Below are 57,671 nucleotides of genomic sequence, written 5' to 3'. Positions count from 1 at the left end.
GGCTTGACTGATCTGGAAGACTGGACACTCGAGGCAACGGAAGAAGTCATAAAAGCGATCGCGGAGTCTGCCGAACTGGGATTGGGGAAGCTCGCACAACCTATGCGCGCCGCCTTGACAGGAAGCACCAGTTCACCCGGAATTTTTGACGTCCTGATACTTCTTGGTAAAGAAGAATCATTGGGCCGTCTTGCAGATCAAATAGAAAAAACCTGATTTTTCAGGAGCAGAAAGGACAATATCGTGGGCGATAACGCAAAATTCAGCATCAACGGCGACACTCATGAATATCCGATTCTGACGGGCACAGTGGGCCCCGATGTCGTAGATATTCGTAAATTATACGGCCAGACCGGTGCCTTCACCTATGACCCCGGCTTCACCTCGACCGCCAGTTGCGAATCCGAGCTGACCTTCATCGATGGAGGCGAAGGCGTATTGCTGCACCGCGGCTATCCGATCGAACAGCTTGCCGAGCAGAGCAGCTTCATGGAAGTTGCGCATCTTCTGCTCCGTGGCGAACTGCCGACGTCGGACGAATATGCCGATTTCAACAACACGATCACCCGTCACACCATGGTGCACGAGCAGTTGCGCGGCTTCTATCAGGGCTTCCGTCGCGATGCCCACCCGATGGCGATCATGTGCGGCGTCGTCGGCGCATTGTCGGCTTTCTATCATGACAGCACCGACATCAACGATCCCGCCCAGCGGATGATCGCAAGCCACCGTCTGGTCGCGAAAATGCCGACCATCGCCGCCATGGCCTATAAATATTCGATTGGTCAGCCGTTTGTCTATCCCGACAACGAACTATCCTACACCGGCAACTTCCTGCGCATGACCTTTGGCGTTCCCGCCGAGGAATATGAAGTGCATCCGGCGATCGAAAAAGCAATGGACCGGATTTTCATCCTCCATGCCGATCATGAGCAGAACGCATCGACATCGACGGTCCGTCTGGCCGGTTCTTCGGGTGCCAACCCGTTTGCCTGCATCGCGGCCGGCATTGCCTGCCTCTGGGGCCCCGCCCATGGCGGCGCCAATGAAGCCGCGCTCAACATGCTGAAGGAAATCGGCCATCCCGATCGTATTCCCGAATATATCGCGCGCGCCAAGGACAAGGACGATCCGTTCCGCCTGATGGGCTTTGGCCATCGCGTTTATAAAAATTACGATCCGCGTGCATCGGTGATGCAGGAAACGGTCCGTGAAGTGTTTGAAACGCTGAAGGTCAAGGATCCGGTCTTTGATGTTGCCTTGCAGCTCGAGGAAATGGCGCTCAACGATCCCTATTTCATCGACAAGAAGCTGTTCCCGAACGTCGATTTCTATTCGGGCATCATCCTGTCGGCGATTGGTTTCCCGACATCAATGTTCACCGTGTTGTTTGCCCTTGCCCGCACGGTCGGCTGGGTCGCGCAGTGGAACGAAATGATCTCCGATCCAGGCCAGCGCATCGGTCGCCCGCGGCAGCTGTACACAGGTCCGGCCAAGCGCGACTTTGTCCCGATCGACAAACGCTAGAGACTTTAGAGATTTCAGAGAAAGGGGGGCTTCATGCTCCCCTTTTTTTTGCCTATTTCCGTTCTGGAAGTGCCAGAGTGAAGGTCGAGCCTTTACCCGCCGCGCTAGCTACGGTCAGACTTCCGCCCATGGCATGAGCCAGTCGACGCGAGATAAACAATCCCAGTCCGCTGCCGCCATCGCCCGAACGGCCGAGCCGCTCGAATTTTTCGAAAATCCGGTCCTGATCTTCGGCGGCGATGCCGTCGCCCTTATCGGTTACCGAAATCCGCGCAAGTTCATCGTCGGCCGAAACGCGCACCTTGATCACCGAACCGTCGGGCGAATAGCGGATCGCGTTGCCGATCAGATTGACGAGTATTTGCAGCGACCGGCGAAATTCACCGCGCGCCGGAAGCTTGTCACTTTCCTTGGGCAGATCGATACGGATTTGATGATCCGAGGCCTTGACTGCCAGCAAGCCGGCAGCACGGTGCGCCAGATCGACGAGATCGATATCGTCGGCAGCAACCGTGAATTCCGGGCGTTCGATTGCCTCGAGATCGGACAGGTCATTGACCAGATCCAGCAGATGACGCCCGGCCGAGGCGATATCCTTGGCATAGCTGGCATAGTCGCCCCGCAGCGGGCCTTCCAGCTTGCTGCTGATCGTTTCTGCGTTGGCGATGATCTTGCCAAGCGGCTGGCGCAGGGCCGGACCAAGCTGGGAACCGAACAGGCTGTCGCTGATCAGTTTTCCGGCCACAGCTTTCGCGTCTTTGCCGCTGGCCTCCGGATCATCCGGCGTTGCCGTAAATCGATAGCCGGCAAAAATGCCTGCCTTGTCTATCAACGGCTGCCCTTGCAGCACGAACAGCCGTTGGCTGCCGCCTTTCTCCCGCATCCGCTGATTGCGGATCGGTTGCCGCTCGGCCACCGATTCAAGCAATCTCGCATGAGCCGAAGGTGGAATGACATCATATATATCGAGCAGAGACTGGCCAATCGCGTCAGAATCCTGTCCGGCCTCGAGGGGCATTTGCCGGGCAATGATCCGCAGCGCCGCGTCGGTTCTTATCGCGCCCCGCCCTTCCAGCCGGTCAAAATCACGTTCGCGAGCCGAATCTATTTTGCCCGCGTCATCATGCGGACGCTCTTTCCAGTCGATAATGGAGAGGCTGAGCTGCTGGTCTTTTTCCGACGGAATCAAGCGAGTCTCAACCCACATATCGATCCGGCAGTCATCATCGGATGCCTGTGCGGCTCGCGACAGGTTCATCCCCAGCCTGCGACTGATCCGGCACAATTCTGCCAGTTCCGGCACCGCCAATGGTCCGCCTTCAGCGCCGCCGCTGCGCAAGTGAAGCCGCATCAACAGCGGATCGGCCGACAAAAGCATTCCGTCGAAATCCACCTGCCCGCGCACCGGTTCGGCCAGTTTGCCAGATAGCGTCATTTGGCCCGATCACCCAGGCTGTCGTCGGCGAGTATCCGTTGTGCGTTCTGGAAGCTGCGCGGTGCGGCCCAGCTTGTTATCAAAGCCAGCGACCGGTCCCGGTCGGTCTCTCCATATGTGGCTGCGGTGAGAATATGATCCCCATCATCAAGAGCAAAAAATACCGACAGGGCCTCTTGCACGGGAAAATCCGCCGCGCGCATGGCAACGACAAGACGCGCCATATTCGGTTCAGCCGTGAAGGTCACAATCTGATCGCTGGTAAAACCGGTCTGTCTGGCCAGTCGCGCAATGAACAGGGACAGGCCATCTCTCATCGGATGCGGAATATGGTCCTCCGCCATCTTGGCTTGCTCGATCAACTGGGCGAGGCGATCAGCCTTCCGTGTCACGCTGGCGCTTTCGTCATGCGAGGCAAGCAACCGCTCGGTTGCCGTCTGCAATTGCAGACCGGGCAAGCCGGAAAGCCGCGCGAGCGAGGCCGTTACCGGCCAGGCAAAAGCATAGATAATTTCAGCGGGCAAATCGGCCAGACTGGCGGATATCTCTCCGACCGCACTTGTGGTTTTCGATTGCGCGACGAGCAGGCCCATCGCGGCTTCGGCAATGACCGGATCGGCATGATCGAGGTGGCGGGTCAGCGTCGCTTCAAGATCCGCCTGCGAAATTTTCTGCAGCAATCTGGCCGCCAATTCGCTTTGCTGTGCTTTGACAAATAGATGCTGGACGATTTCAGCCGTCTTGAGCAAGCCGGAATTCTCCAGCAAATGAAAGCTCTGGCCTGATCCGCCTGCGGCAATCTTCACGAGTGTTTCCTGTGTAACACCAAGTTCCCGGGTCGCTATCAGGCAGATACGTTCTTCGATCTGGCCGATCACGCTACGCAGATATTGTCGCGCATTGGACCGCATCCGGTCATTGAAAAACACATTGGTTTTGGGAAACAGGGCCTGAGCGAAATCGTCCGCAATGAACGAAGATTTATCCGCCAATACCGAAGCATGCCGGATGATATCATTATTCATCGTCTCGTTCATCGAAAAAACTCGCTGTGCCATAGCCTGTCCGTACCCCAATGTGGTTAACAAGCCGCTAAGCGGGATTCGGCTATCGGTCCCGCAAGGCAGGTTTTTCCGGCGAATCCTTGGTCAAATATCGATCAAGAACAAGGAACAGACCGGAATAGAGCGTGGCCCCGTAAAGGCCGTATGGAAACGCGCCAAAAATAGTGGCCAACAGCAAGACGAGCAAGATCAACCGCATATCCGGCTTCATCAAAGCCAGGCGGCGATTGCAGGCTCCGGCCCTCGAGAGCAGCAGATGGGTGAGCAACAGGAATGCGATTACCAGATTTGGTGCCAAGGTCAGCGCAACAGAGGCTTTGACCAGCAGGATCAGCACAGCGGTTGCCGCGAGAAAATCAAGAGCCAGACCGGCCCAGTCCCTTGCGGTTGCCGCACTGCCGAATTGCACCATTGCTGCGCGTATATATTGCGCCACGCTGCCGGTAAGAAGCAGGACCAGCGATACGATAGCATAGCCAAATGCGGCCGACAGGATGGCGGCAGCCCCGGCTGTCAGCGCGAATATACCGAGATATTGTGGCGCAGCCTTTTTCCGCCAGAGCCGCGGAAGACTGCGCTTGGCCAAAGGGTGCAAAAGAAAGCGGTCGAGAAAATTATTGCTCTTCGCGGGCATGTCTCTCAACTTGCGCCGGGTATATTGTTCCGCGCTGATTTCGCTTTGCACATGGGCGATTGCCCCCGAGCCCATTCTGCGATCTGAAATAATCGCACGCGGACAGTCGGCCTGCACCGCCGTCCTCAGCAAGGCCGAACCGACCTCCCAGTCATCGGGAATATCGATCAATGCACTCAGGCGCGATGTGTTGAGCGAGACGATACCAAGCCACCGCTGGTTGAGGTCAATCCGCTCGAACTCCTGATATTCGTCCCCGTGCAACACGGTGAAGAGCAATTCCTGCGGCGCCCCGCTCAATTGTTCAACAATCTCTGCATTGGGCAATATACCATCGGCAATATAGATTATGTGATCCTGATCGGTCGCATATTGTACCAGATCGCTGGGGCTGCGGACATATTCCGCATCCAGTCCCTGCTGTTTCATTGCATCAATCTTCTGCAACAAAGCCCCATGGGTCACGGGGCAGAGAAAAATGAATTTTTCGCAACCGAAGCGGTGCGCGGCGCGAATCTGCAAATCGAGCAGAGTTCCGCCGAATAACGGCAGCAAAGCGATCGGACCGTTTCCGTCGAGATCGTCTTTTGCTAGGGAAATCAGTGCCAGTTTCACGAATATTGGGGTCCCGGTCGATGAATAGGAAGGTTGTTCCTGTCCATAGATGGTGGCACCCGAACATGCCAATCGATAATCTGGAGAAGAAGGCGCAACTGGGCAGTTATTACGCCAAAAAGGGATTCAATCCCGATGGACCTCGACTTCGGAAACCGCGCGTTGCAATTTGCGTAATATCACCGGATCGCCCGGTGCCGAATGAGCGGCCTCATCGGCCAGTTGCAGGATTTTGGTCGCAGAAAAGCTGGCAGCCAGCCCCTTCAGGCGCCAGGCGGCATATTCCCAATTCGCGTCGCAGCGCGCTCTGCTCAGAAGGTCAACTTGCCGGTTTGCGCTTTCGAGAAACGCTGCACGCAGTTCCGCAATGAGCAACTGGTCGTCACCTACTGCGGCCGTTAGAGCGGCATCCAAAGCTCCATAATCAAATGACATTTTTGTCGAATACACCCGATATGGTTAACTTATAGTTTATATGATTCGATATTGTGTTAAATAGACTTCATGACAGGTGAAAATAAGATAATCGGGATGTGGCGTGATCGGGATGAAAATGCCGACAGCGAACAGGCAGATGCAACCGCAAACGTGCAAAGTGATGCGCACGATCCGGTAGCGGAGCAGCAAGATTCAGCCACGGAAGTTCAGCAAGATAGCGACAGCGCGTCGGACGACAGCTGGAGCCATTATACCGACGATGTGACAGTTTCACCGCCCCGAACCCGATATATACCGGTGGCATTGCTGGCTATTTCTGCCCTGGGCTGGACCGGATTTTTCTTCTGGGCCAACCGCGATATTTTTACCGCAATACCATCCCCCAAGGCCGGAATCGACCTGCTGACCCAATGGTGCCTGCCGATCGCCACGCTTGGCGTCGCTTATCTGCTCTACATGCGCAACAGCAGCAAAGAGGCGAATCGCTTCAATGATGTGGCATCTTCACTGCGCGCCGAATCCGAGTTGCTGGAATCGCGGCTGAAGACGGTCAATAACGAGCTCAGCGTGGCTCGCGAATTCCTGAGTCACGAAAGCCGCGAACTCGAGTTTCTCGGGGACAAATCTTCTGTCAAACTGGTCAATGCCGCCGAATTGATGAGAAGCTCGCTCGAAGACGGTCTCGGCAAAATGGTGAAGCTCGATCAAGTCGGTGAAGCCGCTTATAAAAATCTCGAGCAGCTGCGCGAACATCTGCCGGTGGTCATCAACACCGCCAAGGACGTCACCAATCAGATCGGCAATGCAGGACGGACCGCCCAGACCGAAATGGCCGCCATGGTTTCGACCCTCAGAAGAATCGGAGAAGTCGGTGCTGCAGCCAAGAAAAGCCTTGATGACCTGACGGACAAGTCGGTCCTCTCGGTTGAAAGTCTCGCGACCGAAGCCGACCGGATCAAAACCAGTTTGACGAAACAGCTTGATGATGCCGGCAACGGTTCGACCGAACTGGCGAACCTGTTGAAGAAAACGACGGCAGAAACCATCGAGGCGCTCCGCAAAACGCGCTCCGATCTCGCTACCGAAACATCGGAAGCAGCGCTGGCCATGCGTGCGGATCTCGACGCTCTGGAAGCGGCTCTGGCAAACACCGGCAAAATCGCCGACAATGAAGAGTTGCGCTTGAAAACCCTGGCGACGACGCTTGACCAGACCGTCTCCGAAATCTCCGACAACATCAAGAAACTCGACAATGAAAGCGGCGACAAGACGGCAAAGCTGGCCTTTGCAATGACCGCGATGGAACAGAATAGTAACGCCCTGCAGCTTTCGCTCGAAAGTGGCCATGGCGTCGCCGACGGCATGATCGAACGTATGGAACGCCTGCTGGTGGCGCTGGATAGCAGCGCGCGGGAAATGGACGAAACCTTGCCCAACGCGTTCGAGCGGGTTTCGGAGAAATCCAGGGAAAGCCTGGCCCTATATGGCCAGATCGCCAGCGAAGCGAACAAAGCGCAGGAAGAGGCCGGGAAAATTGCTGAGCGCATCGCCCAGACAGATCTGTCGATCAGCCAGCAACAGCAACAGATCCGGAAATTGCGGGAAGATGGCGACGTTGCAGGCCAATCGATTGTCGAGCAGATCACGGAAATTTCGAAATCGCTCGAAGAAGTCCGCGAGCAGAATGAATCTCTTGCAGAAAGCGCGGGCGAAAAATTGATCAGCGCGCTGCTGCGGGTCAAGGACACGGCGAAACAGGCCTCAGAACATTCGCGCGAAGTGCTTGAAAAGTCGATTGCCGGATCGACGGAAGCTTTTGAACGCGTAAGCGAACAAGCGCTGAACCGGATTATCGACGACAAGATCGGGTCAATCGCTCCGAAGCTGGAGAAGGCCGTATCGAGCGCGGTTGCTACAACCCAGTCGACCGCTGCCCATCTTACCGATCAATTGGCCGCAATCGAGAATATGACGACCAATCTCGAGCAGCGGATATTGTTTGCCAAGGAAAAATCCGAGCAAAGCAGCGACGAGAATTTCACCCGGCGGGTGGCACAGTTGACCGAGTCGCTGAACTCCATCTCGATCGATGTCGGAAAGATCCTGTCAAACGATGTTACCGACACCGAATGGGCCGCCTATCTGAAGGGCGATCGCGGCATCTTCACGCGGCGCGCCGTTCGCTTGCTCGACAATCGGGAAGTGCGCGAAGTGCTGGCGCAATATTCAGCCAATGACGAATTCCGCGAACATGTGAACCGGTACATCCATGACTTCGAAGCGATGTTGCGCGGCGTGCTCGCCACCCGCGATGGCAGCGCAATCAGCGTCACCCTGCTCTCGTCGGACGTCGGGAAGCTTTATGTCGCTCTGGCCCAGGCAATCGAACGGCTGCGCAGCTAGCGCATCCGTTCGCGGCTGTTGAAGAAATCAATCGTGTCAATGCTGATCCAGCCATAGACATAGTTGAGATAGAATAGGCCGAACATGGCTGTCGCCAGCAACGTGGTCAGTAACAATACCCGCAACGGCCGGAAATTGGCCGGCGCTCCGTCCGACTGCCCTCTCACCATTTCCTTGCCGGTTTCATGGTGGTTGCGGATGCCGATTGGCAGGATGATGAACGCCGCCGTCACCCAGAATAATATATAGATCGCGAAAACGGAGTAGAGTTGCATGACCTGCTAGGCCTCCACAGTGAGCACCGAAACAATCGGCTTCTTGCCGGTCCACTCGGTCGCGCTACGGCGGACGAGCAGGCGAATCGCTTCGTTGAACTTGTCGATGTCGCCAACCGGTTTGGAATATTTGCCGACGATCTTGTCGACTACTTCATCGAGGAAATCTTCTTCGTCTTCCTCAAGCGGTACGCCGTGCATTTTCAGCACCGGCTGACCGAATATCTTGCCTTTGTGATCAAGACCGATGGCTACCGAGATCATGCCGTTATGCGCAGTCTTGCGCCGGTCGTTCAATGTTCTGCCGTCAGCCGGGATAATCACATCACCGTCGACAACAAGCCGTCCGGTGCGTTCCTGACCCAAGATTTTCGGGCCGTTGGGCGCCAGGCGCACGACATCGCCATTTTGCTGGAATATCGCTTTCGGCACGCCATGATCGAGAGCGAAGCGCTCCTGGGTCTTCATATGGCGAATCTCGCCGTGAACCGGTACCAATATCTCAGGCCTGATCCAGTCATACATCTGGGCGAGTTCCGGCTGTCCCGGGTGACCGGAGACATGGATATGTTCCTGACGCTCGGTAATCATCACGACGCCTTTGGACGCCAGCTGGTTCTGGATCCGGCCAATCGCAATTTCATTGCCGGGAATCTGTTTCGACGAGAACAGCACGTGATCGCCTTCGGAAAGTTTGATCTGGTGGCTGTCGCCGGCGATCCGTCCGAGAGCAGCCCTCGCCTCTCCCTGACCGCCGGTGGCGATGATCATGACCTTGTCGCGCGGCAGGCTCATCGCTTCCTGAAAATCGACGGTTGGCGGAAAGTCCTTGAGATAGCCGTTCTCGCGGCAATTCTCGATGATCCGGTCTAGCGAACGGCCAGCGACACAGAGCTTGCGACCGGAATGGATGGCGACCTCTCCGAGCGTCTGCAATCGGGCAGCGTTGGATGCGAAGGTCGTTACCACGATCCGTGTATCGATATCCTCGACAACCCGCATCAGGTTGCGGCGCACTTCGCCTTCCGATCCGGATGCCTTTTCGTTGAAGACGTTGGTTGAATCGCAGACCATCGCCAGGATTCCCTCGTCGCCGATCTGCTTCAGCGTTTCAGGCGACGATGGAACGCCGAGCACTGGCTCGTCATCCAGCTTCCAGTCACCGGTGTGGAAAATCCTGCCATAAGGCGTGTCGATCAGCATCGCATTGCCCTCGGCAATAGAGTGCGCGATCGGGAGATAGCGGAAGCCGAACGGGCCGAGATCAAAACTGCCCTCGTTGGGAATGATGTTGAGCTTCACCTGACGCTCCAGCCCGACTTCTTCCAGCTTGCGACGGATCAGCCCTGCCGTGAACGGAGTCGCAAACAGCGGAACATCGAGGTCGGCTGCGAAATAGGGGACCGCGCCGATATGGTCTTCATGACCATGGGTCAGCACGATGCCGAGCAGATCCTTGCGGTTCTTCTCGATAAATTCGAGATCGGGGAGGATCAGGTCGATTCCCGGATAACTGGGATCAGCAAAGGTCATGCCGAGATCAACCATCACCCATTTGCCGTCACAGCCGTAAAGATTGACATTCATGCCGATTTCGCCCGAACCACCAAGGGCCAGGAAGAGAAGTTCTTTTTTAGATTTTGTCATGTAGCGTGTGTTGCTCGCTGATAGAGGAAATGCAGGCCCTGAAGAGTCAGGTCCGATTCCAGATGGTCAAATACATCTGTATGTTCGTCAAATAATACGGCTAATCCGCCGGTAGCAATGATCTTGGTCGGTCGGCCGATTTGCGCCTTTGTCCGCGCTACTAGCCCTTCGATCATCGCAACATAACCCCAGAAAATGCCAATCAGCATCTGACTTTCCGTCGTGGTGCCGATTACATTGTCACTTTCGGGTGATTCCAGCGCGATACGCGGAAGCTGCGCGGTCTTTCCGACCAGAGCATCCAGCGAAAGATTAATTCCGGGGGCAATGATACCACCTTTATACGCGCCTTCATAGTCTGCGACATCGAACGTGGTTGCGGTACCGAAATCGATGATCACGATATCCTGCTTATATTTCTGATGCGCGGCGATGACATTGAGTACGCGGTCGGCGCCCACGCTATCGGGTTGCTCGACATCAAGGGCGACGCCCCATTCCGCCGCGCCACGGCCTGCGACAAGCGGGGCCACGCCAAAATATTTTTCCGAGAGGACTGTCAGATTGTGGAGCGCCCGCGGGACCACCGTGCCGATGATCACCGAATCAACCGCGCCAAGTTCCAGACCTTCCAGTTCCAGCAGCTGCCGGAGCCAGACGACATATTCATCCGCAGTGCGGCGAGCATCGGTTGCGATCCGCCAGCGCGCGCGAATGTCATCGCCGTCGAAGAGGGCGAACACAACATTGGTATTTCCGGCATCTATGGCCAATAGCATGAACGACTCTTCTTTCTACCCGATGGAAATGTCACCGGCGCGTATTTCGATAAGCGTTCCATCGGCTTTTCTCAAGCAGAGTGCGCCATCTGGGGTAAGTCCGGCATATTCTCCGGTGGTTTTCTCGCCGCTTTCATCGCTTGTCGTGATCGTGCTTCCCACCGGGTGAGCCAGCTTTTGCCATTCCGAAAGGATATGCGCGATTCCCAGATCACGCCAGTCTTTGACGAAAGCCGCGAATGTGTTGGACAGCCGTTCCAGAAAAGCGGCAGCGTCGATGTTAGCGCCCTCGCCCGCCAGGCTGGTCAATATCCGGCCCTCGACTTCCGGCGTCACCGCAACATTGACACCAATACCGACCACCACCTGATCCTTCACCCGCTCGAGCAATATGCCGCAGATTTTCGACTGGGCAACCAATATGTCATTGGGCCATTTGAGGATCATCTCGGTACCCGGCAGACAGGAACGTATCACCGTATATACAGCCAGTCCTGCGACAAAAGACAGGGATGACGGCGACGGATCACCGGGCCGGATATCGACTACAGTGCTGCAATAGAGATTGCCCTGAGGGCTCTCCCATTTGCGGCCAAGACGTCCGATACCGCCCGATTGCGTCTCTGCCCGCAGCCAATAGCCTTCGACGGCGCTGCCCTGTGCAGCAAGCGCCTTCAGGTCCGCATTGGTGGATGCGGTTTGCTTGACGGTTTCTATGCGGACAGTCAGAAAAGCGACACTGCGGCTGCGTTGGCAATCGGCGCCATGAACGGTATCGCCAGATAACCCAGCGGCGACACGAACAATGCCAGAACCGCAATAAGGATATTTTCGGTCTTGTGACCGGTAGCAACAATCTCGCTCGCAGGATCATCGAAATAGATGATCTTGACGATCTTGATATAGTAGAACGCGCCAATGACCGAAGCGGCAATACCGATGACCGCGAGCGGCAACATGCCGGCAGCAACGGCGGCATCAAATACCAGAAACTTGCCCCAGAAACCGAACAGAGGCGGGATACCGGCGAGCGAGAACATGAAGACCGCGAAGGCAGCAGCAAGACCCGGACGGGTTTGCGACAGGCCAGCGAGGCTCGACAGGCTTTCCAGCGGCTTGCCTTCCTTGTCGCGCATTTCCAGCACGCAAATAAAGCTGCCCAGAGTCATCGCGACATAGACGACCAGATAGAACATCATCGCCGAAATGCCCTGCGCCGTGCCGGTCGCGAGACCGATCAGCAGGAAGCCGACATTGTTGATCGAACTATAAGCGAGCAGCCGTTTGATATTCTGTTGGCCGATCGCGGCAACCGCACCGAGAATGATCGAAGCCAGAGCGACGAATACGATGATCTGCTGCCAGGCCGAAGTCTGTCCACCAAAGGCATCAATGATCACCCGTGTCGTCAAGGCCACGGCGGCCACTTTCGGGGCGCTGGCGAAGAAAGCACTAACCGGTGTCGGCGCCCCTTCGTAAACATCCGGCGTCCACATATGGAAAGGTACGGCGCTGATCTTGAACGCCAGTCCCGACAGGACGAGAACCAGTCCAATCAGCGGGCCGGTAGCAAGATCACCGGTCAGAGCATCACCGATAACGGCGAAGCTGGTCGATCCGGCAAAACCGTAGACGAGAGAGATACCGAACAGCAGCATGCCGCTGGCCAGCGCTCCGAGAACGAAATATTTCAAGCCGGCTTCCGAAGAGCGTACGTCGGTGCGGATGAAGCTCGCCAGAACATAAGCGGACAGGCTGTTCAGCTCCAGACCGATATAGAGGGTCATCATGTCGGTCGCCGACACCATCATACCCATGCCGATGCTGGCAAACAGAATCAGGATCGGATATTCCGCCCGATATTTGCCGCCGGCCTGGAAGAAACGCGGTGCGATCATCAGCGAGATAATCGCTGCAAGATAGATCAGGAATTTCGCGGAACTGCCAAAGGCATCCATGCGATATTGTTCGGTAAATGCGTAAACGCCGCCTTTGAAATCGGGTTCGTGCGCCAGCACCATCAACAGGATCGACGCGCCGACAAGCGCGGCTGCCGACAATATGGTGACCAGACGAGCCGATTTGTCGCCGCCCCATGCGGCAATCATCAGCAGGATCAGACTGGAAGCCGAGAGAAAGACTTCCGGTGAAACCAGCCAAAGGGAATTTCCGATATCCATCAGTGTGCCTCCCCTTGGGCATGGTCTTTGGCGACGGCCTTGGCCTCGCCCATTTTAAGATGCGCGTCGCCTTCCGGAGCCGCGCGGTCGATACGCGCAACCAGCGCGCCGACGTCACCCCGGATCGGGGCCATGAAGCTTTCGGGATAGACACCCATCCACATGACAGCAGCGGCGATCGGCGCGAGCAGCGCCATTTCCCGTGCAGACAGATCCGGCATTGCTTTGACATCCTCGTGAACAAGCTCACCGAAGGCAACCCGGCGATAGAGATAGAGCATATAGCCGGCGCCGAGGATGATCCCGGTCGTCGCGACCAGCGTGACCCAACTGTTGACCTCGTAAAGGCCGATCAGCGAAAGAAATTCGCCAACGAAACCGCTGGTACCCGGCAGGCCGATCGAGGCCATGGTGAACAACAGGAACAATATGGCATATTTCGGCATGTTGATTGCCAGTCCGCCGTAACGGTCGATTTCGCGTGTGTGCAGCCGGTCGTAGATCACGCCGACACAAAGGAAGAGCGCGGCGGATACAAGACCGTGGCTCAGCATCACGATGATCGAACCCTCGATACCCTGACGGTTAAACGCGAACAGTCCGAGCGTGACGATCGCCATATGGGCAACCGACGAATAAGCGATCAGCTTCTTCATATCCTGCTGCACCAGTGCGACCAGCGAAGTGTATATTACAGCAACCATCGACAGGCCGAAGATCAGCCAGATGAACTGCTCCGACGCTTCGGGAAACATCGGCAGCGAGAAACGCAGGAAGCCGTAGCCGCCCATTTTCAGCAACACGCCAGCCAGAATCACCGAACCGGCGGTTGGCGCCTGAACGTGCGCGTCGGGCAGCCATGTATGAAACGGCCACATCGGCATCTTGACCGCGAAGCTTGCGAAAAATGCCAGCCACAGCCATGTCTGTGCCTCGGGTGCGAAATCATAGTTGAGCAGGGTCGGAATATCGCTGGTTCCGGCATCCTGCACCATCCACAGCATCGCGACCAGCATCACCACCGAGCCGAGCAAGGTGTAGAGGAAGAATTTATAGCTGGCGTAAATCCGGTTGGCTCCGCCCCAGATACCGATGATCAGATACATCGGGATCAGGCCGGCTTCGAAGAGGATGTAGAAGAGGAAGATATCCTGCGCCGCGAAAACGCCGATCATCAGCACTTCCATGAACAGGAAGGCCGCCATATATTCGCCGACCCGCGTCTGGATCGATTCCCAGCTGGCACCGATACAGATCGGCATCAGGAAGACGGTGAGCATGATCAGCAGCATCGAAATGCCGTCGATACCCAGGGCCCAGGCAAAATTGCCGAACAGATTGGCCCGTTCGACATATTGCCACTGCGGACCGCCGATATCGTAATTGGCCCAGAGGACCACGCCGAGACCAAAAAGGACGAGTGTTGTAACCAGCGCCAGCCAGCGCGCAGCCTGCGCGTTGAGGAACAGGCAGATAATCGCTGCCAGCATCGGCAGCCCCATCATCAGGGACAGGATCGGGAAATCAAGCTGGTTCATTAGCTGGCTCCCTGCACGATAATCCACGTCGCGGCGGCAGCGAGGCCGAGCAACATGACGAGCGCATAAGTGTATAGATATCCGCTTTGGAAGCGCTTCATCACGCCGGAACCGCTGGCGATAACCGCAGCAATGCCGTTGGGGCCAAAGCGGTCAATCGTGCCTTCGTCACCCGTCTTCCAGAATTTGCGACCCAGCCAGAAAGCGGGGCGGATGAAGATCAGATTGTACAGCTCGTCGAAATACCATTTATTGAAGAAGAATTTGTAGAGCGGGCTGAAGGTTGCGGCCAGACGCGCCGGACGGTCCTTGCCGTAAAAATACATGAAGATAGCGGTTCCCAGACCGGTCAGCATAGCGACCGTCGAGGACAGCTTGACCCACATGGGCACTTCATGAATTTCGTGCATCAGATGCTCGTCAAAGGCGAGACTTCCGGCCCAGAAAGCTGCGCCCTCGGCTGCTTCGACAAACTGATTGTGGAACAGGAAGCCGGCGAAAACCGCACCGGTGGCCAAAACGCCAAGTGGGATAAGCATGGAAACAGGACTTTCATGAGGATGATAGCCGCCGGTCTGGTCGGCTCCGGCTTCCTCGGGTGTTTTGTGAACGCTATGCTGGATATGTTCCGACTGGATCCAGCGCGGTGCGCCCCAGAAGGTCAGGAACATCAGCCGCCAGCTATAGAAGCTGGTCAGCAGTGCTGCGAGAACACCGATGAAGAAGGCGAACTGGCCGACTTCGGTTCCGCTGGCAAAAGCGACCTCAATAATCGCGTCCTTGGAATAGAAACCGGCAAAGCCGCCCAGTCCGACAATACCGACACCGGTAATCGCCAGCGTTCCGGCCATCATCGCCCAGAAGGTCAGCGGGATTTCTTTCCGCAGACCGCCATAATAGCGCATGTCCTGCTCATGATGCATCGCGTGGATCACCGAACCGGCACCAAGGAACAGAAGCGCCTTGAAAAAGGCGTGGGTGAACAGATGGAACATCGCTGCGCTATAAGCGCCAACGCCTGCAGCGAAGAACATATAGCCAAGCTGCGAACAGGTCGAATAAGCGATCACGCGCTTGATATCGTGCTGGACCAGACCGACCGTAGCCGCAAAAATCGCGGTGGACGCGCCGACGATGGTCACAACGGTCAGGGCAACCGGGCTGGTTTCGAACATCGGTGACAGGCGGCAAACCATGAACACGCCTGCGGTGACCATGGTGGCGGCGTGGATCAATGCGGAAACCGGTGTCGGGCCTTCCATCGCGTCGGGCAGCCATGTGTGCAGACCGAGCTGTGCCGACTTGCCCATCGCGCCGATGAACAGCAGTAGGCAGAGGATGGTCATCGTATCGAGACGCATACCGGCAAAGGTGATCGACGAACCAGCCATGGCCGGAGCGGCTTCGAGAATTTCGGGGATCGACACGGTGCCGAATACAAGGAAGGTACCGAAGATACCGAGCATGAAGCCGAGGTCACCGACGCGGTTGACGACAAATGCCTTGATTGCAGCGGCATTGGCGCTGGGCTTCTTGAACCAGAAACCGATCAGCAGATAAGATGCCAGGCCAACGCCTTCCCAGCCAAAGAACATCTGGACCAGATTATTGGCGGTAACCAGCATCAGCATGGCAAAGGTAAACAACGACAGATAGGCGAAGAAACGCGGCTGGTCCGGATCTTCATCCATATAGCCCCAGCTATAGAGATGAACGAGCGCGGAGACCGTCGTTACCACGACCAGCATCACGGCGGTCAGCGTATCGACGCGCAAGGACCAGTCGAAATTCAGATCGCCCGAAATGATCCAGGTCATAATCGGCACGACTTCGGCGGTGCTGGTTCCACTCACAAAGCCGAGGAATATCGGCCAGCTCAGCGCACAGGCGGCGAACAGCGCACCGGTGGTGATCACTTTTGCCGGCACATTGCCGATGATGCGGTTACCGAAACCGGCGACTATCGCTGCCAGCAGGGGCAGGAATACTATGAGGGTGATGCTGTTCACGCTTGCCCCCGGAGCCGTTCGTGCTGAGCTTGTCGAAGTATGGACGGCGTGCGCGAAACCTGCCCTTCGACAGGCTCAGGGCGAACGGTATTGTTAGACGAACTCATGTTCACCCCTTCATCCGGTTGACATCATCGACGGCAATGGTGCCGCGCTGACGGAAATAAATCACGAGAATGGCCAGCCCGATGGCGGCCTCGCCTGCAGCCACGGTCAGGATGAACATGGCGAACACCTGTCCCGTCATGTCGCCGAGAAAGGCGCTGAACGCGACAAAATTGAGGTTTACCGCGAGCAGGATCAATTCGATCGCCATCAGGATGATGATGATATTCTTGCGGTTGAGAAATATGCCGAGCATGCCCATCACGAACAGGATTGAGCTGACGACGAGATAATGTTCGATACCGATCATAGCTCGACCCCTTTACCGACTTCGGGCTGCGTGTTGCGGGTTGCATCCTCGGGCCGCCGGGCAACCTGATCGGCGATATTCTGTTTTCTCACGCCACTGCGTGTGCGGTGGGTCAGAACGATTGCGCCAACCATCGCGACCAGCAGGATCATGCCCGCGGCTTCAAACAGGAAGACATATTTGGTGTAGAGCAAAGCGCCCAGCTGCTCGATATTCGAAGGCGCGCCTTCCGGCAGGCCGACAACCGCGTTGGCATCGCCCATTCCGGCGGATGACCAGGACATGACACCAAAGATAATCAGCTCTGCCGCCAATATGACGGCGAGCAACAGGCCGAGCGGCAGGTGCTTCATGAAACCGGCCCGCAGTTCGGCAAAATCAATGTCGAGCATCATCACAACGAACAGGAACAACACCGCCACCGCGCCGACATAGACGATGACCAGAAGCGCCGCGATAAACTCCGCGCCAACCAGTACCATCAAGCCCGCAGCGTTGAAAAACGCCAGGATCAGCCACAAGACACTATGCACCGGATTGCGCGCAAAGATGCAGAAAGCACCGCTGGCAAGCACGATGGATGCGAATAGATAGAAAGCAAATATTTGCATTACACACATCCTCCCTGAAGCGAAGCTTTGGGGAGGTGGCGCGCAGAATGCGCGACGGAGGGGCCGAACGAAGTGAGGACGGCGCGTGGCCCCTCCACCATCCTGCGGATGGTCCCCCTCCCCGTGCTACGCACAAGGAGGAAAAGTTCAGCATATTTTTGCACATTTTCCCCCATTGGATTCATCACAGCGCCCATTACCGGTAGGGCGCATCGGCGGCAAGATTTGCCGCGATTGCCCGCTCCCATTTGTCGCCGTTTTCCAGCAGTTTCGATTTGTCGTAAATCAGCTCTTCGCGCGTTTCCGTCGCATATTCGAAATTCGGACCCTCGACGATCGCATCAACCGGGCAAGCTTCCTGACAGAAACCGCAATAGATGCACTTGGTCATGTCAATGTCATAGCGCGTGGTGCGGCGCGAACCGTCTTCGCGTGGCTCGGCCTCGATCGTGATCGCCTGCGCCGGGCAAACCGCTTCGCACAGCTTGCATGCAATGCAGCGTTCCTCGCCATTGGGATAGCGGCGCAACGCATGCTCTCCCCGGAACCGCGGCGAAATCGGGTTCTTCTCATAGGGATAGTTGATCGTTTTCTTCGCCTTGAAGAAATATTTCAGCGTCAGCATGTGCGCGCCGAGAAATTCCCAAAGGGTGAAGGCTTTGATATGTTGTGCGATACTCATAGCGGCAATCCAAACTTGTCGATCATCACATATCCGCTGACGAGAACAACCCACAGCAGGCTCAGAGGCAGGAAGATTTTCCAGCCCAGGCGCATCAGCTGGTCATAGCGGTAGCGCGGTACCGTCGCCATCACCCAGCTGAAGATGAAGAAGAAAAAGAACATCTTGCCGAACAGCCAGATGATGCCCGGGATATCGAACCAGGGAATCCAGTCAACATCGAGCGGCGGCAACCAGCCACCCCAGAACAGGATGACGTTGAGCGCGCACATCAGCAGGATATTGGCATATTCGCCGAGCCAGAACAGAGCGAAAGACATCGAGCTATATTCGGTCTGATAGCCCGCAACCAATTCGCTTTCCGCTTCGGTAAGGTCGAACGGATGCCTTGCGGTTTCCGCCATCGAGGCGATCAGGAATACCACCGCCATCGGGAACAGCAGCGGGTTCAGACCATAGGCATTGATCATGCCGAATATATGGCCTTCCTGCGCCATCACAATGTCGGACAGGTTGAAGGTGCCGGCGAACAGCACCACCGAAATCAGGATGAAGCCGATCGAGACTTCGTAGCTGATCATCTGAGCGGCCGCGCGCATGGCGGAGAAAAACGGATATTTCGAGTTACTTGCCCAACCAGCGATTACTACGCCGTAAACGCCCAGCGAACTGATCGCGAGAATGTAGAGCAAGCCGATATTAATATTGGCCAGCACCATGCCTTCGCCGAACGGGATAACCGCCCATGCGAGCAAGGCTACGGTGAAGGTGATAATCGGCGCCAGCAGGAACAGGCCCTTGTTGGCGCTCGACGGAATGATCGTTTCCTGGAGAAATACTTTCAGGCCGTCGGCGAAGGACTGCAGCAGGCCGAAAGGACCGACGACATTGGGCCCCTTGCGCAGCGCCATCGCCGCCCAGATTTTCCGGTCGACATAGATGATCATCGCGACGGCCAGCATCAGCGGCAGAGCGATCAACAGGATTAGCGCAAGCGTCGCGACGAACCAGCCGAACTCGGCGCCGAGGAATGTGGTCTGGAGATATTCGGTCATCAGATATTTCCTCCCTGAAGCGCAGCTTTGGGGAGGTGGCGTGCCGAAGGCGCGACGGAGGGGCAACTGGTCGAGGCCAAGGCCCCTCCACCACGCTTCGCGCGGTCCGGCTTAGGGTCGATCGATCTCCCAGATCGATCTTGGATTGCCGGGGGCAATCCAACCCGGCGCCCCCCGTGCTTCGCACAAGGAGGAAAAAAGGTAGCAGTTTGCATCATTCCGCCGCCTCCATAATCTCGTCATCGGCATGCAGCAATTCCGCGGAACAGCGCTGCATCGTCGCACTCGCGCGGGCAATGCTGTTGGTAAGGTAGAAATCCTTGATCGGATGGACGCCCTGCCCCGTTGGCTTGTCGGCCAAGCCGGTTGGCGGCGACCATTCGAGCGTCACCAGACCTTCCTGCGCCAGTTCCGGATGATCCTTCGCCATATTGGCGCGCAATTCCGCGAAACTGTCAAATGGTAAGGTCTTGCCCATCACATCGGACAGGGCCCGCAAGATACTCCAGTCTTCGCGCGCGTCACCTGGCGCGAAAATCGCCTTGTTCGAACGCTGAACGCGCCCTTCCAGATTGACATAAGTACCGTTCTTCTCGGTATAGGCAGCACCCGGCAGGATCACATCCGCCGCATGGGCGCCGGCATCGCCGTGATGGCCGATGAAGACCTTGAAGCTGTCCTTGAACGCTTCGTAATTCATTTCGTCAGCACCCAGCGCGAACAGCAATTTCGGTTTCTTCGCCGCAATCGCCTTGATCCCGCCGTCATAAGCATAGCCGAGCATCAGGCCACCGGTGCGCGAAGCACCGATGTGGAGGACGTTAAAGCCGTTCCAGCCATCGCGAACGAGCTTATATTTGCTAGCCAGCTTGAGAGCCGCGCCATGCGCGCCCTCGATGCTTAGCGCACCACCACCAAGGATGATGGCAGGCCGTTCAGCGCCCTTCAGCGCGTCGGCAAGAGCCTTGGGCAGCTTCGCCAGCAAGCCCATATCGTCACCCAGCCATTCGACCGGATAGGTCTGGTCTGCTTCGGGTCCAATACCGAACACCTGCGCGCCGCCCTTGCGATAAGCCTTGCGGATACGGGTGTTGACCAGAGACGCTTCCCAGCGCGGGTTGGTCGAGACCAGCAGAATGACATCCGCTTCTTCGATACCGGCGATGGTAGAGTTGAAATTCACCGCAGCGAGATTGGACACATCATAGGAAAGTCCGGTCTGGCGGCCTTCCAGCATGTCCGACTTCATCGACTTGAGCAGTTTCTTCGCCGCATACATGGTTTCGCAATCGACCAGATCACCGGCAATAGCGGCAACCGAGCTGCCTGCGTTCACATCGGCAATCGCCTGAAATGCTTCGTTCCAGCTAGCTTCTTCCAGCTTGCCGTTCTTGCGCAGATAAGGCTTGTCGAGACGGCGCTTCATCAGGCCATCAATCGCGTGGCGGGTCTTGTCGGTCGCCCATTCCTCGTTCACGTCGTCATTGACACGCGGCAGTGCGCGCAGCACTTCGCGGCCACGGCTGTCGATGCGGATATTGGTGCCGACACCGTCCATCACGTCGATGCCGAGCGTCTTGGTCAATTCCCACGGACGCGCTTCAAACGCATAAGGCTTGCTGGTCAGCGCGCCAACCGGGCAAAGATCGACGACATTGCCGGACAATTCGCTGTGCACAGCGCCTTCGAGATAGGAGGTAATCTCCATCCCCTCGCCGCGACCAATCGCACCGATTTCCTCGACGCCGGCGACTTCCTCGCTGAACCGCACGCAGCGGGTGCAGTGGATGCAGCGGGTCATCACCGTCTTGATGATCGGCCCCATATATTTCTCGGTGACCGCGCGCTTATTCTCTTCGTAGCGCGAGCCGCCCTTGCCATAGGCCATGGCCTGATCCTGAAGATCGCATTCGCCGCCCTGATCGCAAATCGGGCAATCGAGCGGATGGTTGATCAGGAGAAATTCCATCACCCCTTCGCGCGCTTTCTTGACCATTTCGCTGTCGGTGCGGATTTCCTGACCTTCGGCAGCGGGCAGAGCGCAGCTCGCCTGAGGCTTCGGTGGTCCCGGTTTTACCTCGACCAGACACATGCGGCAATTGCCCGCGATGCTCAGCCGTTCATGATAACAGAAACGCGGGATTTCCTTGCCCGCAAGCTCGGCAGCCTGCAACACGGTCGCGCCCTGCGGCACTTCGATTTCGATGCCATCTACGGTGACTTTAGGCATTAGTTGGATACCTCCAAGCCCGTTGCTTCTGTCATGTTTTCCTGCTGCATCGCCATCGCCAGTCTATAATAATTAACGTTCACCAACCCCTTAAGGATGGACTTGTTGAAAGCGATTTGGCCTTCGTTATTAAGGCATGCCCCAAAAGCTTGCTGCAATTTTGCAAAACTTTGCGCCTCCTCGGTCGATCCCACCTCAGCCATCGCCAGATCGTAGCTATTTTGCGGATCTTCTCGGACTACACATTCGCCGTATAATGACAATATGCGAACGGTTTTCAATTTGGCGACCGCTTCTTGATATTTCCTACCTTTCCGATCTGTCCGGTTCATCAAATCGGGATTGGGGGTGATTGCCGGCAAATGGGTCAATGCCGGGACATCCTCAAAGCTACGCGGTACATGATTTTGCAAATCCAGCCTAATCAACGCGCCGGCCAGTGCATATCGGTACAAATCTCCACCGAATGCCATGCGTGCACCTTCACCATCGTTTGCCCTTACAAGGCAGTCCCCGATAATCAGCCGCCGATATTGATTTTCAATTTGTTCGTTATTCACATTCGACAGGATCGCTTCCCGGGCCAATTCGGTTTTTTTCCGAACGACACAATCGGCATAGTCCTGAGAGATTGCTCGCACTTCTGTTGGGTTCTTCTCTCTTGCGACTGCAGGAGAAGTTATCGCAAGACATGTCGCCAGGATAAATAGGGAGGATACGCGAAACGTCACTCAGCCGCCTCCAGCACTTCCACGCCCTTGTGCTCGTTTATTCGCCGCTCCATCTCTGGCCGGAAATGCTTGATCAGCCCCTGGATCGGCCAGGCCGCTGCGTCGCCGAGTGCGCAAATCGTATGCCCTTCAACCTGTTTGGTGACTTCATACAACGTATCGATATCGCCGATTTCAGCGTCGCCATCGCGCATTTTTTCCATCACCCGCCACATCCAGCCGGTGCCTTCGCGACACGGTGTGCACTGGCCGCAGCTTTCATGCTTGTAGAAATAGCTGAGCCGCGAGATCGCGCGGACAATGTCGGTGGACTTGTCCATGACAATGACCGCTGCAGTACCGAGGCCGGAGCCAACATCCTTGAGACCGTCAAAGTCCATCGGCGCGTCCATGATCTCATGGGCCGGCACCAAAGGCACAGACGAACCGCCCGGGATAACTGCAAGCAGATTGTCCCAGCCGCCGGTGATTCCGCCGCAATGTTTCTCGATCATATCCTTGAACGGGATCGACATCGCTTCCTCGAATACGGCCGGTTTGTCGACATGGCCGGATACCTGAAACAGTTTCGTGCCGTGATTGCCTTCGCGGCCAAAGCTGGCGAACCAGGCAGCGCCGCGCCGCAGGATCGTCGGGACGACTGCGATAGACTCGACATTGTTCACCGTCGTCGGGCAGCCATAAAGGCCTGCACCGGCAGGAAATGGTGGTTTCAGGCGCGGCTGGCCCTTTTTGCCCTCGAGGCTTTCGATCATCGCGGTTTCTTCGCCGCAGATATAGGCGCCAGCGCCACGGTGGACGAAGACGTCAAAGTCATAGCCGGATTTGGCGGCATTCTTGCCGATCAGGCCAGCGTCATAGGCTTCCTTGACGGCCGCCTCCATGACCTTAGCCTCCATGATATATTCGCCGCGAATATAGATATAGGCAGCGCGGGCACGCATCGCGAAACCGGCGATCAGCGCGCCTTCGATCAGCTTGTGCGGATCGTTGCGCAATATTTCGCGGTCCTTGCAGCTGCCGGGCTCGGATTCATCGGCGTTGATGACGAGAAAGCTCGGACGCGGATTGCCCTGGCTATCCTTCGGCGCTTCCTTCGGCATGAACGACCATTTCAGACCAGTCGGAAAGCCCGCCCCGCCACGACCGCGCAGGCCGCTGGCCTTCATTTCCTCGATGATCTTGTCATTGCCGCGCTTGATGATGTCGGCAGTATTGTCCCAGTCGCCGCGCCTCTGCGACGCCTTCAGGTCCCATGACTGGAACCCATAGACATTGGTGAAGATGCGGTCTTTGTCCTGAAGGAAATCAAATGCCATTATTTTTTCCTCCAGCGGCCCCAGAGACCGCCAACGATACCGATGATGACCACCGCGAGCCCGATCCAGCCTGCATATCCGTCGACTTGCATGGCATCAATATCCTCCCTGAAGCGCAGCTTTGGGGAGGGGGACCGCGCGAAGCGTGGTGGAGGGGTGAAACCCACAGAGTGCAGCTTGCGTAGCTGCCCCTCCGTCAGTCCTACGGACTGCCACCTCCCCGTGCTTTGCACAGGGAGGAAAACACTGAATCCCCATCACCATTCCCCCCGGTAATCGTGATTTTCTTTAACCATCGCCTGCAGGTTCGTCGGACCGCCTTCGGCTTCGCTGGTCTTGCGACCGATTTGCGAACCGACCTTGATGTCCTTGTCCGCCGCGAGATCCTCGAGGATCCGGGTCATGATGTCATAATCGAGATCTTCGTAATTATCGTCGTTGATCTGGACCATCGGCGCGTTGGAGCAATTGCCCATGCACTCGACTTCGGTCAGTGTGAACAGACCGTCGGGTGTGGTCTTGCCTTTGTTGAGGCCCTTGTTCTTGCAAGCTGCCATCACATCGTCACTGCCGCGCAACATGCATGGCGTGGTGCCGCAAACCTGCACATGATAGCGACCGACCGGCGCGAGATTATACATGGTGTAGAAGGTCGCGACCTCATAGGCCCGCATATAGGGCATATCGAGATAGGCGGCGACATATTCAATCACCGGGACCGGCAGCCAGCCTTGTGTTTTCGTATCCGCACCAACCTGCCGCTGGGCAAGGTCGAGCAACGCCATGACTGCCGATTTCTGGCGGCCAGCCGGATATTTCGCGATCTGCCATTTCGCGAGCTTCTCGTTCGCAGGCGTGAAAGCAAAATCGCCCCATTTGGCACGGGTTTCGATTTCGTCTGGGATGGTTGGTGCATCAGCCATTATTGTACTCCCGTCATTGCGAGCGTAGCGAAGCAATCCAGAGCGTCTGCGCGCGAGGCACTAGATTGCCGCGTCGCTCCGCTCCTCGCAATGACGTTATTTGGATTGAATAAACTCACCGGTCACACTCTCCAAATACGATATCAATCGCGCCCAAGATCGCGGTGGCGTCGGGCAGCATATGCCCCTTGGTCATGAAGTCCATTGCCTGCAGGTGCGAGAAAGCGGTCGGGCGGATCTTGCAACGGTAGGGTTTGTTGGTGCCGTCGCTGACCAGATAGACGCCGAATTCGCCCTTGGGGCTTTCGGTCGCGACATAGACTTCGCCAGCCGGAACGTGGAAGCCCTCGGTGTAGAGCTTGAAGTGATGGATCAGCGCTTCCATCGACTGCTTCATCTCCGCGCGTTTCGGCGGGACGATCTTGCGGTCGGTGGAGGCAACGGGTCCGTCGGGCATTTCATTGAGGCACTGGCGCATGATCCGCGCGCTTTGCTTCACTTCTTCGACCCGGACCATGAAGCGGTCATAGCAATCGCCGCGCGTGCCAACCGGAACATCAAATTCCATCCGGTCGTAAACATCATAAGGCTGCGACTTGCGCAGATCCCAGGCAACGCCGCTGCCGCGCAACACCGGACCGGAGAAGCCCCAGCGCACGGCATCTTCTTTCGACACGACCGCAATATCGACATTGCGCTGCTTGAAGATACGGTTGTCGACAACGAGGCTCATCGCGTCGTTAAACAGGACCGGAAATTCGTCGAGCCAGTCGGCGATATCGGTGAGCAGCTTCAGCGGCACATCCTGATGGACGCCACCGGGCCGGAACCAGGCGCTGTGCATGCGGGCGCCACTGGCGCGTTCGAAAAATTCCAGGCACTGCTCGCGAATTTCGAACACCCAGATATTCGGGGTCATCGCGCCGACGTCCATGACATGGGCGCCGATGTTGAGCATGTGATTGCAGATACGGGTCAGCTCGGCGAACAGCACGCGCAGATACTGGCCGCGCAAGGGAACTTCGAGATCGAGCAATTTCTCAATCGCCAGCACATAGCTATGCTCCATCGCCAGTGGCGAGCAATAATCGAGCCGGTCAAAATAGGGCAGAGCCTGCAAATAGGTCTTGTGCTCGATCAGCTTCTCGGTGCCGCGGTGCAGCAGGCCGATATGCGGATCAACCCGCTCGACCACTTCGCCGTCCAGTTCCATCACCATCCGCAACACGCCATGGGCGGCCGGATGCTGGGGACCGAAGTTGATCGTGAAATTCTGGATTTCCAGATCGCCAACCGTCGGGTCGGCGCCATCGGCGATATGGTCCATTTCGTCGAGATAGTCAGACATCAGATGCCCACCTTTCCGTTCGCTTCGAGCGAAGTCGAGAAGCCGTAAACCAATGTGTCTCGACTACGCTCGACATGAACGGTGAGAGAAAAGCCCATCACTTGCCCTCCCCCTTCTTCTGCGTACCCGATTTGGTCCGTTTCGGAGCCGGCTTCTTGACAGCCGCCTTTTTGCGCTTCGATGGCTTGGCCGCCTCTTTATTGGCCTTGTCGCCCGCGCCGGTGTCATTTTTCTTATCGGTTGTCTTCGGCGTCGGTGGCGGCGCTTCGCCGCCCACTTTTTCATCACCGGGCAATATGTAATCGGCGCCTTCCCATGGCGACATGAAATCGAAACTGCGGAAATCCTGCGCCAGCTTGACCGGTTCGTAAACCACGCGCTTGGCTTCTTCGGAATAGCGCATCTCGACATAGCCGGTCAGCGGGAAATCCTTGCGGAACGGGTGACCCTGGAAACCATAGTCGGTCAGGATGCGGCGCAGGTCGGTATTGCCGTCAAACAGCACGCCGTACATGTCGAACACTTCGCGCTCGAGCCAGCCGGCGACTTCCCAGATGTGGGTGACGCTGGGCACCGGCGTATCCTCGTCAGTCGAAACCTTGACCCGGATACGGTGGTTCTTGGTCAGGCTGAGCAAATGATAGCAGACTTCGAACCGTTCCGGACGATCCGGATAGTCGACGCCGGCGATTTCCATCAGCTGCTGATATTCATGCTTGTCGCGCAGCTTGTCCAGCACCGAAGCCAGCTTGCTGCGCTCCACAGTGAAGCTGATTTCGCCATAAGCCTCGACCGTATCGATCAAGGCAGCGCCGATCGCCTTGCCAAGCTTTGCAGCAACGCCGGTATTGCTGGAAATTGTGGGTGCGGAATTTGCCATTAGATAACCCCGTTCGTCTCGAGCGAAGTCGAGAGACCGCTAGTGGAGATACCGTTCGTCCTGAGCCTGTCGAAGGACATCTCAGGGCGATAAGCGCACTTCGACAAGTTCAGTGCGAACGGATTATAATGGAAGGCCATACTCACCGTTCGAACGTCCCGATGCGGCGGATCTTCCGCTGCAATTGCATCACACCGTAGAGCAGAGCCTCTGCGGTCGGCGGACAGCCCGGCACGTAAATATCAACAGGAACGATCCGGTCGCAACCACGGACAACCGAATAGCTGTAGTGATAATAGCCGCCGCCATTGGCGCAGCTGCCCATCGAGATCACATATTTCGGATCGGACATCTGGTCATAGACCTTGCGCAGCGCCGGTGCCATTTTGTTGCAGAGCGTTCCCGCGACAATCATCACGTCCGACTGGCGCGGACTGGCGCGCGGTGCAGCGCCAAAGCGCTCCATGTCGTATCGCGGCATATTGACGTGGATCATCTCGACCGCGCAGCAGGCGAGACCGAAGGTCATCCACCACAAGGAGCCGGTGCGCGCCCATTGGAACAATTCTTCGGTCGACGTGACAAGAAAGCCCTTGTCATTCACTTCCGAATTGAGGTCCTTGAAAAACCCCTCGTCGGGATCGGTGTTCGGACGCATCGGCGTACCGTCGGCGTTGAGTATCGCCGAACCCGTGGTGTTAGCCTCTAGTCCCACTCCAGCGCTCCCATTTTCCATGCATAAATATAACCGATGATCAATTCCGCGAGGAAGACCATCATCGTCGACCAGCCAACCCAGCCGGTCAGATCAAGCGATACTGCCCACGGAAACAGAAACGCCGCTTCGAGGTCAAAAATGATAAACAGGATCGCGACGAGATAGAAGCGCACGTCAAACTGGCTGCGCGAATCTTCAAAGGCCGGAAAGCCGCATTCATATTCCGAGAGCTTTTCAGCGCTGGGATTATGGGTTCCGGTCAATCGCGAGACGCCCATTGGCAGAAACACGAACGCTGTCGACAAGCCAACGGCTACGAACAGGAACAACAAAATTGGTGCATATTCGGAAAGATCGACCACAAACAGACTCGTTTCGCTAATATTCGGGCTGCTTTTAGGCAGTGGTGCCACATGCCGCAAGGTCGAAATGGCTTAAATTTACGGCCTTTTGCGAGCCATTCGCACTTACAGCAGTGACTTTGCCAATATCCGGTGCAGCTTGCTGTGCAGCGCTTCGTTCGAGGCCAATATTTCGCCCTGACCGATTGGCTGATCACCGCCGGTATAGTCGGTGACAAAACCACCGGCTTCCCGGACCATCAATATACCTGCAGCAACGTCCCAGACTTTTAGCCCCGCTTCAAAAAAGCCGTCATAACGACCGGCGGCCAGCCAGGCGAGATCGAGCGCGGCCGAACCATTGCGACGGATACCCGCCACCTGCGGTGCCACGGCACCGAAAATCCGCGCCCATTCGCCAAGATCGCCGTGCCCCTTGAAAGGAATGCCGGTGGCAATCAGCGCTTCCGACATATCACGACGGGCCGACACGCGCAGACGACGCTCGCCAAGCCATGCGCCCTTGTCCATCTCTGCCCACCATGTCAGGTCGCTGAGCGGCTCGTAGATCAGCCCACTGGTAATCTTGCCCCAGCCGCGACCGTCGAGCGAAGGCTCCTGGACTGCGATCGAAATCGCGAAATGCGGGATGCCGTGGAGAAAATTGGTTGTGCCGTCGAGCGGATCAATGATCCAGCGCGGCTTGCCTTCTTCGCCCTCGATCATGCCGCCCTCTTCGAGAACGAAGCCCCAACCGGGACGAACCTTCAACAGTTCGTCATAGAGAATCCGCTCGGCGCGCATATCCGCCTTGGATACGAAATCGGCCGGGCCCTTTTTGGAAACCTGGAGATGTTCGACTTCACCAAAATCCCGGCGCAGGCGCGACCCCGCCTTGCGCGCAGCGCGCTCCATGACGGTGATAAGGGCGGAATGTGCTGGCATTTAATTATCTCCCCCCTCCTGTTTACCGGAGGGGCTGTGGGTGGGTCTATCTATTTTTCAAAGAGCGGGTGAGCAACATGGTCATGCCCGCCCCTGCCCCCTCCCGCAAGCGGGAAGGGCGTTTAATTGTCAGGAAACTTTACCGACATATTCACGGGCATAGACATCGACGATGATCCGGGTTCCGGCCGAAATGAACGGCGGCACCATGACGCGGACGCCATTGTCGAGAACAGCAGGCTTGTAGCTGGAAGACGCCGTCTGGCCTTTGACCACGCCGTCGGCCTCGACCACCTCGGCCTCGATCTGGTCGGGCAGTGCCACGGAAATCGGCTTTTCGTCATAAAGCTCCAGCTGCACGTCCATGCCATCCTGCAAGAATGCCACGGCGTCGCCAAGCAAATCGGCGGGCAACGTAAGCTGCTCGTAATTTTCCTTGTCCATGAAGGTCAGCATGTCGCCATCGGCGAACAGATATTGAAAGGTCTTGGTATCAAGCCGGACCTTCTCGACCGTATCCGCGCTGCGGAAACGAACATTGGTCTTGCGGCCATCAATGAGATTCTTCATCTCGACCTGCATATAGGCGCCGCCTTTTCCCGGCTGGGTATGCTGGATCTTGGCGACCTTCCACAAGCCACCTTCATATTCCAATATATTGCCCGGACGGATATCCACACCGCTGATTTTCATCGCTTGTCTCGCTCGATCGATTGTTTGATTGAGCGGCGCTGTAATCTGCTGGCCGCTAATAGGCAAGCCCGCTGACGCGAAAGGCGACAGGATTGGGCAAAGGTCTTTTTCATACAATACGCAGAATCGCCCGACAGCTATAGCCGCATCATGGTAGAGACAGAAATCATCCGGGCCCGCCGCGACGACGGCGATACGGCTCCAGTCAAACGATGCGCACTGGCGGCAGGCCTGTTCGGCTATTCAATTTCTGGCGGTCAGATGCGCTCGTTCAAGCCGACCGAAGGCTATTTGCGCGATATCGAGCAAATGCCCAGTTTTGCGCCGCCCTCGACCAGCAACTTTGTCGCCCAATATCTTTCGTCCAACATCGGCAAGACCAGAAGCTCGTCGTAAAAGCGGCTAGCTGTTTTCCAGAATTTCGGTGAAACGCTGAACGGCGTGGGCCGGACCTTCGGAATCATTCCAGACGGCACCGCTTACGGCCAGAAAATCTGCGCCGGCATCGACGAGTGGCTGGCAATTGTCCGGTGTGATCCCGCCAATCGCCACGCAGGGGATTTCCATCATCGCTGACCACCATTGCAATATATCCAGCTCTGGCGTGTGAAAGACTTCCTTGGTTGTGGTCGGAAAGAAAGCGCCAAACGCCACATAATTGGCTCCGCCCTCGCCCGCTTCCATCGCCAGATGGCGGCTGTCGTGACAGGTGATGCCGATCTGGACATCGAGCCCCAGTTCGGCGCGGGCATTTTTCAACTTTTCGTCGCTTTGTCCGAGATGCACACCATCGGCGCCCAGTTGTTTGGCCAAAGCGATATCGTCGTTGACGATGAAGGCGACGTCATGCCCGTCGCACAGGGCCTTTAGCGACGCGGCAAGCCGGGCTGCTTCCTGCTGATCTATATCTTTCACCCGAAACTGGAACGCAGCGACCGGCCCCGCCTCCAGCGCATCTTTAAGCTGTTGCGGAAAATCGCCACCGGTTTCGAGCGGCGAGATCAGATAAAGTTGGCAGCGTGGATCAATCATGTTCGTTCATTCTTCCCGGACAACGGCTATCAGGAAACCATCCCATTTCTTGGCACCGACGGTCTGTATAGCCGTGGCGTCCAGTTGCGGGTGGTTTTTCAGCATTTCATAAAGTTTGCGCGTGCCCGGGACTTTCGGATCATCGCTGCTTGGGTCAAGGACGCGACCTTCGCGGACAACATTATCGAAAATCAGCATCGTGCCAGGCCTCGACAATTTTAGCGCATAGTCGAGATAGGCCGCGTAATTCTGCTTGTCGGCGTCGACGAAAACGAGATCAAATAGCGTCTGCCCCTGCTCGACCAGCCCCCGCAACGTTGCAACCGCTTCACCGACGAATATGTCGACCTTGTCGCCCAGCCCTGCATTTTCGATATTCTTGCGGGCGACGGCGGCATAGCCGGACTCGAGCTCTAGCGTGACCAGCTTGCCGCTGTCACCAAGTCCGCGCGCCAGACAAATCGCCGAATATCCCCCCAAAGTCCCGATTTCGAGGATGTTCTCAGCCTTGTTAGCGCGCGCCAGCAATTCCAGCATGCGCCCCTGGGTTATCGAAACATCAATCGGCGGCAATCCTGCAGCGGCGTTGGCAGCCAGACAGGCATCGAGCGCCGGATCCTCGCCAATCAGATGCTCGACGATATAACCGTCGACATCGGACCAGCGTGGATCAGCGCTCTGCACAATATATTCCCTGTTCTGGCTTCCTAGGCGATCGAAGCGCGATAAATCTGGTCGATTGCGCCGCCCAATACCGCGTCAAATTCCTCGTCATTCTGGGAAACCCGCAGATCCTGAAGCAATCCGCGGCTGAAGCTGGCGATCATGCCTTCATTCTTGCTCAGTTCCGCACAAGCGTCTTCGGTCGAATAACCGCCGGACAGCGCTACCAGACGAACCACCTTGGGATGATCGATCAGCGATTTATAGAGATTGGGCTCGACGGGAATCGACAATTTCAGCATCACCCGCTGGTCATCCGCCAGAGCATCAAGCTGCTTGTTCAATTCACCGAGCAATATCTTGTCGCATTCGGCGCGTTCGTCGCTTTTGATATTCACTTCCGGTTCGATGATCGGCACCAGTCCGTGGCTCAATATCTGTTTGCCGAATTCGAACTGCTGCGCGACATTGGCGGCAATGCCCTTGGCATTGGCCTTGTTGATGACCGAACGCATCTTGGTACCGAACATGCCCTTGGCGACAGCATTTTTGCATTGCTCGTCAAGGTCCGGAATAGGCTTCATCAGCTGCACGCCATTTTCTTCGTCAGCCAGTCCCTTGTCGACTTTCAGAAAGGGCACAACACCGCGATCCCACAAAGCTTCCGGAACAGGCTTGCCGTCGGCTTCGCCGTTCATGGTCTTCTCGAACAGGATTGCACCGATGATCTTGCCGCTGCCAAAGCTTGGCGCGGTGATGATGCGGCTCCGCATCTTGTGGATCAGTCCGAACATCTCGTCGTCGTTCGAAAACGAATCTTCGCCAATGCCATAGCCAGCCAGTGCTTTAGGCGTAGAGCCACCACTCTGGTCCAGCGCGGCAATAAAGCCCTGACCATTTTCAATCTTGTTCAACATTTCACTATTCGCCATTTTTGTATTCCCATTATATTTTAATCGGACCGTTTGAGCGCTTCGACGCCGGGCAAGACCTTGCCCTCCATCCACTCGAGAAACGCTCCGCCCGCAGTCGATACAAAGCTAAAATCATCGGCAACGCCCGCCTGGTTGAGCGCAGCCACCGTGTCGCCGCCGCCTGCGACCGAGAGCAATTGCCCTTCCTTGGTCAAGGCCGCCGCTGTTCTCGCCAGAGCGACCGTCGCAACGTCGAAAGGCGGCGTTTCAAACGCACCCAGCGGGCCGTTCCAGACCAGAGTCTTGCAGGTCTTGAGCACGTCGGACAAGGCCTCGACAGCGGCCGGACCGATATCGAGGATCATTTCGTCGGCCGCAACCTCGTGCACATTGACGGTGCGGGTTGGCGGGTTGGGCCGGAATTCTTTCGCTACCACGACATCATAAGGCAGGTGCACCGTGCAATTGGCCTTGTCGGCCGCTTCCAATATTGCATTGGCGGTATCGGCCAGATCATGCTCGCACAAAGACTTGCCGACATCGACGCCGCGTGCGGCCAGAAATGTATTGGCCATGCCGCCGCCGATGATCAGATGATCGACCTTCTCGACCATCTGCCGCAACACGTCGAGCTTGCTGGAGACTTTTGCTCCGCCGACAACCGCGGCTACCGGATGTTCCGGATTGCCCAGCGCCTTGCCGAGCGCGGTCAGTTCGCGTTCCATCGAACGACCGGCATAAGACGGAAGATAATGCGCCAGCCCCTCGGTGCTCACATGCGCCCGGTGCGCTGCCGAGAATGCATCATTGACGTAGAAATCGCCAAAGGATGCAATCGCCTTGGCCATGGTTGGATCGTTCTTCTCTTCACCGGCTGCAAAGCGGCTATTTTCGATCACCGTGATGCTGCCGTCCGGCAAGGCATCGATCGCGCCCTGATCCGGCTTTTGCATGAAGCCGACGTCCCGCCCCAGAACCGCGGCCAAAGGCGCGACCACCGGCTCGAGCGAATATTCCGGCTTATATTCGCCCTTAGGGCGACCAAAATGGGCGAGCAACAACAGTTTCGCGCCCTTGTCAGCCAATTCGATAACCGTTGGCATCAGGGCCTTCAGGCGCATGTCGTCGGTCACCTTGCCGTCCGCCATTGGGACGTTCAGGTCGACACGGACCAGACCGCGCTTTCCTCGAACATCACCGATATCATCAAGCGTTTTGAAACTGTTAGCTGACATTAATCAGAACCTTTATGAATTAAAGCATGCCCGCCATGACCTTGGCGGTATCGATCATGCGGTTGGAGAAGCCCCATTCATTGTCATACCAGCTGACGACGCGGACGAGCTTGCCGTCCATGACCGTTGTTTCGAGACTGTCGACCGAGCTGCTTGCCGGCTGATGGTTGAAATCGCTGGAAACCAGCGGCTTGTCTTCAAACACCAATACACCCTTCATCGGGCCTTCCGCCGCGGCTTTCAGCGCGCCGTTGATTTCCTCGACCGTGGTATCGCGGCCAGGCGTGAACACCAGATCGACCAGGCTGACATTGGGTGTCGGTACGCGGATCGACGAGCCGTCGAGCTTGCCGTTCAGTTCCGGCAATACCAGACCGACAGCGCGGGCAGCGCCGGTTGTCGTCGGGATCATGTTGACCGCACCGGCCCGGGCACGGCGCATGTCGCTGTGCATCTGGTCGAGGATCCGCTGGTCGTTGGTATAGCTGTGGATCGTGGTCATGAAGCCGCGTTCGATACCGACGGTATCGTTCAGCACCTTGGCGACCGGTGCGAGGCAGTTGGTCGTGCAAGAAGCATTGGAAACAATGAGATCGGATGACGTCAGGACGTCGTGATTGACTCCGAAGACAACCGTTTTCAGGTCACCCTTGGCCGGAGCCGAGATCAATACGCGTTTCGCGCCGGCATCGATATGCGGTTGCGCCGCATCCTTGGACTGGAAGAAGCCGGTGCATTCGAGCACGATATCGATACCCATCGCAGCATGCGGCAGATCGCCGGGATTGCGTTCGGAGGTGACGGCAATTTTCTTGCCGTTGACCATGATGTGATCGCCGTGAGCGGTAACTTCGCCGGGGAAGCGGCCATGGACGCTGTCATAGGCGAAGAGTAGCGCGTTGGATTCGGCATCCGCGAGATCGTTGATCGCGACCAGTTCTAGGCCGTCATCATCGCGTTCCAATATTGCGCGGGCGACCAGACGACCGATCCGGCCAAATCCGTTAATTGCTACTTTCGTCATTGCTATTGCTCCTTTGAATTCAAAATTACCGGCAAATTTCAGCCAATTTTCTTCATTATCTGCGGGGTGATCGCATCCACGGTCAGGCCGAAATGTGCGTATAGATCGTCAATCGGCGCCGAAGCCCCGAAACTGTCGATACCGAAACGCAGGCCGTTCAGGCCGGTATAGCGTTCCCATCCGAAAGTCGTACCCGCTTCGATCGAGACCCGCAGCACATCATCACCGCCGAGCAGTTCATTCCGATAGTCATCGGATTGTCCGTCGAACAATTCGGTACAGGGCATCGAAACCACATCAGCGCCGACACCGGCTGCTTCCAGTTTGGCCGCGACATCCATCGCCAGCGACACTTCGGAACCGGTAGCGATCAATATGACACGCTTTTCGTTTTCTGCTGGCTTCAAGCGATATCCGCCTTTTTCACAAAGGTTTACGCTGACGTCATCACGCAGCGGCGGCAGGCCCTGGCGAGTCAGTGCGAGGGTCGATGGACCGTCAGCACGCTTGATCGAGAGCGCCCAGCATTCTGCCGTCTCAATCGCATCGGCGGGCCGATAGACATGCATGTTCGGCATCAGGCGCAGGCTCTGGATATGTTCGATCGGCTGATGGGTCGGCCCGTCTTCTCCGAGACCGATGCTGTCATGCGTCATGACATAGACGACCCGGGCGTTCTGGATCGCGGAAAGCCGCATCGCGCCGCGGCAATAGTCGGTAAAGACCAGGAATGTCCCGCCATAAGGAATGATGCCGCCGTGCAGCGCCATTCCGTTCATCGCCGCCGCCATGCCGAATTCGCGGATGCCATAATAGATATAACGTCCGGAATAATCGTCTTTTGTCAAAGGCTTGGTGGAAGGAGTTTTGGTATTGTTTGAACCTGTGAGATCCGCACTGCCGCCGATCATCTCGGGCAGAGCTTCGGTAATGGCGCCCAGCGCCATTTCGGAAGATTTCCGCGTTGCCCATTTCGGCGGGTCTTTTGCCAGACCTGCAAGATAGTCTTGCATGGCGCTGCCGTCCGGCAGTTCACCGGCCATCCGCCGCTGAAATTCTGCCGACTGCGCGTTGCCGCTGAGCCGCTGTTCCCAGTCGGCCCGTGCAGCAGCGCCCTTTTCGCCGAGTTTCCGCCAGGACGCCAAAACATCATCCGGAATGACAAAAGGTTCGGAATCCCAGCCGAGAGCCGCGCGGGTCCCGGCAATTTCCTCCGCGCCCAGCGGAGCGCCATGGGTTGCCGATGTGCCCTGCTTTGTCGGAGCGCCATAGCCGATGACCGTCTTGCAGGCGATCAGCGAAGGCCGTGGATCGGCTTCCGCTTCGCTCAGCGCCTTGCGGATATCGTCAAAATCGTGACCATCGCAGGAAACGACATGCCAGCCCGATGCCCGATAGCGCGCCGGAATATCTTCACTTGTCGATAATTCCGTTCCACCATCGATAGTTATGCCATTATCATCCCAAAGAACGTTAAGTCGTCCGAGCCCCAGATGCCCGCCGAGACCAACCGCTTCGTGGTTGATCCCTTCCATCAGGCATCCGTCGCCGGCGATGACCCAGGTCTTGTGATCCACAAGATCGTCGCCGAATGTCGCGTTGAGATGCCGTTCGGCAATCGCCATACCGACGGCAGTGGCGAAGCCCTGTCCCAGCGGTCCGGTCGTCGTCTCGACGCCTTCCAGCTTGAAATTTTCCGGATGGCCCGCGCAAGGCGAGCTAAGCTGGCGGAAATTCTTGATATCATCCAGTGTCGGCCGCGCATAACCGGTCAGATGGAGAAGCGAATAGATCAACATCGATCCGTGGCCAGCCGATAAAACAAACCGGTCGCGGTCCGCCCATTTCGGCGCTTTCGGATCATATTTCAGAAAGTCGCTGAATAGGACAGTGGCAACATCTGCCATACCCATCGGCATGCCCGGATGACCACTATTCGCCGCTTGCACCGCATCCATGGCTAGCGCCCTGATGGCGTTTGCCATGTTCTTTTCGGTAACAGTCATGACTGGTCTAATCTCCCGGATTGGCGAGTGGAAGCGCGCAACGAAATGCTGCGATTCGCTATTTTGCCTCTTCCTTTGATGATCCAGCAAGGCGGCGTCAAGGACCGCTTTTAAGGATCTAGTGTTTACGGCGCTGGAATAGATTGATAGCAACGCAAGATAAGAACTCACCTGTTGGAAGCAAGCTATGGAAAATGCTCATGGACAATGAACCAGTCATCCTTGCCATAGGCCGGATCGAACGCGCGTTAAGTCGCATAGAATCGGCAAAAAGCACCAAGAATACAGATATCGACCCGGCGCTGGCAGCGCGCCATGAAGCGCTGAAGTCAGAAATGCAACAGGCGATCCAGACGATAGACAGCCTGATCGAACGACAGGAACATTGATATGGCGCAAATGAAACTGGAAATCGGCGGCCGGACATTCATGGTCACCTGTCAGGACGGCGAGGAATCACATCTCACCAAGCTTGCCACGATGGTTGACGCAAAAACCCGCGAATCCGGCGATCCTTCCGGCCTGACCGAAAGCCGGATGTTGCTGTTTACCTCCTTGTTACTGGCCGACGATCTGCACAGCGCCCAGGCTGCGCCCGCCCAGCCTGCCGCAGCCGCTGAGCCCCCGCAAACCGGCCCAATCAGCGACCAGGTTGTAGCGGCGCTGGAAAAACTGGCCGATCGCGCTGAACAACTGGCAAATAGCCTTGAGTAACGCCCCTATCACGCCTAGATAAGATCTGACGGGTACTGTCTGGCACGAGCTTGATACGAACATCCCTGAGGCGATATAACTTCCTAGGGAGCTGTCCCTGTACGGATTGCGGACTGTTTTGCAGTCGGGTCCGATGCATATGGCGCCCACCTGACGTAATAGGCGTCAGAGGATTTTCCGGCAAACGACCAAGATGGTCCCGTCACATTTTCAAAGAAAGCATGTTTTTTGAGTATCTTGAAAGAGAATAAGAAGAAACTGCGTAAAGAATATAGAAGGCGGCGGGATGCCTTTGTTGGCCAGCTCGACGTGGCAAGCCGCAACCTGTCCTTCCGGCGCCTTCCCTCGCCACTGGCCCGCCTGTTCAAACCGGGACAGACGGTCGCCTTCTACCGGAGCGTCGGCAGCGAAGCCCCCACCGAGCGGCTGATCGAATATCTGACAGAGACCGGCGTCAATATCGCCTTTCCTCGCGTGATGGATAACGGCGTGCTGGAATTCCGGCTGGTGACCGGACCCGAATTGCTCGAATCCGGGTTCCGGGACATCCCCGAACCTGGCGACACATGCCCCCTCGCCGACCCTGACGTGATCATCGCCCCGCTGGTGGCCTTTGACCGGTCGCTGCGGCGGCTGGGGCAAGGTGGCGGTTTTTATGACCGCAGCTTTGCCCAATATCCGGATGTCCCCCGCATCGGTCTTGCCTGGTCGGTGCAAGAAGCAGCAGAAATCCCGAGCGAGCCCCATGATCTGCCACTCGACATGATCGTGACGGAATGCGAAATAATAGAATAAGTTAGGATGACGTCATGACATCAGAAACCGATAGAATCGGACAAGATCAGCCGAGCTGGCGCAAGCCGGTCGGCATGATATTGATATTGATTCTGATCCTGCTGTGGTGCGGAATTGCCGTGACTCTGATTGATTATCTCAGCGGACTTAATTTCTGGCTGCAATTGCCAGCCTATGTCATTCTGGGGATTGGCTGGATCTTTCCGATCCGTCCGTTGCTGACCTGGATGAATAAGGGGGCTTTGCGCCATCTCCCGGAAAACAAGGGAAATGGCGCGAGTGACGAGACTTGAACTCGCGACCTCCGGCGTGACAGGCCGGCGCTCTAACCAACTGAGCTACACCCGCTTATGTGCCTCTATAGGCGGTGAAGCAGCGCAAGTATAAGAGCGCTGCATCCCTGTCAACTACACTCTTTCGATTATCCCAGATATTTATCAAAATGGCTGATTTGGCCCCGCTTTATCACCCCGTCCGATCAGACTCGCCAGGCACGAGTCCGGAAAAGTCACAAAACCTTATAATGACGGTAGCAAATGCCGATAGTTACACGGCATTACGGTTAACAGGGGGTAAATCCGAGTGAAACGACTGGTTAATTAACTAAAATTATCGGCTGTTTTCTACCGGTTTTGACCGTGAAAAACCCATGACGTCATCCAGTTTGTGTTTACCAAATATTTTTCTTTCTTCGTCATATAGAGTGGATGACCAGACCAGAAAAACAGGATTGCGAATGGCGTTCGCATCCCCTTGCAGCAATTCCCGTCCGGTGGCGGTTGTCGCTTGCCGCGGGTGCCGCTGCTCTCTTTATGACACCCGTATCTGCTCAAGCAGCCGGTACGATCGCGGGGACCGACATCGTCAATGTGGCACAGGCCACGTTTGACGGGCCATCAGGTGGTCCACCCGTCACCATTGATTCCAATATAGTCACAATCAAAGTGGATGAGCTGCTGGATGTCACAGTGGTTTCCAGCGATCCCGGAGATATAGCCACCTCGCCCGCATTGACCGGACAGGCAAGCACCTATCAGGTCACCAATACCGGCAACGGCGACGAAGCGTTCACGCTGTCAGCGGATACGGCAAAGCCCGGCGATGAATTTGACACGACATTCGAACAGATCATTCTCGATACCAATGGCAACGGCGTTTACGATCCCGGGGTCGACACTATTTACACCCCCGGCACCAACGACCCGGTGCTTGCGCCAGATGAAAGCGTCACCGTTTTCATCCTTTCCACCATTCCCGCTTCCGCCAGCGATGCCGATCGCGCCGAAATCGAACTTTCCGCGGTAGCAAAGACCGGCAGCGGCACTCCGGGCGATATATTCGCCGGACAGGGCGATGGCGGTGGCGACGCGGTGGTTGGTTCAACCGGCGCGAGCGACGAAGCCAGCGGCTTTTTCGTAATCCAGGCGGCAGAGATCACTTTGGTCAAAAGCGCGACCGTCACCGATCCCTTTGGCGGAGCAGAAGCCGTACCGGGCGCGGTGATCCGTTATCAGCTGGTTGCTACGACAACCGGCACCGGCAATCTGACCAATCTGGCGATCACCGACGATATCCCTGCCGACACGACATATAATGCCGAAAGCATCACTCTGGAAGGCGCGGCGCTGACCGACGCACCGGGCGATGCCGACGCGGGCGCTTTCGACGGCAGCTCGATCACCGTGTCCCTGGGCACGGTTCCGGGCGGGCAGACGCGCACCATCACATTCCAAGTAACCATCGACTGAAAGTTTTCAGGGGGATAGCCGCATGTTTAAAAGATTTTTCATTGCCATAGCATTGATCGTTCCTGGCACCGCCATGGCGGCCAATAATGTCAGCCTGTCGAGCGACGTCTTTATCGAGCGCAAGGTGGCAAAACCGAACGGCACCACCGCTCTGGTTCTCGAACAACCGAAAACAGTCATTCCCGGCGACAATCTTGTGTTCGTCGTCAAATATAAAAATGTCGGCAGCGCGCCGGCATCCGATTTCTCTGTCACCAACCCGCTACCAAAAGCGGTGGCGTTCAATGGAACGTCTGATGGCACCGAAATTGTCTCCGTTGACGGAGGCAAAACCTGGGGGCCGCTTTCGGCCCTCACCTACCCGAGGGACAATGGCGACGTTCGCCCTGCCCTCATGACGGATGTGACACACGTAAAATGGAAATTTAATCGTGCCCTTTCCGCAGGATCGGAGGGGAAATTGATTTTCCGCGGCACTGTGAAGTGATCGCAACCGCCATGGATTGCCGCGGGGTTTGGCAATCCAATTAAGTGAAACAGGAGACAGTTATGACCAGTATACTGAAACTTCTCGTTGCCACTAGTACCATTTCTGTAGCGGCGCTGGGTGCAAACCCCGCGTTCGCTGCAGATTTGGGTACTGATGCGGGCACGAGCATTACCAACAACGTTAGCGTTGCGTTCAATGTGGGGGGGACTGCTCAGACCGCAGAAACCGACAGCGACACATTTGTCGTCGACAGAATCGTCAATCTTGTAGTGACCAAAAGCGACGCGGTGAACACCTCCGTCGCTCCCGGTTCTACACAACAAGCCGTGACCTACACGGTCAGCAACCAGACCAATGACACGATTGACGTGTTGTTGACATCCGAACAGCTCGGCGGAGATGATTTCAACGTCACCGGCCCGATCGCTTATTATCTTGATGATGGCGGCACAGTCGGGGTCTTTGACGGAACCGACACGCTCATCACATCGATCAACGATTTGGCAGAAGATGAAACGGTTATCGTCCACGCTGTCGCCAATATTCCGGGAACGGTTGTAACCGGCAATGTTGCTGATCTTGTACTGATCGGCCAGGCTGCCGATTCGGTGACCGGCGTAGCCTTTTCCAACGACTCGGGTACTGCGGATGATGCCGCGGTTGTCCAGAACGTCTTTGCAGACGGCGCCGGCACGGGAAGCGGTGACGTCGCAGGCGACGGTTATCACAGCGCTACAGATAGATATCAAGTGGCTGCCGCTGACATTACCGTAACCAAAACCAGCACCGTGCTGTGGGATCCGATCAACGGAAGCGCCAATCCGAAAGCCATACCTGGTGCTGTCGTGCAATATTGTATCGCAGTAGCCAACGCTTCTGGTGGTGCGGACGCAACAAGTGTCGCGATATCGGATACGATTCCGGCCAATCTGTCCTATTATAACGCGCTGGTCACAGGACCATCGACGATTCCGGGACTCATTGGCGTGGTAACCGAAGGTAGTGTGACGGGAGCCGTCTGTAACGCTGATGGCGGTGGCACCGGTTCGGAATCCGGCGGAACCGTTTCAGGCAATCTTGGCACGGTAGCCTCGGGCGCCACAGAAACCCTGATCTTCCGTGTAACGGTCGACTAGGCACATTGGAATCTGGCGGCAAGCCGGTGTTTGTCCGGTTTGCCGCTAAATTTCATTCAAAACTGTGGGTATATTCGCCACCTTTTTTAGGCCAGCCGGCCTGGCCTTGGCTGCAGGCGCTTTAGCTGCGTCTGCCTCCATGGCACTCGTGCAGCCCGCGTTTGCCGGGGAGCAGTCGCACGCCCGGAATCTGCCGCTGATCAGCAATATCGCGCAAGCGGAATGGGATATCGGCGGCCAAAGACTGCAAAAACCGTCCAATCGGGTCAATATTCAGGTCGTTCCGGCACCGAATGCCCCGCCCGAGATCACCACCCATCAGTTCAGTGACCCTCCGGGAGCCGAACAAGTGCCCATTCCGGACACGATGTGCCGCGGTTCGGCAGGAAGTATCCCGATCGAACTGCACGGGGTCTTTGCCGGAACACCAACGAATCCGGGATCGATCACACCGACGGACAAAATCCGGGCCGGTGCGCCGCTGATCGTGTCGATTCTTGCGCCTGGCAAGAATTTCAACCCGCTCGTCGCCGACAGCTTCGATATTGTCCTTTCCACGCCCGCAGGCGACCGGGAAGTGATCACAGTCTCGGAAACCGGACCGGACACGGCTCGTTTTATCGGGATGATCAACACCGCAGCGATCCCGCCGCATCCGGTACAGGGTGACTGCAAGCTGTCGGTCCATCCCGGGGATACGCTCGATGTTTCCATTGACGAAACGGCAGGGAATCCGCTGGGCAAGGTGGCTCTGGGCATATTGGTCGATCCCTTTGGCGAGACTTTCGACAGCGGTGACGGCACGCCGATATCGGGTACGCGGGTTACCCTGATCGATGTTGCAACCGGACAACCGGCCGATGTTTTCGGCGATGATGGCATATCGGCCTTTCCCAGCACCGTGATTACCGGCGATATGGTGACCGATAGCGGCGGCACCGTCTATAATTTCACCGAAGGCTTTTATCGCTTTCCGTTTGCACGAGCGGGGCGATATCGCCTGCTGGTCGAGCCCCCGCAGCCCTATAGTTTCGCATCGACCGCCACGCCCCAACAACTGGCCCCCTTGCGGCGAACGGACGGCATGCCGTTCACGATTGTCGACGGCTCCTATGGCGGGATCATCATCCTGAATGACCCGGCTCCGGTGCGCGTCGATGTGCCACTGGACAGGCCCGGCACGCCTCTGCTGATCAGCAAAGCGGCTTCGGTGACGCTGGCGGCGCCCGGAGACGCGGTGCAATATCGGGTCACGGTGCAAAATAGCGATTCAGTGCGGACAACCGGCCAGATTACGATTTCCGATCGGCTACCGCGCGCAATGCGGCTTAAAACCGGTACGGTCCGCTATAATGGCGAACTGGTCACAGCCAGTGTCGAGGCCAATGGACAGGATTTTACCGTCGAGGCCCCACCCCTGCCCCCGTCCGGCAGCGGTCTGCTGACCTATATCGCGGAAGTGCGCCAGGATGCGCAACCCGGAGATGCACTCAATCTCGCCTCGGCGAGCGACGATCGCGGCACAACCAGCCCGACCGTCGATGCGCTCGTTCGCGTGGAACGCGACGGTATTTCCGAACGGTTCACGCTGATCGGCCGGATTACCGACGGCGGCTGCTCGACCGATCCCGAAAAAGCTGCCGGAATTGGCGGTATTCGGGTGATCTTGCAAGACGGGACCTATACGGTCACCGACAGCGACGGCCGCTATCATTTTGAAGGGCTGAAACCCGGTCTGCACGTGGTTCAGGTCGATCCGTCCACCTTCCCCGCCGATCTCGCGCCGGTCGACTGTGCGCGCAACACCCGGACCGCCGGCAGCAATATCTCCCGCTTTGTCGAAGGCCGTGGCGGCGCGCTGAAACGCGCGGATTTCCGGGCAAAAACCGTTGCGCCGAGACAGATCAGCGAAAAATATATCTATCACAAGCCCGCAGTTCTGTCTGATCCGGAAGCGGCCGGAGCCGGTCAGGACTGGCTATCCGGTCAGGAGCCGGGTATCGCATGGCTGTTCCCCGAAGCAGACCATAATCCGCGCGTCAAGGCATTGCGCGTCGCGATCAAGCATCATGATGGCCAGAGGGTCGAACTGTCGGTCAACGGCAAGCCGGTCAATCCCCTAGCGTTTGACGGAACGAAGAAGAGCGCCGACGGCACAATCCGCGTCAGCACATGGCGCGGCATCGAAATCGGCGACCGGACCAATGTATTCGTGGCACGGGTCGTCGATCAGAATGGCGCGCTCGTCCAGCAATTGGAACGCAAGGTCCATTATGCCGGCAGTCCGCTGAACGCACAATTGCTCAAGGACCGCTCGATTCTTGTCGCCGATGGCGTTACCCGTCCGGTGATTGCCGTACGGCTGACGGATCGCACCGGCAAACCTGCCCGCAACGGCATGGTAGGCGATTTCAGCGTCCCTGCGCCTTATGCCCCGGCGATTGAAATCGATGCCCAGCAAGCCAACCAGCTGGCCGGTCTCGAACGGGGCGCGCCGGTATGGCGGGTCGAAGGCGAGGAAGGCATCGCCTATATCGAGCTGGCGCCGACGACGGCTTCCGGTTCGCTCAGCATTTCCTTCCCCTTCCGCGATGGTGAAGTGGAACGGACCCAGCGTATCGAGACATGGCTCGATCCGGGTGACCGGCCCTGGACCGTCGTCGGCTTTGCCGCCGGTACAATTGGCTTCAACACGCTGGATGAACGACTCGAGGATCTGGTCGAGGATGAGGACAATATCAACGTCGATGGCCGCGTCGCGCTTTATGCCAAGGGCCGCGTGACCGGCAAATGGCTGATGACCCTCGCCTATGACAGCGACAAACAGGAGGACGAAACGCTGTTTCGGGGCGTCATCGATCCCCGCAGCTATTATACCGTCTATGCTGACCGCAGCGAGCAACGCTATGACGCCGCTTCGGTACGCCGCCTCTATCTCAAGCTGGAGCGGCCGCAATTTTACGCCCTGTTCGGTGATTATGAAACCGGCATCAGCGAGCCCGAACTGGCACGATATCAGCGCGCGTTCAACGGCATCAAGGCGGAATATAGAAGCGATCAAGTCCATCTCAACGCCTTTGGCGCGGACTCGCCCAACCAATTTCGCCGCGAAGAGATCCAGGGCAACGGCCTGTCCGGTCCCTATGCCCTCGCCGCACGGGGCATATTGGCAAATAGCGAACGGATCACGCTGGAAACGCGCGACCGCTTGCGTTCGGACCGGATCATCGAGCAACGCGAACTGACGCGGCATATCGATTATGACATCGACTATCTGGCCGGCACCTTGCGCTTCCGCGAACCGATTCTCAGCCGCAGCAGCGGATTCGATCCGCAGTTCATCATCGCCGAATATGAAGTTCTCGGCATTGGCGGACGCAATCTCAACGCCGGTGGCCGCGCGACCTACCAGACCGCCGACCAGAAGTTGAAAATCGGCGCGACCGCCGTGCATGACGAGGACGAGAGCGTCAAAACCGACCTGCTCGGCGTTGATGTCCGCTATCGGCCCGACGTCAGAACCGAATTCCGCGCGGAACTCGCCGTCACCGACAATGAAGCGAAAGCGGTCACCGCGACGAGCAGCGGGCAAGCCGCCACCGCCTGGCTGGTCGAAGCCGAGCATCATGGCTCGAAATTCGATCTGCTCGCCTATGTCCGGCGTCAGGCCACCGGCTATGGTCTGGGCCAGATCAATGCAGCCGAAACCGGCACCCGTAAATTCGGTATCGATGCCCGCGTAAGGGTCCGCGAGAATCTGTCTCTGGCGGTCACCAGCTATCAGGAAGATTTCCTGACGTCGGGCGCCCGCCGCCGCGCCGGTACCGCCGAACTGGAATATCGCACGAAGGACAGGTCGTTCCGTGCGGGCATCGTCTATGCCAATGACCGGCTGTCCGACGGCACCGAAAACGAGTCGAGGCTCGTCAGGCTGGGCGCGACCCAACAGCTGTTCAACGGCAAGCTGGAACTGGATGCGCAAACCGAATTTGCTCTGGGCGGTCAGGACGAAAGCATTGATTTCCCGGCACGGCACAGCTTCTCGGCACGCTATTCCGTCACCAAGAACGTAAAGATCATCGGCACCTATGAAATTGCCGATGGCGAGAATATCGATGCCCGGACAGCCCGGATCGGTGTCGACGTTACGCCGTGGGACGGCGGGCGCATCGTCAGCAGCATGAACCAGCAGGAAATCACTGAATATGGCCCGCGCACTTTTGCCGCCTATGGCCTGACCCAGAGCATTCCACTCGACGACAAGTGGACGATCGACTTCTCGCTGGACGGCAACGAGACCGTCAGCGGTTTTGATCGCGCAGACGTTATCAACGAACAGCAACCGGTCGCTTCCGGCGGTTTTCTGGGCAATGACACGACGCTGACCGAAGATTTTCTGGCGGTCACCGCGGGTTTCACCTTCCGTCACGACGACTGGAGCTGGAACGGCCGCGCCGAATATCGCGACGGTGATATCAGCGAACGCTATGGCTTGACCACCGCGCTGCTCAAACAGATCAGCGAAGGCAGCGCTTTGGGCGCGCTCGCCAGCATATTTGTCGCGGAAGATGAAACCGGGGTCAGCACAAGAGTGATCGAAGCGGAAGCCAGCTGGGCCCATCGCCCGGCCGACAGCGAATGGTCGTGGCTCGAGAAGCTCGAATTCCGCGAAGATCGCGTACGCAACGCCGTTTCCGGCACATCCGGTCCGATCGGGGGCGCACCGCTTCTCGTCGACGGGAATGTGACATCGCGGCGGATTATCAACAGCCTGAGCGTGAACTACACGCCGGTTGATGCCGATAACGGCCTGTTCACCGAAGCGGGCGAATATGGCTTCTTCTGGGGCAGCCGCTATGTATTTGACCGGTTCGGGCAGGATGATGTCGAAGGCTGGAGCAATGTTGTCGGAGCCGACATCAAGTTCGACCTTTCCGACACGATCGATGTCGGCGGCCAGGCCACCGCGCGCATCGGCAACAATTTTGACAGCATCGCTTACTCCGGCGGGCCAAGCGTCGGCATCACCCCGTTCAAGAACGGCTATATTTCGGTCGGCTATAATGTCGTCGGCTTTGCCGATCGCGACTTTGAAGAGAGCCGCTACACCAGAGACGGCCCGTTCATCACCTTCCGCCTCAAATTCGATCAGGAAACGCTTGGAAGCCTGGGGCTTTAAGGCTTCAGTGCCCTTCCCCCGTGAGGGAGAAGAAAGAGCCAAGCCAGACTTGCCTCGTTCCGTTCGCACTGAGCCTGTCGAAGTGCACCTATCGGCGCGCGCTGTCCTTCGACAAGCTCAGGACGAACGGCAACTAGTTAGGACACCGCTCTAGATCCCTTCTCCCTTGAGGGAGAAGGATACAGAGCCTTATGAGCAAAGCGAATTAGGCGGCGTTGGATGAGGGTCTTCTGCTACCTGAAGCGCAGAACACCCTCATCCAGCTGCGACTAGGCAGCAAGCTGCCAAGTCTTCCCATCCTTCTCCCTCACGGGAGAAGAACCGCACTTGCCTCTTTCCGTTCGCACTGAGCTTGTCGAAGTGCACCTATCGGCGTGAGCTGTCGTTAGCTGCCGCTGGCCTTCGGCTCGACAAGCTCAGGACGAACGGTAGCTCCCCGCCCTCTTCAATCCGCAAACAACAAAACCGGCGTTTCCAGAAAATGCTTGAGCGCCTGCACATAACTAGCCGCATCATATCCATCGACCACGCGGTGATCGCAGGAGATCGACAGGTTCATCAGCTTGCGGGCATGGATTTCACCGTCGATGATCATCGGGCGTTCGACAATCTTGTTCGGTCCGATGATTGCCACTTCCGGACGGTTGATCACCGGCGTTGTCGCGATTCCGCCCAGCGGTCCGAGCGATGTCAGGGTCAGCGTCGATCCGGTCAGTTCCTTTGCCGTCGCACTGCCATCACGTGCGGCAGCGGCAAGACGGCTGATTTCCGATGACAATTGCCAGATATTGAGATCCTGGGCGTTACGCAGAACCGGCACCATCAGCCCCTGATGGGTCTGGGTCGCCATGCCAAGATGGACGGCGCCATGGCGTGTGACAAAGCCCGCTTCATCATCATAGGTCGCATTCAGCATCGGGAAATCGCGCAGGGCCTTGCAGATCGCCGCGATCATCAGCGGCAGGATCGTCAGCTTCGCCCGCTCGCCGCGATTGCCGTTGAGATCAGCACGCATATCCTCGATCTCGGTCATGTCGATTTCGTCGACATAGGAGAAATGCGGAATATTCCGTTTCGAATCTGCCATATTCTGCGCGATTTTGCGGCGCATTCCGATGACTTTGATCTTCTCGTCGTCACGTTTCTGCACGGCACCGGGCGGACGATAGCCCTGCCCCGCACCATAGTTCAGATAGGCGTCAAGATCGCTGTGACGGATATGCTCGCCCTGCGCCTTGACCTCGCTCAGGTCGACACCGAGATCGGCGGCCCGCTTGCGAACGGCAGGCGTAGCGAGCGGTTTCGGTTGTTCATTCCGGGCGGGCATGGCGTCAAGGCTTGTTGGATCGGCAGATGACACTTCAGACTCTTTCGGAACAACTGGTCTTGTTGGAGTATCCGGATTATCTTCTTCTTTATCAATGACTTGTTCTGACGGCACGACGTCAATCTCGGCCTGAGCGGCCTCATTCGGAACCGCGCTGGATGCTTCCAAATCTTCCAATTTATCGACATCGACGTCACCCTCGACTTCGATCTCGACCAGCATCGAACCGATCGCGATAATGTCGCCTTCTTCACCGGCCAGACCAACGATCTTGCCCGAAACCGGCGCTTCCATCTCGACCGTCGCCTTGTCGGTCATGACGTCGGCAATCTGGTCATCTTCGGCCACGACATCGCCGATCTTGATATGCCATTTGACGATTTCCGCTTCGGCAATACCCTCGCCAATATCCGGCAGGTTGAATATATATTTGCTCATGATTTCAAATCCCTGACAATCTTTTCCAACGCTTCGCCGATCCGGACCGGACCCGGAAAATAGGCCCATTCCAGGCTATGCGGATAGGGCGTGTCAAATCCGGTGACCCGCTCGATCGGTGCCTCGAGATGATAGAAACAGCGTTCCTGCACCAACGCCGACAACTCCGCACCAAAGCCGCTGGTCCGCGTCGCTTCGTGCACGATCAGACAGCGACCGGTCTTCTTGACCGACTTTTCGATCGTCTCGATATCGACCGGCACCAGAGTGCGCAGATCGATCACCTCGGCGTTGATGCCATGTTCCTCGACCACTGCCTTTGCAACATGGACCATCGTGCCATAAGCCAGAACCGTCACCGCATCGCCTTCACGGACAATCTTGGCCTTGCCCAGCGGCACCGTATAATGGCCTTCCGGCACCTCGGACTCGGCAAATTTCGACCATGGCGAGACCGGATTGTCATAATAGCCAGTGAACGGGCCATTGTAGATCCGCTTGGGCTCGAGAAAGAGCACCGGATCATTATCCTCGATCGAAGCGATCAGCAGTCCCTTGGCGTCATAAGGCGTTGACGGAATGACCGTTTTCAGGCCCGACACATGGGTAAACATCGCTTCGGGCGACTGGCTATGCGTCTGTCCGCCAAATATGCCGCCACCAACCGGCGACCGGACGGTCATCGCTGCGGTAAATTCGCCCGCCGAACGATAGCGCAACCGCGCCGCTTCCGAAATCAGCTGATCCATGCCCGGATAGATATAATCGGCAAACTGGATTTCCGGCACCGGCCGCAATCCATAAGCGCACATGCCGACTGCAGCGCCAATGATACCACATTCGGATATCGGCGTATCAAAACAGCGGGTCTTGCCGAATTTTTCCTGAAGGCCGGCGGTCGCGCGGAAAACCCCGCCGAAATAGCCGACGTCTTCGCCCATGATCACGACATTATCGTCGCGTTCCATCATTGTCGCGAGGCCGCTGTTGATGGCCTCTATCATGTTCATGACGGCCATTTGATTTCCCGTTCCTTGTTGGCTTGCGCCGCCTGTTCCTTGAGATGCCAGGGCATTTCCTCGAACACATCCTGAAACATGGTTTCAAACGGCTGGTGCAGGCCGTGGCCCAATATGCCGTTCTTGGCCGCTTCGGTCACCGCTTCCTTGACCGCTGCGAGGCATTCCGCGTCCAGCTGTTCCTGTTGCTCATCGCTCCACACGCCGCGCTGGATCAGATGTTTGTTAAGCCTGTTGATCGGATCACCGAGTGGCCATTCCTCGCGCTCCTGCGCGCTGCGATAGGCGGTCGGATCATCGGACGTGCTATGGGCTTCCGCGCGATAGGTGAAATGCTCGATCAGCGTCGGTCCCTGATTGGTCCGCGCCCGTTCTGCCGCCCAGCTTGTCGCCGCATAGACCGCCAGCGGATCATTGCCATCAACACGCAGCGCGGCAATGCCATAGCCGGCACCGCGCGCGGCAAAGGTGGTACGCTCTGCTCCGGCAAAACCGGAAAAGGACGAAATTGCCCACTGGTTGTTGACCACATTCATGATCACCGGCGCATTATACACCGCGGCGAAGGTCATAGCCGCATGAAAGTCACCCTCGGCGGTAGACCCCTCGCCACACCAAACCGCTGCAATCCGGCTGTCGCCCTTGCTGGCGCTGGCCATCGCCCAGCCAACCGCTTGCGGATATTGCGTGGTCAGATTGCCCGACACGGTGAAGAAGTTCAGCTCGCGGGAGCTATACATGATCGGCAGCTGACGCCCTTTGAGCTTGTCCGCCTTGTTCGAGAAAATCTGGTTGACCATCTCGATCATCGGGTAACCGCGGACGAACAATATCCCTTGCTGGCGATAGCTGGGAAAGCACATGTCATCGCCGTGCAAAGCCATGGCGGCAGCGACCGATGTCGCCTCCTCGCCGGTACATTTCATATAGAAGCTGGTTTTGCCCTGGCGTTGCTGACGATGCAGCCGGTCATCAAAAGTCCGTACCTGCACCATCGTGCGGAGCATCGTCAGCAGCGTTTCGTCATCAAGCTTGGGATCCCAGGGACCGACAGCCTTGTGATCATCATCCAGAACGCGGACCATGTCATAGACCATATCGCGCATGTCCTTGGGCGCGGTGTTTATATCCGGTCGCGCCTGCGCACCGGCCTGAGAGATGTCCAGATCGCCATAGTCAACCACATCACCCGGACGGAATTTCGGCTCCGGTATGTGCAAAGTCAGGGGTGGCAAATTGCTTTTGCGATTGTCATCAACCATCCAAACTCTCCTGCTTCACCGCAACGCTGCAGTGCAATATTTATTTCAACCGGTTGTTATATTATTTCATCTTCGCATAAAGGTCAACGTATCTGTCCTATGATGGGATATAAAAAAAGGGAGCAAATTAATGCCCCCTCTTTCTTACTATCTCGGACGATGTCGATATTTAGAAGCGCAGCGCCATGTTCATCATAGCGCGATCATCACGATAGATTTGCTGCCCCAGCCGACTTTCAACCGCAGCACCAAAGCTCAAATCGCCGTTGGTAAAGCTGAAACCGCCTTTGATCTCTCCATAAGACGCATCCTGCAAACCGATGGGCAATAGCAGCGATACGTTTTCCGCATCGAGGAAACGGACCCGGAAGTTCGTGTCGTTCCCGGAAACGCGGTTCACATAATCAAGCTTCATGGCGGGCTGGAACGACCATCCCGATGCAAAGGCCAATTTGGTGTTGCCCGATATTTTCAATCCGACCTTGGCTTCCAGACCAGAGCGACTGATCTCGTCCACGGCCAGCGCCAGACTACCGGCACTGTCGCGGAAACCGTCAACATTATAGGATGAATAACCGATGCTGGCCCGTGGCGTCAGCATCAAGCCGTCGACATTGATATTATAGCCAGCCTCAATCTCGCTCGCAAAAGCCATAGAATCGGTATTCAGGTTGCTGGATGAAAGCCCAGCCGTGATCCGGCTATTGGAGTCGATCTGCGAATAAGACACAGAAGCCTGACCACCGACGTAGAAATTTCCACCAAGGCGATAATTACCGTAAACCGACGCCTGATTTGTTTCTACATTGGCAACGCTGCCGCTAACCTCCTGCACACCATTTGCATAGCCGAAGGCTGTACCGAATGTGGTGCGATCATCCAGACCGAATTCCAGACCCATGGCAACATGCCAGCTGCCTTGCTGTACCCCGACATTATTGTCCGAAAATGCCAGCGATGACTGCTCAAATCCTGCAGACATGAAACCGCTTATATTTTCCGGCAATGCCACGGCGTCCCAACTGGAAGACTGATAGTTTTTGGCAAAACTTATCTGCGAGGCGGTGCTGCCGATCATCTGACGGCGACCATCGAAAACCTCGGGCGCACCGACAATCTGGATTTTTCCCGCGACGCCCTGCCCGGAACCGAGCAATGACAGGCGATCCGAAACCAAAGTCCGCATCGTCGAGCTTTGGCGCTCATCCAAAGTGGTTGTCCGGCCAGCTTGCGAGGCCGACAGACTCTGGAAGGTCGCATTCAATTCAGGAACTTCCATGACATCAATCAAACCATAAACATTGGCGAGATCGTTATAGGAGTGACCGCGCGCACTGTCCAAAGCATTGCCGAACGCCAGTGAGAACGGGTTGGTAATACCGCCGCTCCGGAAGAAATCCGAGAAACGGATAACCCGCATCCTCGCGATAACATTATTCGAACCGTAGCTCAGCTCAGGATAGAGGACACCGATTCTGCCTACCACATTGTCAAAAGTATTTTCGACGCCACCTTCAGCCGTGATGATCTCGAAAGTCTGACCATAGCGGGCACTGCTTCGACCAAATGCATTGATCACTGCTGCGGTACCGCCCAGGGAAATGATCCCGGGATTGTCGGCATCACCAACCACCGCCAACTGGTCATTGCCATAACGATTAACATCAAAAAGGGACAATGTTCCGGAAGCCAGGATGACGTCACCCGCGATCGTCAAGGTCCCGGTATCCCCGAAACCACTGCCGGGAGCGATAGAACCGTTGACCGAAGTCAGGAATGTCGGATCAAAAAAGCCATTACCGGTCAGCAGCCCTGTACCAAAGAAAGCTTCGCCGGTTGTGAGGCTGCCGTCAAGATCCAGCCACCCGCCAGTCTGGGTATAATCGCCCCAGACTTTCAGATTTCCGCCGCTGCGGATATCAAGCCGCGCTGCGCCCTCGAGATTAAGCCGGTCAATGGTGATATCATCACCCAATCGGGTGGTCCCGTGCGCAGCGAGCGTTACTTCATAATAGCGCGCGCGAATATCAGCCGATGGGTCAGCAACGACGTTATCCGGGACGAAGTTCAGGCTGCCCGGGCCCCCTTCGATGAAGACGCTATTCGGCGTTCCTTCATCAAATTCCGCGCTTAAAGCCGACAGATCGACACAATCGTCCAGAAAACAGATATTGCCAAATTTCGGCGTGTCGCCGGTAACGCCGGGCGCCTCAAATCCCGGGAGCGCGTTTACGAGTTCACCATCAACTTCAATGCCGTAATTGGGGTCCATATCCTGCACCCAGTGATGCGGATTTAGCCAGTCGCGATTACCCGGACGGCTGGACGCATAAACATAGCTGTTATTTGCCACGATCTGGTCCCAGAACAGATAGAGGGGCTGATAGAAGCTTTGCGTTCCATAAGATGAAAATGGCTGGAAGGTCAGCGGGTCTGCCGGATTATTGCCGAAAAACCTTGAGCCGCCAGATAATACCGCCGTGACAACCGGTGTGTCAAAAAGTTCATCCGCGACCAGTGCGCTTCCGGAATCACCGCCTGCAGTGGTGCCTTCCCGCGGCAGCGCAGCACCGTCATATAGATCGAAATCAAACATACCGTTTGTGCTATCAAAGGCATCCTGACCAGCCGGACTGTCAAAATCTGTATTGTACAGCGTCTGCGGCAATCCGTAATCGTCCGGGCCGAAGAGGAAATTATTCCTGTCATTCAGCGAACTCGCCGAAGAGATCATATTCTCTGCGATGCGCCGCCGGAAATCAATACCGAGATTGGCCCCGTCGGGTCCCAGCCCCCTCGCTCCATAACCGTTTATGACGCCGTGTGTTTCGGCGGTTAATGGCGAGAACAACATGGTCCAGGTCGGAACGCCACCGGCATGGGTATCAAGCGTTGCCATCGCCACATCCGCTTCCAGGAAGCCGGTCGGAAGAGAGCGTTCGTCGTACCAGACTTGTTCGACATTGTAGATGTTGAAACCTACGTCGGTCTGGTTTGCAATCCCGCCGTCAAGCCCGACCCAGCGGCGTACTGCGGGGAGATTATCCGCACTGAACCCGAAGGCAATTGCCGTCCCGCCTGTCGCGAAGCCATATGTGTCGGCAGCTTGGCTATTCACGCAGTGGGCGGCAAAAATAACGGTGCGCGGATTGATCAGGGTGCCGGTACAAAGGCCTAGAGAGGTCGTGGCCTGATTGGCCCTTACGGTCATCTGTCCCACACCGGTGACATCCACAATATTGTCAAGGATACCAACCGGAGGCGGATCGTTCAAAGTCAGGTCATCCCGAATAACGATAGCAGGAGCATCTTCTACCATAGTGGGTCCGGTTTGCGCATGGGCCGCTGTCGACAAGCCCGCCAAAAAGGTTGCTGAAGATACCGTGACTAATAGTGAACGATTGATGGAACGGAACGACATTCTATGCTCTCCCCAAAGAGTTTGGTTGAACTACACCTTTACTACTAGCTCACTACTCAAAAACAGAACGCACGACTCACTTTGAAGTTTATTAGTATCATATTTTACCAGAATATTACATTGCTCCTGGAAATAAAATTTGAGGACAGCATCGCCGCGACTTAATAGCGCAGTATTAAAGCAGTTCCGCGGGTTGGAAGCTAAACCGCCACCGGCGCCGCGATATGGGATTGCGGAGCATAATCCTCCACCACGAAGTCGCCGATCTGATAATCAAAGATCGACACCGGCTTGCGCAGGACTTTCAACTTCGGTGCGCCGGAAGGCATTCGCGTGATCTGTTCTTCGACAAGATCAGCATGATTGAGATAAAGATGCACATCGCCTCCGTTCCAGACGAGTTCCCCCGGCTCAAGATCGCATTGCTGTGCGATCATCCGGATCAATAGTCCGGCCGAAAACACATTAAACGCAAAGCCTAGACCAAGATCGCAACTGCGTTGATAGAGCAACCCCGACAATTTTCCGTTGGAGACGTAAAACTGATAGGTCTTGTGGCAGGGCGGCAATGCCATCTGGTCCAGTTCGGCAACATTCCAGCCGGTGAAAATATGACGTCGCGAACCGGGATTGTTCCGGATGCTCTCGATCAACAACTCGATCTGGTTGATACCCTTGTCTTCGCGGCGATAAAGCCCCTCACCTGCCGGAGTGTAACGCGGCCAGTCGACCCATTGCTTGCCATAGACCGGACCGAGATCGCCCCATTTGGCAGCGAAAATATCGTCTTCGATAATACGCTGTTCAAACGCATCACGGTCGAGTTGTTCGCCGGTTTCCTTGCGATATTTTTCGAGCGGCCAGTCGGTCCAGATATGCACCTTCTGCTTCACCAGCTCGCGGATGTTGGTATCACCGGTAAGAAACCAGAGCATCTCCCGCGCCGCCGTTTTCCAGAACACCCGCTTGGTCGTCAGCAACGGGATGGCATCATCGGCAAGATCAAAGCGCATTGTCACACCGAAAATGGCCCGCGTGCCGACGCCGGTACGATCAATACGCTCGTCACCCTGCGTCCAGATTTGCCGCATCAAATCAAGATATTGCTGCTCATAATGTTGTCCGGGAATCAAACCGTCATTCTCCAACCATGTGTTCCCCAAACGCTAGACCGCTATGACCATATCCTCAACCAGTTCCGGTTGTCGATAGATCAAGCAGGAGTCTTCATACTACCCTTTGGCTAAGCCTTGAACCGCAAATCGGACTAGCATATAATCGCCATATCACATCCACCGCACGGATCGGGAAGTAGCTCAGTCTGGTAGAGTACTGCGTTCGGGACGCAGGGGCCGGAGGTTCGAATCCTCTCTTCCCGACCAATTGATTATCTTTCCCAACCAGAAGCCGCAGTTTTCCTAGACTTTGAGGACATCCCAACATGCGGTTGAGAATTCGGAATCCCAAGTTGTGCACCTACCTGTGCACCTTGATGTGCACATTTTTCAGACAAACGCCTTGTTTCACAGCATCGGCCAGTCGGACATGAGTGTCTATCGGCGGGGCCAAACCTACTGGTGGCGCCGACGCATCAGTTTGGGAAATCCAGCAAAATTATCTATAATGCTCCGTATAACGCTAAAAACTCCGGATAAATCCGTAGCAAGGCGCATGGCACTTAGCCTAGATATGGAGCTTGAAATGATCGCAGCGAGACACCCCTTTTACAACAAGCCAGGCTTCAAGGTGTTATCGCCTCTCGGACAACCGGCAGTGCCAATCTGTGCCACAAAGTCGCGCCGGATGTTATCATAAAGGCGTCGCTATTTCAGGTCATTGATCACTATATCTCCAGCGACCTCATCCAGCCAGAATTTCCATCGCGACACGTTCGGCGGATGCCAAGGCCCCTTCGACTCCGCGCGTTAAGGTTTCCGTGTGTTCTCCACAGAAGCTGATCGGGCCCGCCTGTTCAGCAACTGCCTTGGGTAGTGTAGTCGCTTGACCCGGGCCATAATATGCCCACGCACCACCGGAAAATTCCTCGCCAGCCCAGCTATGGTAATGGCGCGCTTCCAATTTTCCTTTTGCTACCGGCCTCATCGACTCAATATCCGCCAGTATCTTCGCCATCGCGGTTTCCGCACCGAGTTTGTCCCATTGCAGCGCAAGGTCCCCGCGCGCTTGTACCATCAGGCCGGTCACTTCTTCGTCGGTCGCTCCATATCGCTGTGGAATGACCGTGCTACAGAAACTGTCACTCCACATGCCGGGTGCGAAACCGTCTTCTTCCCAGAAAGGCGCCTTGGTGGTCAGAAAAGCAATTGAGATCGGTTGGTAATTGGCTTCCTTTACGGCCTTCGATTGCAGTTCAGACAGGCCTGGGGTTATATCGATGTTCCGCAATGCCGCTAGTGGCAGCGAGCAGATCAGTTTTGCCGCCTGAAAACGAGACCCGTCCCGACAGGTGACTATGGCTCCGGACGCATTGTGCTCGATCGCGGATACCGGCCTTCCGAGAATGACATCGCCCTTCAATTGAGCTGCAATGGCTTCCGGCAATTTAATGTTACCGCCCTTGACTGCAAAAGATTCGGGTCCCGCTGCAATCTGGTTCTGAACGAAGCCGCTGTTAAAGCTCATCATCATCGTCGAGACGTCTCGCGCGTTTCTCCCATGATATGGCGCCAGATCATAGCCCAGCCTGATCGCTTCTTCATTCAAACCTTGTTGCGCAAGAAATTCGGCGAACGGCTTGTCGAGCGCTGCATTGGCCGGATCGCACCATTTGGTCCAATCCTTGATCGGCGGATTTTTGCCGAGCAAAACAAACGGCAGTTCGGCAGGCATGACCGGTTTGAGCGCATCGGGGAAAGGGTTTTCCGGATATGCGGCCCATTCTGCCCGCGAAAGATGTTTGCCATTAATATAAAGTCCGGTCGGTTGACCATATGTGTAGCGATGGCCGACTTCGACGAGTTCTACACCCGCCTGCTTCGCCGCATCGATTCCGCGCCCGTAGCCGGAGCCCATCGAGTTGAAGCCCATTTCAGGATGTCCGGGAAGGTCTGTAAGGCTGAGAATTCTTCCGCCAACCCGTTCGCGCGCCTCGATCACAGCAACCGTCAGACCGGACTGCTCGAGAAGCCGAGCCGCATGCAGGCCGGAGATGCCAGCGCCCAAAACAATCGCATCGTATTTTTGCGGCGTTTTAGAGCCGCAGCCCGCCGCCAAAAGAGTAAGGCCAACACCCGCCGTTCCCAGCATGAAATTTCTACGACTCAATGACATTCCAGTCTCCACTTCCGGTCAAAGGCACAGGCCCAATCATTTGCCAAAAAAAAGCGATACTGGCTATCGATTCCCAATGGCTAGATTGCAGTTACCCGCCAGTCGGATAGAAGCGCCCCCGCCCTGATAAGTGATAGGTCATTGTAAATGCATGATTATTTAGATTCCTCCACGAAATTTACTTATCGACCCTCGGTCAAACTGCTCAATCAAGGGGACATTGAGCGGCAACTCATCTCCTCTAGTTTGCAGCTAGCGAAGAGAGATGTTGAATGGCAAAGAAGAAACCCGAATTTGCTCTTGGCTGGAAAGTCCTTTTGGCTGGACTAATCGGGATTGCCTTCGGAGCATCACCCGTCCCTTTCAACACATTGGGCTTCGTAATCGGTCCGATTCATGACGAAATGGGTTGGAGCTTTGCCGAGATCAGTTTCGGCTTTTCGATATTTGGCATCGTCGCTTCCTTGTTGGCCCCGGTCTACGGCTGGTTGGCAGACCGTTATGGCGTCCGGATCGTGGCGATTCTGTCCACTCTCGCCTTT

At 56.6% G+C, this 57,671-nt stretch carries 50 protein-coding genes and 2 tRNA genes (2 of these 52 only partly in view); 14 read left to right on the top strand and 38 right to left on the bottom strand.

What is annotated here, in order from left to right; translation table 11 throughout:
- Both gltX and AACZ86_RS05205 read left to right on the top strand, forming a co-directional pair.
- Positions 1-216, top strand: the end of a protein-coding gene (gene gltX, locus AACZ86_RS05210; RefSeq protein WP_339690261.1) for a glutamate--tRNA ligase. It extends 1,188 nt beyond the left edge of the window; the window shows 216 of its 1,404 coding nt (coding positions 1,189-1,404); its start codon lies off the left edge, out of view; the stop codon is at positions 214-216.
- Positions 217-243: 27 nt separating this feature from the next.
- Positions 244-1,527 carry a citrate synthase gene (locus tag AACZ86_RS05205; RefSeq protein WP_339689982.1) on the top strand — a complete coding sequence of 428 codons (1,284 nt, stop codon included), beginning with the start codon at positions 244-246 and terminating at the stop codon, positions 1,525-1,527.
- 52 nt (positions 1,528-1,579) lie between these two features.
- On the opposite strand, the gene AACZ86_RS05200 is transcribed toward AACZ86_RS05205, so the two are convergent.
- The 4 genes from AACZ86_RS05200 to AACZ86_RS05185 form a co-directional block, all read right to left on the bottom strand.
- On the bottom strand, positions 1,580-2,962 hold the full coding sequence (locus AACZ86_RS05200; protein ID WP_339689980.1) for a HAMP domain-containing sensor histidine kinase: 1,383 nt from the start codon (positions 2,960-2,962) through the stop codon (positions 1,580-1,582).
- Entirely contained in the window at positions 2,959-4,020 is a 1,062-nt protein-coding gene (locus AACZ86_RS05195) for a hypothetical protein (protein WP_339689978.1), read from the bottom strand. The genes AACZ86_RS05200 and AACZ86_RS05195 overlap by 4 nt, the downstream gene beginning before the upstream one ends.
- Before the next feature lie 49 nt (positions 4,021-4,069).
- A complete protein-coding gene (locus AACZ86_RS05190; RefSeq protein WP_339689977.1) occupies positions 4,070-5,275 on the bottom strand; it encodes a hypothetical protein in 1,206 nt (401 codons plus the stop codon).
- Between the two features lie 126 nt (positions 5,276-5,401).
- On the bottom strand, positions 5,402-5,710 hold the full coding sequence (locus AACZ86_RS05185) for an Hpt domain-containing protein (RefSeq protein WP_339689976.1): 309 nt from the start codon (positions 5,708-5,710) through the stop codon (positions 5,402-5,404).
- A gap of 69 nt (positions 5,711-5,779) precedes the next feature.
- Here AACZ86_RS05185 and AACZ86_RS05180 point away from each other — a divergent pair, with 69 nt between their 5' ends.
- A complete protein-coding gene (locus tag AACZ86_RS05180) occupies positions 5,780-8,116 on the top strand; it encodes a hypothetical protein (protein ID WP_339689974.1) in 2,337 nt (778 codons plus the stop codon).
- Here AACZ86_RS05180 and AACZ86_RS05175 read toward each other — a convergent pair.
- The 21 genes from AACZ86_RS05175 to efp form a co-directional block, all read right to left on the bottom strand.
- Complete coding sequence (locus AACZ86_RS05175; protein WP_339689972.1) at positions 8,113-8,391, bottom strand: DUF1467 family protein; 279 nt, start codon at positions 8,389-8,391, stop codon at positions 8,113-8,115. The two genes, AACZ86_RS05180 and AACZ86_RS05175, sit on opposite strands and share 4 nt — an antisense overlap.
- A 6-nt stretch (positions 8,392-8,397) precedes the next feature.
- A complete protein-coding gene (locus AACZ86_RS05170) occupies positions 8,398-10,038 on the bottom strand; it encodes a ribonuclease J (RefSeq protein ID WP_339689969.1) in 1,641 nt (546 codons plus the stop codon).
- Entirely contained in the window at positions 10,035-10,817 is a 783-nt protein-coding gene (locus tag AACZ86_RS05165; RefSeq protein ID WP_339689967.1) for a type III pantothenate kinase, read from the bottom strand. Before AACZ86_RS05165 ends, AACZ86_RS05170 begins: the two co-directional genes overlap by 4 nt.
- A gap of 15 nt (positions 10,818-10,832) precedes the next feature.
- On the bottom strand, positions 10,833-11,534 hold the full coding sequence (locus AACZ86_RS05160) for a biotin--[acetyl-CoA-carboxylase] ligase (protein ID WP_339690258.1): 702 nt from the start codon (positions 11,532-11,534) through the stop codon (positions 10,833-10,835).
- 8 nt (positions 11,535-11,542) lie between these two features.
- A complete protein-coding gene (nuoN, locus tag AACZ86_RS05155) occupies positions 11,543-12,997 on the bottom strand; it encodes an NADH-quinone oxidoreductase subunit NuoN (protein ID WP_339689965.1) in 1,455 nt (484 codons plus the stop codon).
- A complete protein-coding gene (locus AACZ86_RS05150) occupies positions 12,997-14,535 on the bottom strand; it encodes an NADH-quinone oxidoreductase subunit M (protein WP_339689963.1) in 1,539 nt (512 codons plus the stop codon). Before AACZ86_RS05150 ends, nuoN begins: the two co-directional genes overlap by 1 nt.
- Complete coding sequence (gene nuoL / locus AACZ86_RS05145; protein WP_339689961.1) at positions 14,535-16,544, bottom strand: NADH-quinone oxidoreductase subunit L; 2,010 nt, start codon at positions 16,542-16,544, stop codon at positions 14,535-14,537. The genes AACZ86_RS05150 and nuoL overlap by 1 nt, the downstream gene beginning before the upstream one ends.
- Before the next feature lie 109 nt (positions 16,545-16,653).
- Positions 16,654-16,959: an NADH-quinone oxidoreductase subunit NuoK gene (nuoK, locus tag AACZ86_RS05140; protein WP_067198924.1), complete on the bottom strand. Its 306-nt coding sequence runs from the start codon at positions 16,957-16,959 to the stop codon at positions 16,654-16,656.
- Positions 16,956-17,579 (bottom strand): NADH-quinone oxidoreductase subunit J, encoded by a 624-nt coding sequence (locus AACZ86_RS05135; RefSeq protein WP_339689954.1) that lies wholly within the window; start codon positions 17,577-17,579, stop codon positions 16,956-16,958. The genes nuoK and AACZ86_RS05135 overlap by 4 nt, the downstream gene beginning before the upstream one ends.
- Before the next feature lie 187 nt (positions 17,580-17,766).
- Positions 17,767-18,252, bottom strand: coding sequence for an NADH-quinone oxidoreductase subunit NuoI (gene nuoI, locus AACZ86_RS05130; RefSeq protein ID WP_339689951.1), 486 nt, complete (start codon positions 18,250-18,252; stop codon positions 17,767-17,769).
- Positions 18,249-19,307 carry an NADH-quinone oxidoreductase subunit NuoH gene (gene nuoH, locus AACZ86_RS05125; protein ID WP_339689949.1) on the bottom strand — a complete coding sequence of 353 codons (1,059 nt, stop codon included), beginning with the start codon at positions 19,305-19,307 and terminating at the stop codon, positions 18,249-18,251. Before nuoH ends, nuoI begins: the two co-directional genes overlap by 4 nt.
- A gap of 214 nt (positions 19,308-19,521) precedes the next feature.
- Entirely contained in the window at positions 19,522-21,537 is a 2,016-nt protein-coding gene (gene nuoG / locus AACZ86_RS05120; RefSeq protein WP_339689948.1) for an NADH-quinone oxidoreductase subunit NuoG, read from the bottom strand.
- Positions 21,537-22,268, bottom strand: coding sequence for a hypothetical protein (locus AACZ86_RS05115; protein ID WP_339689946.1), 732 nt, complete (start codon positions 22,266-22,268; stop codon positions 21,537-21,539). The genes nuoG and AACZ86_RS05115 overlap by 1 nt, the downstream gene beginning before the upstream one ends.
- Positions 22,265-23,587, bottom strand: a complete 1,323-nt coding sequence (gene nuoF / locus AACZ86_RS05110) for an NADH-quinone oxidoreductase subunit NuoF (protein WP_339689945.1) — start codon at positions 23,585-23,587, stop codon at positions 22,265-22,267. Before nuoF ends, AACZ86_RS05115 begins: the two co-directional genes overlap by 4 nt.
- Positions 23,588-23,844: 257 nt before the next feature.
- Positions 23,845-24,510, bottom strand: a complete 666-nt coding sequence (locus AACZ86_RS05105) for an NAD(P)H-dependent oxidoreductase subunit E (protein ID WP_339689943.1) — start codon at positions 24,508-24,510, stop codon at positions 23,845-23,847.
- Positions 24,511-24,625: 115 nt separating this feature from the next.
- Entirely contained in the window at positions 24,626-25,858 is a 1,233-nt protein-coding gene (locus AACZ86_RS05100; RefSeq protein WP_339689940.1) for an NADH-quinone oxidoreductase subunit D, read from the bottom strand.
- A 97-nt stretch (positions 25,859-25,955) separates the two neighbouring features.
- On the bottom strand, positions 25,956-26,738 hold the full coding sequence (locus AACZ86_RS05095; protein WP_339689938.1) for an NADH-quinone oxidoreductase subunit C: 783 nt from the start codon (positions 26,736-26,738) through the stop codon (positions 25,956-25,958).
- 142 nt (positions 26,739-26,880) lie between these two features.
- Entirely contained in the window at positions 26,881-27,396 is a 516-nt protein-coding gene (locus AACZ86_RS05090) for an NADH-quinone oxidoreductase subunit B (RefSeq protein ID WP_176279511.1), read from the bottom strand.
- 47 nt (positions 27,397-27,443) lie between these two features.
- Positions 27,444-27,818, bottom strand: a complete 375-nt coding sequence (ndhC, locus tag AACZ86_RS05085) for an NADH-quinone oxidoreductase subunit A (protein ID WP_335651416.1) — start codon at positions 27,816-27,818, stop codon at positions 27,444-27,446.
- Between the two features lie 105 nt (positions 27,819-27,923).
- Positions 27,924-28,742 (bottom strand): inositol monophosphatase family protein, encoded by an 819-nt coding sequence (locus tag AACZ86_RS05080; protein ID WP_339689937.1) that lies wholly within the window; start codon positions 28,740-28,742, stop codon positions 27,924-27,926.
- Positions 28,743-28,871: 129 nt separating this feature from the next.
- Positions 28,872-29,435 carry an elongation factor P gene (gene efp / locus AACZ86_RS05075; RefSeq protein ID WP_339689934.1) on the bottom strand — a complete coding sequence of 188 codons (564 nt, stop codon included), beginning with the start codon at positions 29,433-29,435 and terminating at the stop codon, positions 28,872-28,874.
- A 150-nt stretch (positions 29,436-29,585) separates the two neighbouring features.
- On the opposite strand from efp, the gene AACZ86_RS05070 reads away from it, so the two are divergent.
- A complete protein-coding gene (locus AACZ86_RS05070; RefSeq protein WP_339689932.1) occupies positions 29,586-29,831 on the top strand; it encodes a hypothetical protein in 246 nt (81 codons plus the stop codon).
- A 6-nt stretch (positions 29,832-29,837) separates the two neighbouring features.
- On the opposite strand, the gene thiE is transcribed toward AACZ86_RS05070, so the two are convergent.
- Genes thiE through tkt form a run of 6 tightly spaced genes read right to left on the bottom strand, consistent with a single transcriptional unit; the run spans position 29,838 to position 36,309 of the window.
- On the bottom strand, positions 29,838-30,467 hold the full coding sequence (gene thiE / locus AACZ86_RS05065; protein WP_339689929.1) for a thiamine phosphate synthase: 630 nt from the start codon (positions 30,465-30,467) through the stop codon (positions 29,838-29,840).
- A 6-nt stretch (positions 30,468-30,473) separates the two neighbouring features.
- Complete coding sequence (locus tag AACZ86_RS05060; protein WP_339689927.1) at positions 30,474-31,151, bottom strand: O-methyltransferase; 678 nt, start codon at positions 31,149-31,151, stop codon at positions 30,474-30,476.
- A 23-nt stretch (positions 31,152-31,174) separates the two neighbouring features.
- Complete coding sequence (locus tag AACZ86_RS05055; RefSeq protein WP_339689924.1) at positions 31,175-32,062, bottom strand: fructose bisphosphate aldolase; 888 nt, start codon at positions 32,060-32,062, stop codon at positions 31,175-31,177.
- 20 nt (positions 32,063-32,082) lie between these two features.
- Positions 32,083-33,279: a phosphoglycerate kinase gene (locus AACZ86_RS05050; protein ID WP_339689922.1), complete on the bottom strand. Its 1,197-nt coding sequence runs from the start codon at positions 33,277-33,279 to the stop codon at positions 32,083-32,085.
- 19 nt (positions 33,280-33,298) lie between these two features.
- Entirely contained in the window at positions 33,299-34,303 is a 1,005-nt protein-coding gene (gene gap / locus AACZ86_RS05045) for a type I glyceraldehyde-3-phosphate dehydrogenase (protein ID WP_339689919.1), read from the bottom strand.
- A 38-nt stretch (positions 34,304-34,341) separates the two neighbouring features.
- The gene (gene tkt / locus AACZ86_RS05040) at positions 34,342-36,309 is read right to left on the bottom strand and encodes a transketolase (protein ID WP_339689918.1); all 1,968 of its coding nucleotides are present in this window, start codon (positions 36,307-36,309) and stop codon (positions 34,342-34,344) included.
- A 200-nt stretch (positions 36,310-36,509) separates the two neighbouring features.
- On the opposite strand from tkt, the gene AACZ86_RS05035 reads away from it, so the two are divergent.
- From AACZ86_RS05035 to AACZ86_RS05020, 4 genes are all read left to right on the top strand, one after another.
- Complete coding sequence (locus AACZ86_RS05035; protein WP_339689916.1) at positions 36,510-36,698, top strand: hypothetical protein; 189 nt, start codon at positions 36,510-36,512, stop codon at positions 36,696-36,698.
- 1 nt (position 36,699) lies between these two features.
- Entirely contained in the window at positions 36,700-37,023 is a 324-nt protein-coding gene (locus AACZ86_RS05030; RefSeq protein ID WP_339689913.1) for a cell division protein ZapA, read from the top strand.
- 228 nt (positions 37,024-37,251) lie between these two features.
- Positions 37,252-37,818: a 5-formyltetrahydrofolate cyclo-ligase gene (locus tag AACZ86_RS05025; protein WP_339689910.1), complete on the top strand. Its 567-nt coding sequence runs from the start codon at positions 37,252-37,254 to the stop codon at positions 37,816-37,818.
- Between the two features lie 14 nt (positions 37,819-37,832).
- Positions 37,833-38,111 (top strand): DUF2842 domain-containing protein, encoded by a 279-nt coding sequence (locus tag AACZ86_RS05020; protein ID WP_339689908.1) that lies wholly within the window; start codon positions 37,833-37,835, stop codon positions 38,109-38,111.
- On the opposite strand, the gene AACZ86_RS05015 is transcribed toward AACZ86_RS05020, so the two are convergent.
- Positions 38,090-38,166: transfer RNA gene (locus AACZ86_RS05015), tRNA-Asp, on the bottom strand. The two genes, AACZ86_RS05020 and AACZ86_RS05015, sit on opposite strands and share 22 nt — an antisense overlap.
- A gap of 359 nt (positions 38,167-38,525) precedes the next feature.
- Between AACZ86_RS05015 and AACZ86_RS05010 the strand changes: the two genes are divergently transcribed.
- The 4 genes from AACZ86_RS05010 to AACZ86_RS04995 all read left to right on the top strand — a co-directional run bounded on the left by AACZ86_RS05010 (position 38,526) and on the right by AACZ86_RS04995 (position 46,371).
- The gene (locus tag AACZ86_RS05010) at positions 38,526-39,566 is read left to right on the top strand and encodes a hypothetical protein (protein ID WP_339689906.1); all 1,041 of its coding nucleotides are present in this window, start codon (positions 38,526-38,528) and stop codon (positions 39,564-39,566) included.
- A gap of 22 nt (positions 39,567-39,588) precedes the next feature.
- Positions 39,589-40,053 (top strand): hypothetical protein, encoded by a 465-nt coding sequence (locus AACZ86_RS05005; RefSeq protein WP_339689905.1) that lies wholly within the window; start codon positions 39,589-39,591, stop codon positions 40,051-40,053.
- A gap of 62 nt (positions 40,054-40,115) precedes the next feature.
- A complete protein-coding gene (locus AACZ86_RS05000; protein WP_339689903.1) occupies positions 40,116-41,192 on the top strand; it encodes a hypothetical protein in 1,077 nt (358 codons plus the stop codon).
- Between the two features lie 139 nt (positions 41,193-41,331).
- On the top strand, positions 41,332-46,371 hold the full coding sequence (locus AACZ86_RS04995; protein ID WP_339689900.1) for a hypothetical protein: 5,040 nt from the start codon (positions 41,332-41,334) through the stop codon (positions 46,369-46,371).
- 445 nt (positions 46,372-46,816) lie between these two features.
- On the opposite strand, the gene AACZ86_RS04990 is transcribed toward AACZ86_RS04995, so the two are convergent.
- From AACZ86_RS04990 to thyA, 5 genes are all read right to left on the bottom strand, one after another.
- Positions 46,817-48,136, bottom strand: coding sequence for a dihydrolipoamide acetyltransferase family protein (locus AACZ86_RS04990; protein WP_339689898.1), 1,320 nt, complete (start codon positions 48,134-48,136; stop codon positions 46,817-46,819).
- Entirely contained in the window at positions 48,133-49,155 is a 1,023-nt protein-coding gene (locus AACZ86_RS04985; protein ID WP_339689896.1) for an alpha-ketoacid dehydrogenase subunit beta, read from the bottom strand. Before AACZ86_RS04985 ends, AACZ86_RS04990 begins: the two co-directional genes overlap by 4 nt.
- Positions 49,143-50,417: a 3-methyl-2-oxobutanoate dehydrogenase (2-methylpropanoyl-transferring) subunit alpha gene (locus tag AACZ86_RS04980; RefSeq protein WP_339689894.1), complete on the bottom strand. Its 1,275-nt coding sequence runs from the start codon at positions 50,415-50,417 to the stop codon at positions 49,143-49,145. Before AACZ86_RS04980 ends, AACZ86_RS04985 begins: the two co-directional genes overlap by 13 nt.
- Before the next feature lie 169 nt (positions 50,418-50,586).
- Complete coding sequence (locus tag AACZ86_RS04975) at positions 50,587-53,736, bottom strand: autotransporter domain-containing protein (RefSeq protein WP_339689892.1); 3,150 nt, start codon at positions 53,734-53,736, stop codon at positions 50,587-50,589.
- Between the two features lie 302 nt (positions 53,737-54,038).
- Positions 54,039-54,986, bottom strand: a complete 948-nt coding sequence (gene thyA, locus AACZ86_RS04970) for a thymidylate synthase (protein ID WP_339689890.1) — start codon at positions 54,984-54,986, stop codon at positions 54,039-54,041.
- Between the two features lie 157 nt (positions 54,987-55,143).
- Here thyA and AACZ86_RS04965 point away from each other — a divergent pair.
- Positions 55,144-55,220: transfer RNA gene (locus tag AACZ86_RS04965), tRNA-Pro, on the top strand.
- A 478-nt stretch (positions 55,221-55,698) separates the two neighbouring features.
- On the opposite strand, the gene AACZ86_RS04960 is transcribed toward AACZ86_RS04965, so the two are convergent.
- On the bottom strand, positions 55,699-57,129 hold the full coding sequence (locus AACZ86_RS04960) for an FAD-dependent oxidoreductase (RefSeq protein WP_339689887.1): 1,431 nt from the start codon (positions 57,127-57,129) through the stop codon (positions 55,699-55,701).
- 272 nt (positions 57,130-57,401) lie between these two features.
- Between AACZ86_RS04960 and AACZ86_RS04955 the strand changes: the two genes are divergently transcribed.
- Positions 57,402-57,671, top strand: partial view of an MFS transporter gene (locus AACZ86_RS04955; protein WP_339689885.1) — the 5' portion only. Its footprint extends 981 nt past the window's final position; only the first 270 of its 1,251 coding nucleotides appear in the window; its start codon is at positions 57,402-57,404; the stop codon falls past the right edge of the window.

The sequence above is a fragment of the uncultured Parasphingorhabdus sp. genome (assembly GCF_963975735.1).
Taxonomy (GTDB): domain Bacteria; phylum Pseudomonadota; class Alphaproteobacteria; order Sphingomonadales; family Sphingomonadaceae; genus Parasphingorhabdus.
This window is presented reverse-complemented; position numbering and strand designations above follow the sequence as displayed.

What these genes read in the sequence shown, in the direction of transcription:
- AACZ86_RS05200 (WP_339689980.1), bottom strand. Translation starts at nt 2,962, where the DNA reads ATGACGCTATCTGGCAAACTGGCCGAACCGGTGCGCGGGCAGGTGGAT.
- AACZ86_RS05195 (WP_339689978.1), bottom strand. Translation starts at nt 4,020, where the DNA reads ATGGCACAGCGAGTTTTTTCGATGAACGAGACGATGAATAATGATATC.
- AACZ86_RS05185 (WP_339689976.1), bottom strand. Translation starts at nt 5,710, where the DNA reads ATGTCATTTGATTATGGAGCTTTGGATGCCGCTCTAACGGCCGCAGTA.
- AACZ86_RS05180 (WP_339689974.1), top strand. Translation starts at nt 5,780, where the DNA reads ATGACAGGTGAAAATAAGATAATCGGGATGTGGCGTGATCGGGATGAA.
- AACZ86_RS05175 (WP_339689972.1), bottom strand. Translation starts at nt 8,391, where the DNA reads ATGCAACTCTACTCCGTTTTCGCGATCTATATATTATTCTGGGTGACG.
- AACZ86_RS05170 (WP_339689969.1), bottom strand. Translation starts at nt 10,038, where the DNA reads ATGACAAAATCTAAAAAAGAACTTCTCTTCCTGGCCCTTGGTGGTTCG.
- AACZ86_RS05165 (WP_339689967.1), bottom strand. Translation starts at nt 10,817, where the DNA reads ATGCTATTGGCCATAGATGCCGGAAATACCAATGTTGTGTTCGCCCTC.
- nuoN (WP_339689965.1), bottom strand. Translation starts at nt 12,997, where the DNA reads ATGGATATCGGAAATTCCCTTTGGCTGGTTTCACCGGAAGTCTTTCTC.
- AACZ86_RS05150 (WP_339689963.1), bottom strand. Translation starts at nt 14,535, where the DNA reads ATGAACCAGCTTGATTTCCCGATCCTGTCCCTGATGATGGGGCTGCCG.
- nuoK (WP_067198924.1), bottom strand. Translation starts at nt 16,959, where the DNA reads ATGATCGGTATCGAACATTATCTCGTCGTCAGCTCAATCCTGTTCGTG.
- AACZ86_RS05135 (WP_339689954.1), bottom strand. Translation starts at nt 17,579, where the DNA reads ATGTGTGTAATGCAAATATTTGCTTTCTATCTATTCGCATCCATCGTG.
- nuoI (WP_339689951.1), bottom strand. Translation starts at nt 18,252, where the DNA reads ATGAGTATCGCACAACATATCAAAGCCTTCACCCTTTGGGAATTTCTC.
- nuoH (WP_339689949.1), bottom strand. Translation starts at nt 19,307, where the DNA reads ATGACCGAATATCTCCAGACCACATTCCTCGGCGCCGAGTTCGGCTGG.
- nuoG (WP_339689948.1), bottom strand. Translation starts at nt 21,537, where the DNA reads ATGCCTAAAGTCACCGTAGATGGCATCGAAATCGAAGTGCCGCAGGGC.
- nuoF (WP_339689945.1), bottom strand. Translation starts at nt 23,587, where the DNA reads ATGGCATTTGATTTCCTTCAGGACAAAGACCGCATCTTCACCAATGTC.
- AACZ86_RS05105 (WP_339689943.1), bottom strand. Translation starts at nt 24,510, where the DNA reads ATGGCTGATGCACCAACCATCCCAGACGAAATCGAAACCCGTGCCAAA.
- AACZ86_RS05100 (WP_339689940.1), bottom strand. Translation starts at nt 25,858, where the DNA reads ATGTCTGACTATCTCGACGAAATGGACCATATCGCCGATGGCGCCGAC.
- AACZ86_RS05095 (WP_339689938.1), bottom strand. Translation starts at nt 26,738, where the DNA reads ATGGCAAATTCCGCACCCACAATTTCCAGCAATACCGGCGTTGCTGCA.
- AACZ86_RS05090 (WP_176279511.1), bottom strand. Translation starts at nt 27,396, where the DNA reads ATGCGTCCGAACACCGATCCCGACGAGGGGTTTTTCAAGGACCTCAAT.
- AACZ86_RS05080 (WP_339689937.1), bottom strand. Translation starts at nt 28,742, where the DNA reads ATGCCAGCACATTCCGCCCTTATCACCGTCATGGAGCGCGCTGCGCGC.
- efp (WP_339689934.1), bottom strand. Translation starts at nt 29,435, where the DNA reads ATGAAAATCAGCGGTGTGGATATCCGTCCGGGCAATATATTGGAATAT.
- AACZ86_RS05070 (WP_339689932.1), top strand. Translation starts at nt 29,586, where the DNA reads ATGGTAGAGACAGAAATCATCCGGGCCCGCCGCGACGACGGCGATACG.
- thiE (WP_339689929.1), bottom strand. Translation starts at nt 30,467, where the DNA reads ATGATTGATCCACGCTGCCAACTTTATCTGATCTCGCCGCTCGAAACC.
- AACZ86_RS05055 (WP_339689924.1), bottom strand. Translation starts at nt 32,062, where the DNA reads ATGGCGAATAGTGAAATGTTGAACAAGATTGAAAATGGTCAGGGCTTT.
- AACZ86_RS05050 (WP_339689922.1), bottom strand. Translation starts at nt 33,279, where the DNA reads ATGTCAGCTAACAGTTTCAAAACGCTTGATGATATCGGTGATGTTCGA.
- gap (WP_339689919.1), bottom strand. Translation starts at nt 34,303, where the DNA reads ATGACGAAAGTAGCAATTAACGGATTTGGCCGGATCGGTCGTCTGGTC.
- tkt (WP_339689918.1), bottom strand. Translation starts at nt 36,309, where the DNA reads ATGACTGTTACCGAAAAGAACATGGCAAACGCCATCAGGGCGCTAGCC.
- AACZ86_RS05035 (WP_339689916.1), top strand. Translation starts at nt 36,510, where the DNA reads ATGGACAATGAACCAGTCATCCTTGCCATAGGCCGGATCGAACGCGCG.
- AACZ86_RS05030 (WP_339689913.1), top strand. Translation starts at nt 36,700, where the DNA reads ATGGCGCAAATGAAACTGGAAATCGGCGGCCGGACATTCATGGTCACC.
- AACZ86_RS05020 (WP_339689908.1), top strand. Translation starts at nt 37,833, where the DNA reads ATGACATCAGAAACCGATAGAATCGGACAAGATCAGCCGAGCTGGCGC.
- AACZ86_RS05010 (WP_339689906.1), top strand. Translation starts at nt 38,526, where the DNA reads ATGACCAGACCAGAAAAACAGGATTGCGAATGGCGTTCGCATCCCCTT.
- AACZ86_RS05005 (WP_339689905.1), top strand. Translation starts at nt 39,589, where the DNA reads ATGTTTAAAAGATTTTTCATTGCCATAGCATTGATCGTTCCTGGCACC.
- AACZ86_RS05000 (WP_339689903.1), top strand. Translation starts at nt 40,116, where the DNA reads ATGACCAGTATACTGAAACTTCTCGTTGCCACTAGTACCATTTCTGTA.
- AACZ86_RS04995 (WP_339689900.1), top strand. Translation starts at nt 41,332, where the DNA reads ATGGCACTCGTGCAGCCCGCGTTTGCCGGGGAGCAGTCGCACGCCCGG.
- AACZ86_RS04990 (WP_339689898.1), bottom strand. Translation starts at nt 48,136, where the DNA reads ATGAGCAAATATATATTCAACCTGCCGGATATTGGCGAGGGTATTGCC.
- AACZ86_RS04985 (WP_339689896.1), bottom strand. Translation starts at nt 49,155, where the DNA reads ATGGCCGTCATGAACATGATAGAGGCCATCAACAGCGGCCTCGCGACA.
- AACZ86_RS04980 (WP_339689894.1), bottom strand. Translation starts at nt 50,417, where the DNA reads ATGGTTGATGACAATCGCAAAAGCAATTTGCCACCCCTGACTTTGCAC.
- AACZ86_RS04975 (WP_339689892.1), bottom strand. Translation starts at nt 53,736, where the DNA reads ATGGTAGAAGATGCTCCTGCTATCGTTATTCGGGATGACCTGACTTTG.
- AACZ86_RS04960 (WP_339689887.1), bottom strand. Translation starts at nt 57,129, where the DNA reads ATGTCATTGAGTCGTAGAAATTTCATGCTGGGAACGGCGGGTGTTGGC.